A 57,671-nucleotide genomic window follows, 5' to 3' on the forward strand; every position below is an offset into this window, starting at 1 on the left:
TAAGGGAAGAAATTCTTGCCAGTCAAATGCGGCATGCACTCCAAACAGTAGCATTACCAAATGACTATTATCACCCCATCAAGACTTATATAAAGCGTGATAAAGCTATTTTTAATCAGGATACGGCTACCCGTAAAAGCAAAATTGAGTCTGGCCTAAAAGACGTACAAGCTAAGCTTGATCGCCTTTTAGACACCCATTTAGAGGGTTTAATTGACCAAACTGAATATAAAGTTAAAAAAGAGGCTTTGTTGGATTCTAAAGTGGCTTATAAGGAGGAGTTAGGCAAATTGAATCGAGAGGGCGTTGACTGGCTCCAACCTGTGAGCGCCTTCGTCGAAGCCGCTCACAGTGCGGGAAAGCTGGCAGAAAACGGTGATTTGGAATCGCAAAAGGAATTCTTAAAAAAAATAGGCTCGAACTTTCATGTGGGGGATCGAAATCTTTCTTTCGAATACAAAAAGAACTGGGATATTTTGGGCGGGAATTCTTTTAATTCAAAGAGTTTTAGCCCTTTTTCTTACAAAATCTTAAATGGTCGGGGGGCGGCGCAAGCCGCAAATTTTTTTAAAAACCCCGACCATTTACAATACTGCGGAGAGGGTGGGATTCGAACCCACGGTACAGTTGCCCGTACACTTGATTTCGAGTCAAGCGCCTTCGACCACTCGGCCACCTCTCCGTTATTACAAAAAATTTTGGATGGGCCTCGGGTTCCCACCCCCACTACGCTTCGCTTCGGGGGCCATCGCTACGCTCAGGTCGGCCACCTCTCCGTTATTACAAAAAATTTTGGATGGGCCTCGGGTTCCCACCCCCACTACGCTTCGCTTCGGGGGCCATCGCTACGCTCAGGTCGGCCACCTCTCCGTAATGCAAAAACTAAAATAGCTGGGTGCCGTACCTGTCCTTCAAAAATATAACCGACAAAAGGGGCGGCCACCTTCCCAAATTTTAAAGGGGGATGTTTATTCTGATTTGAAGCTTTCGTCTACAAAAAAGCTTAAGCCGCTTTTGTTTCGCCGCGCACCATTTCTTCTCGGCATAAAATAAAATAGCCTACTTTTTTGCCCTGTTTCATGGCTTCGCCAATAAAAATATGGCTAGAAACCTGACGCACATAATCGTGCAGTTTGCCATACACCAAGGTAGATACGCCTTTGTTGCTGTCTTTGTATGCAGGCCATCCGTTTGGCCATTTTTTAATGTTTTGGTTATAGTCAAAATGGAGCTCATTGCCGGCACGATCGGAATTTTCGGTTACAATAAAATAGCCAGGGCCGGTAAACCATTCCATAGCCTGTTTATTATAGCCAATCAAAGTAGTGCTATCTTCGGTGCGGCATAATACTTTTTGAAATTTACGAAAAGCAGGCATGGAATTGATACCATGAAATACAACCGGTACATAAGGGGCCGTAGAAGCAGGAATCATATCGGTTAATTTAATATTACCTCTGGCAATGCTAAATAATCCTTCCTGCATTTTGGCAGGCAACGCATAAATTTCGGAAAGTCGCGATTCGCTCGATAACCAATCACAGTAACGCGATACTTCGTCCTGCGAGGCCTTTTTGTTTATAAAATTAATCAGTTCACTCATAAAAAATCCTTTCGTTTCCCTACCAATGGGTTATGGCAAATTAAGATGAAGCTTTCAAGAAGAACAATTGCCTTATTTATAGCGGTTTTTATCCCCTGTTTAGTGCACGCTAACGAGCGTTTTTTATATACCGGAGATGGTAATCTTACGGTTAAAAACAGCCATTCGGGTGCTTCGGCAAGCCTAAACTATCGTGATGCCACCGGACGTTTGTCACCCCAGGCCCAAGCAGCTTTTAATAAGGTTTGGAACGTGCCGGCGCCGTTTAACGTGGCTCCGCGGCTTATCAGCCTTTTGGATTATGTGCAGGATAAGTATTTAAAAGGGGCTCCCTTGGTGATTGATTCGGGATACCGTAGCCCCACCCATAATGAAAATTTGCGTAAAAAAGGAAAGCTTGCCGGCCAAACCAGTTATCACATTGAAGCCATGGCAGCAGATCTTGGGATTGATAGAAAAACCTCTCAAAAAATATGGGAAGAATTGCGCGAGTTTAAATATGGGGGTGTGGGCTTTTATGGATCGGGCGAGCTTCATGTAGATAGCGGCAAACCCCGCTTTTGGGATGCCGCTACGGCACTGCCAAAAGATAAATCGCCACCTGAAAATAGGAATATCTATTTGAATGTGGATTATGACGTGTATCAGTCTGGTGAGAATGTCAAATTGACCTTTACCGGAGTAAGCGATTTCCCATTTGGGGTTAAGAGGCAAATGAGTTTGCTTCGAGGTGGGAAAAAAGAAAAAATAGAACCGCTTTATAAAAGCGTAAGTTCTGGTGACTGTGTTGTTATCCAAAATCGTACGGAGGCCCACGGCATAACGCTTCAGCTTGCAGATGATCTTAAAAATGGGGAGTATGAAATTGAAGCAGAGTTTTGTGATCCTAAAACCCAAAAGATGCCCGAAAAAATTTTCTCTCGAGTTTTTAAAATTGATTAACGGAAAAAGGCTCTAACACCGGCTGTAAGTTCAAAATTGGTATGTCCCGATTGAGGATCAATTAAAGCTTTAACCCCGGCATCTAGTCCCAAAATATTCATTGTTAAAGGTCCCACCAATAAACTCCCGTTTGCCCCAACTGTTATTTGAGGATGAACATCACCATCTACAAAATTTTCACGTGCACCTATTGTAAAGTCGGCAATTCCACCGGGAATTAATGTAGGGGCTGCAGCTAAGCGCAAGCCCACCGATTGTCCTGCATAACCATCTAAACCTGTGTCCTTTTTGCCAGTAATGCCGCCATCTACAACGGCAACAGCGCCAACGGTAAAATTCATCATGTCACCAAAAGTTGCGGCGTAGTCGCCAAAAAAACGATAGTTGGGTGTTTTGTTATCGCCATCAAGTAAGCCTCCAGCTGTAAAACCAATAGAACCCTGATGGTTAGTATCAACATCACCTAAAGGAGATTTGAGAGCAAGCGGGTTATATTTTTGTTTGGTATGATGATGCCCTGGATGAACAGGGGGGGTAGCATTAATTTTTCCCATAATTAAAAGCCCCAAAAAACAAGAAGGGCCCCCAGAGCAAATTGACGAAAATCGTCAGCAATTTTTTCGCGGACCTCTTCAGGAGTTGGAGGATTAATTTTACGGTCAATCACACGAGCAAAGCGTTTATAGCGGGCGCTATCAAAATCTTGGTGTCCAAAAACAGCTACCTCGGTTGCTCTATCAAATTTAAGAATTTGATGGGGAGATAGCCGAAGCATGCGGCCATCGGCTAGTTCAATGCGAATTTTGCCGTTTTCCATTTCAATTTTGGGATTTTCAGCCACATCAATATATGTTGAGCCGGTTTGGACTCCTACGGCGGCTTTACCGTACGTAATTGGCGATTTATTATCATCGTTTAAAATACGTTCAATGCGACGCGCAAATGCTGGCCCAATATGAACTTCTTTAGGTTCGTGATTAAGTGTTTTGGTTGCTGAAACGTTGCCCATAAAAACTCCCTTCCCAAGTGGAATCAATACAAAGTTGGTTTTTAAACCGCCCTGTAACGTTAATATTTCAATGTGCTTTTAATCTTGCCCAGACTAATAGCTTTCAGTTTAGTTATCGGTGAAATTGTTTTTTTGTTGCTTAAATTTTTTACTGGTAACCCAATGCCCTTATAAGTGATGAATATCACTTGGAGATTTTTAAGGCTAAATATTTATCCATTTTTTACGATTTAGCTTGCGCTTTTGACGCAACATTCCCTACAATCTGCCGATAAATCCTTTGTAAAATCAAGTAGTTGCTAGCGCAGTGCGTCATTTATGTGAACTGAGGGGTCAGTCTATAATTCGTCCCTCAATTTTACCGCTTTCAGTAAAGTTGTCATATTCCTGTCCTTCAATAATTGTCCAACCGAGTTCATTTAATTTGTCGTCAGTTAGTTGTTCCTTATTGTATTCCGTCAAATGTAGGTTTCCGTATTTACATATATTAAACTGAATTTGTTCGTCTTTGTCAAATACGAAAATATATTCCGCTACACTTGGGTCGCAACGTGTTGTCCAAAATAGAATTTCAATAAAGTCTTTCAAACTGTCAATGTTTATTTCAAACGCTTCATTAAAAGTTTTATCTCCAACAATTTTTTCAAGTGTCTTGTATGCGTTCTTTAATGGTTTATAATTATTGTCTCTGTTTCCAAAGAAGTCAAGTTTTAGGTGAGAAATTATTATGAATTCGTTCACATTTACTGTCTTAAATAGCTCAGTCAGCTTTTCGGTTAACTTATTTGTAAAAGTGTCAATGTCTGAATGGTCTAAACCGATAATTTTATTAAAAGTCGGATAGTCTTTTTCTTCATTCTTTATGCAGTCAAATTGTTCCCAATACAAATGCTCCTCATTGTCGTCCTTGTAATATTGTAGCATTTCTTCATCGTAAAATGCTTTCTGCATTTTAGTCAGTTCAGAGCCTATAATTCTCTTCTTCTTTACGATTTCTTTTCGTGTCGTGAGTGTCGTCATAATATCACAGCTAACGTTCGCGTGTATGCGATGTTTGCTGGCTGTATAATATCGCGAAGCAGTACAGCCAGCAAATATGGGTGCAGTGAGAAGGAGGGTACGACGACGAACGGAACCGCATGCACGCTGTTAGCTGATGTTTTAAAATTTATTTCGTCGCATGAATAACTACTTCGTTGTGTTTAGTCCAGAGAATTTTAAAATCCTGGAAGCCAGCTTGTTTTAACAGTTCAGTCATCTGTTCGGCAGTAATCATGTGATCTTTTTCACGTTCTTTTTTGAAATTCTCTTCTGCGAAATCTTCCGTCGCCCCCATTGCTAGTGCTATTTCTTTACGTTCGGTAAAGCATCTTTCGAGTTCGGCGGTATCAGAAAAGCTCACAAGATCAGTCCAGACAAAAATTCCACCTTTTTTAAGCCACTTATAAATATTGTTTATTAGTCGTGATTTGTCTTCATATCGTATATTATGAATGACTAAGTTTGAGAGTACAGCATCAAAACTATCTGGATTAGCTTCAAAATCTACAGCGGACATCTTATGAAACCTCAAGGTGGAATTTTTGTCTTTTAGTCGTCTTTTAGATTCTTCAATCATTGACTCTGAAATTTCAACTAAATCAACTGATTGAGGTAATGTATGGCACGAAGCTTTAAAATTGATGATTTAATCCCGTGGCTACGCCATGAGGACTCTGCCGAGCCCCAGCCGGAAGCTATTCGCCAAGAATTGCTCAAACTTAATGTTGAAAACGATCCTGGTATGGATTGGGTATCATTCCCAGATGCGTCGGAAGATTCTTATATTACCGACTTCGAGTTTTATAAAAACAAACAAAAATTAAATCCTACGCTGAGGCGACTTGTTTCTAAATTTTTTGAAGAAGGTTATGAAGTTTATCGCACGCCCATTACCGATAAAAATAATCCGTATTATGGTAACGATTTTGTAGTGGTAGACGATGGAGACGGACTCATTGAGTACGCTCATCACGATTACTGCGCATATATAAATCCGCAAACCGGCGAGAGTGGCCAAATGTCGCCTGTTTGGCAGTATGATGGCCAAATTACTGATCTGGGTATTGATAATTACTCCAATATTCCATTAGTGCAGTTATTGTTTTTGGATGATGCAACCAAGTTTTCAATTTCCGATACAGCTAAAATTGTAAAAGCGCTTCCCAATTTGTTTACAGTAGCTCCCGAAAATAAAGAAAAGCTTAAAGCTGCTAATGAACCCGCTAAAGATTTTGTGATTGAACAATTTGTGAACGAAGCTAATAAGCCCGCCCCCGATCCGCATCGCTTGCAAAATCTTTTTATTGAACTGCTGATTATGGCCGAAAAAGGTTGGGGCGGCGATTTATTTAGGGCTTTTGAAGTACTAACGGCCGAAGAATGGAATATGGTCCTCGATCATCCAACGTTACCCATTAAAACGGCCCATGCTTTTGCCAGTGCCATTAAAGGAAATGGCAAAAACCCCTTAGAACATTATTTGTTAGATATTCAAAATAGTAATGCTTATCCTTTCCCCTATCGTTTATTGGTAGCAAGTGCTTTGTGTTATACCGATGGTGATTTTGAACTACACGACATTGGACTAGAACTAGTTAAAAATATTCTTTTTGAAGCGCTTCAAAATCAGACCCCCGGAGGTCCCAAAATAATTACTCATCCTGCTTTTCGTCTTATGGCGCTAGAGGCCTTGGGTACATTGTCGGAAAGAAATAAGTTTTCTGATAATGATATAATGAGGCTTATTACATTTTTAAGTACCTATCAATCAATCACCGAAGATGAAATTAAAAAAATATTAAAGCCGGCTCAATACGATAGGGATGTAAGGCATGCTATTGATGTAACAGAACAGACTGCAGAAAATAATGGTGATAATAATGAGGTTAAAGTTGAGCCTGTGTTAGAAGAAGTAGGCGAAGCTGACTATGGAATTGATGGTATGCTTACCTATTGGCTCATGGATTATAACCATCAAATTATGGAAAAAGCCTTTAGTGCTATTTTGGCTTACCATAATCCGCTTTATATAGAGAGTGTTTTAGCATCTTTTATCACACGCGATCGCTCAGATGAACCTGTAAGTACCGAAAGCCAGGCGTATGTAGAGTATTACAAAATGGGTGAGGCCAAAAAAGCGTTGGGCCGACTTTATGGTAGTAATGAATGGTTACGTACAGCTCAAAGTGATGACCGGGCTAACGATATAGGCCGTGGCGTAGAAAGAAATCCTAAAAAGAAAGATTTGTTATTATCGGCTTTTACCGACCATACTCTTCAAAGAATGTGGGATACCAAAGACCGACTTTTGGGCAAAAACTTTTCTGTTTTTCAATTGGTGCGGTACTTTTTAGAAGTAGAATCAAAAGATAACCCTTCAATGGATGCGGTATCAATAATAGATTGGATGTATGATTTGCCGCGTGAAAAAAGAAAGGCTATTTTAGAATACGATTTTAAAGAAGCTCCCATTAATCCACAGCGTTTGAGAGATGTTTTGCAAGCTCTTGATACTGAATTAAATCAATTTATTCGTCGCTTTTGGCCCGAAGTAAATTTTATTGTTTTTAAAAATTGGTTGGGTTGGTGCCAGGCTGATTATTTTGTTTACAGATCTAGTGAAACTGCAGCTTTTTTAGAAGTGTCTCGTCAACGTAGGAACACGTATGAAAATGAATTGGCATCGGCGGGTGCTGAGGAAGAGAATTTGTTAGTTAAAAGTTGGGATACGGAAGATGAAGTTTTATCTAAAAACTATATAGCTCTTCAAATTGCACGTTACTATCAAGAAGTTTATAAAGGACAAAGGCAAGGCGATAATCCGTTAACAGATTGGTGGAATGGCTTAGGTGAAGCCGAAAAAAAGGAAGTACTAGACCATGTTTTTGATAATAAGCCTTTAGATAACTTTGATGAGTTTGTTTATAGTCACTCAACAGAACTGCGAGCGTTGGTTATAGATGAGAGTGGGGATTATCAGATTGCTGATTCATTAAGGCTTAATTCGGCTGTTTTTCAGTGCTGGCAAAATTGGGAACATTTTGGCCCATTTATTTTTGAAGGATTAAGGGCCGCTAAGCAGGCTATTAAGGCCGATATTGCGCGTAAAGCTTGGAGTTGGGAATTTTACGGGCTAAAACCGCAAGATTTTATGGCGGCCTATCCTTTTTTAAGTAGTGATGACCAGAAAGATACCAAGCGTCGTGAGCTTATCTTATTTTTTCTACAAGAAATAAAGGGATCAACTTTTGCTTATTATAGAATGGATTTAATCACCTATTTTTTTGGCCCTGACATCATAAAATTGGGGTCAGCGTGGGATGACGTACGTAAGGCTGCTTTTACTACATTTGGCGATTTAAGAATGCCGAAGGCATTTGTGTATACGCAATTGATGCAAGTGTATCATGTAGAGAGCGAGAGCGAATTAATGTTGGCTTTGACAAGTCTTGAAAAAAATCCTCAGGTTTTGGATACCATTTTAACAAAAGTGTTAGGCGAACATTTGCCGATGGAATCAGGGGGGGATTTTACCACGTTAAATAACGAACCAATGGTTGCACAGAATACACCTTTAGCACGTAGCCCGGAGCGCGTGCCCCTGCCTTCAGCGGATGAACATGGACTTTTTTGGCCTTATAAATTTGAGAGCCATTTTGGACGTTATATAGATGCAGATGGTTTTAATCGGATAACCCATAGGATAGACAACCCTCCCGATAGAGCGCCGCATGAGTATCATTATTTGTTTAGAAAATTGGCTCGTCGCTATTCGGGAGATACGGTCGAGTATTTGGTAGATCTTTTATCCGAAAAAACAGATGTTCATCCTCACAAACATAAATTTAGATACGTTGCCGAAAGAAATGATTTAAAAAATGTATTATGGTGGTTAGTATCTAACTTGGCAGATGCAATTTTTACTGATCATAAAATTGAAAAACTATTTGTAAATTCGTATTTACATGCCTCAGGCTCTAAGAATAATCCTTTTAAAGAAGTTATGGATAAAATTGTTCAGGCTTTTTTACAAGGCTGGGATACCAAGCATCAATCCAGTTTTGTGGAGCTTGCGCGTGAATTCTATTTAACTTACGAGTCAGGTAATCCAATAGAACATCTGGCCTATATTGCTTTTAATTATGTGCGCCGGCAGTATATTTTAGCTGTTTTGCGTGACGCTGCCGAGCAAGGGTATGATCCCTTGGTATACATGACGCAAAAATTAGATGATATTGAGGATAAAATTAACAATCTCACACAAGGAAAGCCGGTGGATGATTATATAGAGAGTCAAGAAGCTCTTATACGTTCACTAGAAGTTAACGAACGAAGAGATTCCCATGTGAGTGCTGATCTGGATGCTCAAATTAAGCGCTTAAGTACCAATCTTGATGAACTACAGCTCCTTTTAGAACAACGTCGTCAGGCTCTAGATTTTATTGTTCAAGCCCGCCTGGGTTATCAGCCCGAACCTGTGGATCTTCATTAAAATTTATTTTTAAAATGACGAAAGCCCCCAATAAAGGTATTATTTACCGGTGATTACCAATTTTTTTTCAGGATTGGCTTATTTTAAAAAGGGAGGCAGTTATCTCCTTAAAAACCGTTCTCTTTTTAAATTTATTATTCCCCCCACACTTATTAACTTAGCACTTTTCTTTTTGTTGGGTTTTATCCTTTTTCATTATTACACGCCGCTGTTTGATTCAATTTCCTCCAAGTTAGGAGGCCTTAAGGTAGAAAGTACGGCCTGGTGGACGCATTTGGTGGGGGCTTTTTTGTGGTTTGTAAAAAGCATTATCCACGTTTTATTAGGGCTTTTTATTTTGGTAGTGTTGGTCGTAGGGCTTTTGTTTTTTTCGCAAATCATCAACGGCCCGTTTTACGATTTAATTTCGGAAGCAGTAGAAATTCAATTAACCGGCGCCGGGGATCCCCCTTTTAGTGTGGCGCGCCTTATGCGTGATATTCCTAAAATTATTATACTTGAACTTAAAAAATTGATCTTATTTGTAAGTGTACCGCTTGTGATGTTGTTGTTAAATTTAATTCCGGTTTTGGGATCTATTATTTACACCCTATTATCCAACATGTTTGCCGCCTGGAGTTTGGGCTTTAACTACGTCAGCTATACTATGTCGCGCAAGCTTATCCCGTTTAGCTCTCAGATCAAGTTTGCTGCCGGGCACAAAGCCCGTGTGATGGGGCTTGGTGTGTGGGTGATGATTCCTCTTTTTAATCTGCTTTTTGCTCCCATATTTGTAATTGGCGGCACGCTCTTATATTTGGAGCACAACAATGAACATAGCTCTTCTTAAAGAAAGTAAAAAAAACGAGTTTCGCGTGGCCCTTGTTCCCGATCAGGTGGGAATGTTAACGCAGGCCGGTCATGTTGTAAGAATTCAAAAGGGAGCGGGTACGGCTATTGGATATACGGATGCGCTTTATAAAAAAGCCGGAGCAAAAATTGAATCTTCTGTTTCAAAACTCATCAAACAATCTCACTTGGTAATAAAAGTAAAGGAACCCACGCCAGCCGAGCTTGGTTTTATGCGAGAGGGGCAAATTTTATTTTGTTATTTGCATTTGGCGGCTTTTCCACATTTAACGAAACTTATTTTAAAAAAGAAAATTACCGCTTTGGGCTACGAAACCCTGCAAATGCCAGATGGAAGCCTTCCGTTATTAAAACCCATGAGTGAAATTGCCGGTAAATTGGCTACGCAAAATGGAGCACACTTTTTAAAAATAACCGAAGGCGGTAGTGGCGTATTGTTGGGAGGTACCCAAGAGGTAGGGCCGGCTACGGTTGTTATTTTAGGAGGGGGAGTAGTGGGTTTATCGGCCGCCAAAATTGCCATGGGGATGGGTGCAAACACTATTGTATTAGAAGCCAATCCCGCCAAATGTGAGTTTCTAAAAAAGCAATACGAAGCGTTATATGTGTATCCGGCTACTCCCGAAAATATTGTGTTGTATGTTCCCCAAGCCGATTTACTAGTAGGGGCTGTATTGGTGCCGGGGGCTAAAGCTCCCAAATTAGTGAATAAAAAATTAGTACAAAAAATGAAAAAGGGTTCGGTGGTTGTGGATGTAGCGGTAGATCAGGGGGGCTGCATAGAAACCTCCCAAGTAACCACGCACGAAAAACCCATCATCAATAAATTTGGAATTTTGCATTATGGTGTTGCCAACATGCCAGGCTCGGTTCCGGTAACCGCCACGCAGGCCTTAAGCACGGCCACTTTTCCGTATATTGAACTTATTTCCAGCCAGGGCTTAGAAAAAGCCATCGAGAAAAAGCCAGAATTAAAAGGGGCTATCAACTGCGCCGCGGGGCGTATTGTGCATCCGGGCCTAAAGTAGCTTAGGCTCTCATTTAAGGCCACATTTATGACGCATATTTTTCATAATGATAATTATTAAAAAGATGACGCCTTTTTTTGTTTTTCTTTAAAAATCCTTATTTATTTCAACGGTATTTTTTTTATTTCTTGGCACAAAACCTGCACTTATTTTGACAATTGAGGTTTTGTATGATGCGCATATTTATTTTTATTATTTTAATGTGGCTGTCGGCCTGCGGTGGTGCAACAAGTGATACTGTGCAAGCTGATAAAACCCAAGACCCTCCTCAAAAGTCTGATGATGGACCCGATAGTGGTGAAGCTTTAAGCGAATCTGATTTTAGTGATACTCCTTTTACCTATACCCTTGAACGCGGGCGAACTAATGTTGAGTTATTGGAACAAATCCCCATTACGCATTTAAATGCCTTGCGGGCTGTTAAAGTTGAAATTCCAGATGCGGTAGAACGCAATGCTGTGTGTAACGATGGCTCTGCTGGTGTTTTTTATGTGCGTAAAGGACAGCTTGCCGACAGATGGCTTTTTATTTTGGAAGGTGGCGGGGGATGTAATTCGCTGCAAGAATGTAAAGATCGTGTTTTAGAAAAACCCAATTTAATGACCAATAAAAACACCCCCGATGTATTAGACAAGTCAGACGGTATTTTTGATCCAAGCGACAACAATATATTGGGCCGTGTTAATTTGGTTTATGTGCCTTATTGTACCTCCGATTACTTTACGGGTTCGGTGGATGCCAAGGATTCACCGGTGCCCGGAGTGGCGTTTCATGGTCATGATATTTTAGACGCTATTTTTAACGATTTGCAATCGCAACGTTTTCAAAATTTACCCGATTTAGATGCCGCTTCTACAATTATTTTATCTGGGTTTTCGGCGGGAGGAACAGGTGCTTATGCCTATGTGCCTTTTTTAAGCGATCGCTTGCCAGAAAGTGTAAATTTATTTGGCCTTATCGATTCGTACGGACCCGAAATAGAAACTTACAGTAATGTTCAAGAATATGCCAGCATGCGTAGCGATACGCAGTATGATGATTTAGAGTATTTACCGTATACATTAAAGATGAACGATATTATCCGCGGGACTTTTGCTCAGGAGCCTGAAGGTGATGCTGTTGTAGATGAAGAGGGGCATTTAATTGGGTACGGTAGCAGTGCAGCCTGGCAGCTGGCTGTTAACAAAAAACTTTATTTGCCCTGCGCCAACAAAGCTTTAGAAGATAAATTACCCTTAATGGTTTGCTTTAAAACGTTGTATTTGCGCCAAACTTTTAGTACTCCACTTTTATTTTTTGGATCACTTCGTGATCATTATATTCTCAATCTAAAGGGTTTGACCGATGATATGCAGGGCCAATATCCCAATGCCGTTTACCAGTTTGCACACGATAAAATTAAAACTTATGTAGCCGAACGTCTTCCTCAAGATGCTATATTTTTGTACGACGACAATTTTCATGTGGGTTTACACACCAACCCATTTTACTATGGCGCTATTAACAACGTAAGATTTCCCAAACTACTTCTTGATTGGATGCTGGGGCAAAACACTCAATCTGTTTTTATTGAAAATCCGTCAAAGTATGGTTTTAGTAAAACCAATTAGAGTTATTCATAATCCTTAATAGTCTCACACCAGTCCTATTTTGAGACTGTGTGAGACTATCTATGAGACTCTCCTTCAACTCCTGTTTTTATAAATCATTAATAAATATGGTTATTTTATAACGCGGCCGGTGGCATGGTGTTTGTAATACTGTTTGTTATGTTCATTTTTAAAAGGAGATACAGATGACAACAGTAAACAACATTCAAAATAGTGACCCTAATAAAGTGGGTTTCAACATTCCGTTTTCCAACGGGCCCGATGGAGTAACTCTGCTTAATGTTAAGCCCGGCGATAAAGTAAGTTTATTTGCACATGATAACGGCGTGACTGTTAACCATAACGATAAACAATACTTTTTTAGCAGCTGGCAATTTCGTAATAGTCTTTCGCTGCAGGGTGTGGGCCTTAACAAAAATAATGTTGAAGTTAAAAATAATACCACCCAAGATGTGGTGATCAATTTTAAAGCGCCCAATGGGAAACGTGTGGATGCGGATAAGCTTACGGGTGTTAAGGAGGAGAAGGGTTTGTTGGAAAAAATTGCGAACAGCCCTGTTTTGCCTACGGTAGGAAATAGAAAGGGTGGTTTGCAATGGAAAGGTACTTGGTAGTTTTAATATTGCTTATTCTTTTAGGAATACCCCAGCATGTTTTAGCAGCTCAGCAACTGGTTTTTGAAACCGAATGTGAGTTTGATAGAAATGATAAAGTATATTCGGAATCTTTGTATGAGGTGATGGACAAGGCTGACAAGCTGTTTAAAAAAAATGAATACAAAAAAGCGTATAGTCTTTTGGGAAAAGCCGTTGCTGCTAATCCCTTTGTGCCACGGTTACGGCGTGCCCAGGCATGCGCTCTTGTTGCTATGGGTAAAGAGAATCTGGCCTTAAAGGAGACTAACAAAAGTCTTACTCAATTTCCTGGCGACATCTCCATCATAACATATCGGTTGGCTGCTTTTTTAAACGGTAAGAAATGGAAAGAGGGGATTCAATACGCCGAAAAAATGATTGAGAAAAATCCAGACGAACCTATGTTTTATATGTTGTACGGGATGATGTTGCAAAATTTACATCAAGAAGAAAAAGCGAGGGAGCAATATAGTTATTTATTATCTTACGCACCTAAGGATGCCATCATGTATTACATGCGAGGTGTTAGTTTTGAACGTGAAGGGCAGTATCAAAAAGCTTTAGCAGATTTAAACAAAGCTGTTCAGTTGGCATCCAACACAAAAGAGTACTACATGGTAAGAGCTTCAATTTATCATGGGATGGAAGAAGCTGAAAAGGCTCAGGCCGATATTGATATGAGTGTTGCTTTAGGTGCGGATAAAAAGGAAGTGCTTAAAATTGTTTATAGAAAAGGGAAATAAGCGCTTGGTATTATTAGTATTTTAACTGAGGTTGACTTAGGTGATACATGTATAGTACATGTATAGTATGAAGCAGAATCAAAACATGCACTTACTGCTGCCAACCAGTTCACTGCAGGTCCTTAAAAAGCAGGCTAAAATCACCAAAAAGTCGGTGGCCCAGCTTATTCGGGAAGCGATCCACAAAGTATATGGTGGCAGCGATACTACTGAGCGCGAGAAGGCTTTTACCCGCTTGATGAATGTAAGTGGGTTGCCAGCTGAAGATTGGGAAACTACAAAAGAGAGTTTGTTAAAACGTTATGAATGAACCTTGTTTTATAGACACCAATATTCTGATGTATGCAGTGGGTGGCGAGCATCCTCTTAAAAAATCGTGTCAGGAGATTATCAAAAAAATTTTTGATCGCAGTATTTATGCTGTTACCAATACCGAAGTTTTTCAGGAAATTGCCTATAGATATTGGAGTTTAAAAAAATGGAAATTAGCGAGGCAAATTTTAGATGATTATGAAATGCTTTTTGATGAAATTTTACCTATAGAGAAAAAACATTTAAAACTTTATTACCACTTGCTTGAAACCATGCCGCAACTTTCCCCGCGCGATGCCATTCATTTAGCGGTGATGCAGACGAATAACATTACGCATATTTATACTACCGATGCAGCATTCAAAAAGATTCCCCATATTAAAGTGCTTTTATAGCGGATCGCTAATCGCGAACTGCGATTGGCGAAAAGCGAAAAAATCATTCTGATTTTTCTCAAAATGAAAACTGCCGTCAAAATATGTATATAAATTGGATACTTGGCGGGTAGGGGGTTTATAAAATATCAATAATTTCAAGCACTTCTCTTTTTTTACTCTATCTTTATATATGGCACTGGGCTTGCTCTGTAGTAAGAGCGCTTATCGTGTATCGCTAATCGTTCTTCGCGAACTGCGAACAGCAATCCACGAGCTGCGCTATTTGGGGTCAGTGCATATGAAGAAACTTATATCGCTTATTGCTCATCGTTTATCGCTTATCGCCAATCGATCTTCGCAAATTACAATCTGCAATCTGCGATCTGCCTTTCTTGTTTTTCTTCTTTTAACTTCTGCCTGCGCCGGAGTGGGTGGTGGTGCGGGGTCTCCTGTTGATGAAAGTGGTAGTGGTGGAATTGGTGGTCCTGGTGGTGGGCATTTACCTGGTGGCGGCGATGCCATGCCTCCCATTGCTATTGAGCCTAAATCTATTGATAGATCAAAAGCTGTTGTTTACGCTTCCGATTCAAGCAACGATACGCCCATTGTGGGTGTGGAAGGGGCTGTTGATACGCAGGGTATGAGCGATACGGATGGTGATGGTTATGCCGATATGTATAGTGTGGAAGTAGTATCGGATGCTAGCGATGCAAAATCCATTACTTGCCCTCTTGCTATTAATGGAAGTTTTGAGTGTATTGTTCCCAACACAACCGTGGCTAATAATTTTACGGCGTATGTTACCGATGGTCAGCAAAAAAGCAAACCCATTACCGAAGCTCCCAATCCCAATTTATTATGGGTTAAAAACGCACCCACCGATGTTGTTGCCGGAGGTGTTCAGGCTAATTTAGCCGCTTTAGGATTAAGCAATACAGATGTTTCGTTTACCTTAGCAGGCAACACGGTAGTGCCTCTTGTTAACGATGGTGGCCTTTTTATGGTGGCGGGTAATAATGCTAACAATTACAGTATTGGAACAGCGCAAAACGAGTTAGCGTACGATCCAACGGCAAACTATTTGGCCGATAGAACAAACCAGGGTGTTCCGTACAATGCCTTCGATTCTTTATATTTAGGTGATCCTCTGCAGGAGGTTTTAAGGTATGTAGATACAACCACTGTTCCCGAGGCGGATGATTATCCTAAGGTTAAATTTACGGCTGATGGGAAAATACGGTTTGGGATAGAATCAAAAACAAGATACCAGAATCAAGGTTTTATTTCTGACTTAGGCGATACAAACCGTATCCATTTTATTGACCCGTCTGATCTAGATCCTGTTACTCAGCAACCTTTAACACACAAGAGAACGATAGATTTTGATATAGACGAAGGCCTTGGCATTACGTTGGCTTTGTTTGTAGATGAAAATGATAAATTTAGGTTAAGGGCTAGCTATCCATTAGCTCCTTCTAATGGTCGTTTTGGCGGCACTTCTTTTTTAACTGTTAATAACAGGACCGATGCATTTGCCAATGACCAACAATTTGGTGATTTGTTAATCTATTTTTCTCAAACAGCTACTCAAGCTGGCCGCGCTCTTTTGTTAGATAAAACTCATGCTAGAGTTTGGGTTGTAACTTATAATTACGATCGCTTTAATCCTGCTAACTCCATGGTGAGTAGTAATTTTAATACTCCTGGTAATGGAATTTTGGTGGGCGCAAATCCAAAAGAAATGGTTTTAAATTCCGATAAAACAAAGGCCTATGTAGTGTGTAGTGATAATAAAATATATGTACTCGATTTAATGAAAGATACAACGCCGCCAGCGCCGCGTATTCCTGCCAATGTTATTGTAGATAGTATAGATCTTAGTAGCTACACCGCTAAAAATATTGAATTAAAACCTAAAACAATAGCCTATCAAAAAGATGTTTCGGGTAATGAATATTTGTTGGTTGGTTTAGAGGGTTATAAAGGTGTGTTAACAGTAGATTTAGCCAATGCTACAAAAACGCCTGTTAGTTATTAATGAGTAGCGCCGCCCGATAATATATAAACAGCTCCAGAGCCCGAAAGTGCCGGCACATCATTAACAAGTACATCTTGGTTTCCATCACCATCCACATCACCACCACCGGCAACGGTAGATCCCAAATCAATTGTACTGCCATCTGTAATTTGCTGTGCAGTGGCTATATCCACAGCAGGGCCAGGGGTTGTGGCTAGCGTTTGGCCACTCAAATAAAAGGCAGCTCCATTTGCACCAAACGTGTTAGAGGCCATTAATAAATCATAGATTCCATCGCCATTGGTATCGCTTGCAGCTGTGAGTGCTGCTGGCATTGTGCCATTGGGTGTGGTGCTAAAAATACGTTTGCCATTTAATAATTCAACATCGCTCCCTAATATCACATTGCTACCGTTAAGCGTTAAATCAAGGGCGCCTAAGCCGGCGCGGGCATCTTCAAAATCTTGCCCGTAAATAACATAGGTTACACCACCAGCAGGTGAGCCTGCACCGCCTGTTTCATCGGCTTTAGCACCAATTACAATGTCGGGAATTCCATCACCATCAATGTCTTGTATGGCCACAGCCGAACCCGCGCGTGCCATTGGTGAATTACCTGTAAAGGTGCGATACTCAATGCCCGAAGCAGGTGTTAAATCGCTCAAATTAATAATGGGAGGCAGAGTAGGACTACCATAAATTAAAATAGCTTGGCCACGGCCATCAATTCTGTAGCCAACTGTGTCGCCCAACAAAATATCGCCATAGCCATCACCATCTACATCGCCAATGGCTACATGTTTAGCCCAATCACTAATAAGGTTTAAATTATCACTGAAGCGTAAGGTTCTAACACTGTCTTTTAAAACGGTACCGCTATAGGGACGTGCGGGAATAAAGTCAATCTTATCATCACCCGAACCCACAGTAGTTACAATTTCGCCAAGGCTATCACCATTTACGTCTGCTTTAAACGTGTAGGTAGTGCCACCAATTAACTCATCTGCGGCTCCAACAATAATAGCAGCGGCTCGTCTATCACTCCCACTAGCAATACTGCCGCCATTAAAGATCATGATAGCCCCAGAATTAGTGCCGTTTCCTAAGCCAAACCAATCATGAGCTACGCTATTATTATAACCACCAGCACCCACAATTAAGTCTTTTGTGTTATTGCCGTCGGCGGTACCATCTAAGTCGTAAGCAATAACACTGGCGCCAAAACCTTCGGCTGGCATGCTGGCCACAATTCTTACATCGGCATTGCTTAATGAACTGCTACCGCGTGCAGCAAAGAAAGCGGGAGAACCGTATTGCACATAAACAGCACCAGAATTATCTCTAATTATTTTTCCTGCAGCGCCCACCAATACATCATCATACCCATCACCATCTACATCCCCAAGAGCGATTGCGCCATTACCAGCGCCATCGCTGGCGGCTTCTCCAAAAAACATCACCGCATCGCTAGCCAAATTAGGGGCCGTGGTTCCATCGCAATTGGTATCAATACCATTAACACGTTGAAAGGCATTGGGGCCCGGGTTTACGTAAGCTAGTGTATCGTTGCAATCGCCACTTAAACTCACTACATTGCCGTAAGCATTTTCAATAAAACCTTGTGAATGATATTGAGCTAATTGATCGGCGGTTAAAGAACTTTCGTCTAAATATAAATCGCCATCAATATCTACGTTGGAGTAATCGGGAGCAACAATCACATCGGTATCGTCCGTATCTTGCGTATCAACATCGGTATCTGCGGCAGTATCGGTTGAAGCGTCGACGGAAGGCTTGGTGTTGTTACAGCCGGATCCACCTACTAATAAGCTGCCTAAGGCTGCTACCGTGAACACACCACCGGCTGTAATTTCGGCAGGGGCTGCTAGTACCACAACGGCTACGCCGCCAATGGTTAACACGGCACCTGCTATAATATCACCAGCACTGTAGCCCGGATCTACATCTTGCACGCGCACTTGCATGGTGCCTGCATAGGCTACAATGGGTTCGGCTTCATCTGCAGGACCTTCGCAAACTGGAGGTTCATCAAAAACGGCGGTGCTGGCTACACTGGTTTGTGGTGCTGCTTGAGGAGCAACCGGAGCATATTTATCTACGGGGCTTTCCGGCGCGGATGTGTTGGACAAGTCAGGCCAGTCGGACGCGTCAGACGTGTTGGAAGTATTGCACTGCCCATACGCAGGGTCTTCCCAGGGGTAGAGTTCTGTTTCGGGAAAAGATTGATTGGTGACTGGGTAGGTCATTCTAAAGGTTTATCGCTTATCGTTTATCGCGGATCGCTAAGAGTTAAACTAAGGTTTATGGATTAATGTGAAGAAATTGAAATTCTAATAAGAGGCACCACCCGATAATGCAACAACTACGCCTGTTCTGTTTGCGCTAGCATCGTTAATGAGGATATCTTGATTCCCATCGCCATCTATATCGCCACCACCGGTAACGGTAGTTCCAAAATTCACTAAGCTAGCATCTGTAATTTGTTGAGCTGTGGCTACATCCACTGCAGGGCCAGGGGCGGTGGCCAGTGTGTGGCCTCCCATATAAAAGGCAGCGCCATTTGCGCCAAAATTGTTAGAGGCCATTAATAAATCGTTGATGCCATCGCCATTGGTATCGCTACCAGCAGTAACGGCTGCCGGTAATTCGCCATTGGGTGTTGTGCTATAAACACGTTTCCCATTTAATAAATCCACGTCACCATCCAGAACTGTTTCGCTGCCATTAGCAGTTAAATCAAGGGCACCTAAGCCAGAGCGGGCATCTTCAAAATCTTGTGCGTACACCGTGTAGGTTACGCCACCATGTGGAGCTACTGCACCACCTGTTTCATCCCACTCGGCACCAATGATAATATCGGCAAGCCCGTCGCCATCAACATCTCGTAAGTCTACAGCAGAACCAGCTCCTGCATTTGGCGAGTTCCCTGTAAAAGTGCGATACTCAATGCCCGAAGCAGGATTTAAATCTCTCATTTCAATGATAGGCGGTAATGTAGGGCTACCATAAATTAAAATAGCTTGGCCGCGGCCGTCGTTATTATATCCAATTGAATCACCCAACAAAATATCGCCATAGCCATCACCATCTACATCGCCAATGGCTACATGGTTAGCCCAATCGGCAACAAAATTTACGTTATCCCTAAAGCGTAAAGTGCGCACACTGTCTTTAGCAATTGTGCCGCTATAGGCTCTGGCGGGAATAAAATCGAGAATTCTGCCATCGAGAGGATTTACTGCGGTTACAATTTCGCCAAGGTTATCTCCATTTACATCTGCATCAAACGCGTAGGTAAGGAGTCCAATAGTTTCATTTTGCGCCCCAACAATGGTGGCATCGGCATTAGCGGCACTGGTACTAACAAGACTGCCGCCATGAAAAATCATGATAGCACCTGAACCAGAACCATCGCCTAATCCATCCCATAGGTAGGCGGCACTGTTATTATGGCCAGGGGCTCCAACAATTAAATCTCTTGTATTATTGCCGTCAGCGGCACCATCTAAATCGTAAGCAACAACACTGCCTCCAAAATTTTCACTAGCCATGCTCGCGCTCATTTTTACATCGGCATTAGCCAATGTTGCTGCACCACGTAGAGTAAAAAAGTCGGGAGATCCATACCAAACATAGGCCGCACCCCCATGACCAATGCCGGGGCCTGCATCATTACTTGCTGATCCTACCAACACATCATCATAACCATCACCATCTACATCCCCAAGCGCAATGGCTCTAAAGCCTGCAGCATCTCCAATACCTTCTCCAAAGAGCATCACCGCATCGCTAGCCAAATTAGGGGCCGTGGTTCCATCGCAATTGGTATCAATACCATTAACACGTTGAAAGGCATTGGGGCCAGGATTAACGTAGGCTAGTGTATCGTTGCAATCGCTTCCGGCGCTTGTTTCGCTATAGCCTAAGGGGATTTCACCCACATCCATCAATTGCACGGGGCCACTTGCATAACCATCTTGATCGGCATCGGGATACAACGGTAATGTGCGCCATACAGCGCTGTTTTCGTCATTGGGATCGGTGCCGCCTGCAACAATGGCCGCAACACCATCTTGATCGATGTCTATTAAATCTTCACCATCACCATCCTGATCAATTCCATCGTACGGAATTTCGATGGCGCCATAATAACATAACGGATCTCTATCGTCGTGATCGTCACCACCCACAGCTAAAGCCGTGTGGCCGTCGCCGTCTACATCATCATCGGAGGTTACTGCATCACAATCGTTATCTGTACCATCATACGGTTCTTCGGCTACGCCCGGGTTAATAGTGGCATCCGTATCATCGCAATCGCCGCTTAAGCGCACTACATCGCCATAAGCATTTTCAATAAAACCTTGTGAACGAAATTGGGCTAGTTGATCGGCGGTTAAAGAACTTTCGTCTAAATATAAATCGCCATCAATATCTATGTTGGAGTAATCGGGAGGAATAATCACATCGGTATCGTCTGTATCCTGCGTATCAACATCGGTATCGGTTGTGGGTTGTGTATCGTCTGTGTCACCTGTATCGCTGGTTTGGAGCGTGTCGTCGGTATCGTCGGTTTGTTGTGTATCGTCGGTATCGTCAGGTTTGTCGGTAGGTTTATCGGTGTGTACATCATCGGCGTCGGTTGAAGCATCGTCGGAAGAATCGGTATTGTTACATCCAGATCCTCCTACTAATAAGCTGCCTAAGGCTACTACCGTTATCACACCACCTGCGGTAATTTCGGCCGGCGCGGCTAATACCACAAAGGCTACACCGCCAATGGTTAAAATGCTGCCCACAATAATATCGCCGGCACTGTAGCCCGGATCTACATCTTCTACACGCACTTGCACGGAGGCAGGTTTATCTGCCACTTGCATGGTGCCTGCATAGGCTACAATGGGTTTGGCTTTTACAACTTCTACACTAACAGGTTCGCCCCAGTCTTCTTCGTCAAGTGGGCTGTCTGCGGCTAAAACAGTGGGAGAGGTTTCTTCGGTGGCCGGAACTTCGCACAGAGGAGGTTCATCAAAAACGGTGGTGCTGGCTACACTTGTTTGTGGTGTTGGTTTGGGAGCGGCCGGCGTGTAAGTGTCTACGGGGCTTTCCGGCGGAAGAATATCCGAAAAATCTGGCTCAACAGGATCATCTGGAAAACTCTGAGCAAGCGCAGGATCTTCCCACGGGTAGATATCGTCGGGTGTTACAGATGAAGTTGGAAATTCAACGTCGGCCATAAAGTTAATTAATTATCGGCAATTTTTCTTAAAAGTTTCGTCTTTTCAAGTTTTTGGGTGTATCACCCACAACTTTTTTTGCTCTCTTTTATGCATACTCCACTCACCAACTCTGTCAACCCTAAATCTTATTTTTTCTTCATAAAAATCAAGAGTATACGGCACAATAATGACGCTTTGGCGGGCTGGTGTTAATTTTGTGGCTCTATTTTGGGCAGGAATGTGTGTTAAAACTTAACGGCTATTTGTTGTTAATCTTTATTTAAATAGCGGGGATTATTTAAGATTTTTTAAAATGAACTCACTTTTTAAGTATATTCTATGGAGTAATACTTATCCAATTGAAATATCAAGATTTTTATTTAACGCGGCGCGTCTAGTTTTTTAAAAATTCCACATAAAATACAAATTTTATATATAAACTGCTTATTCAATTCGCTATACTTATAACTCGTTTGGGGTGGAGCGGTATGCGCTCCCATGCAGGAAGAAAGTTTAAAAATAGACAACCGGTATTCCATCATTCGTCCCTTGGGCGGAGGTTTATCCGGCGAAGTGTTTGCCGTAGCCGACGACGACGGCGAAAAGGCACTTAAATTTCTTAAAAAAGTTCAGTTTAACGTTTCCAAAGACGAAGCCCTCCAAAGTTTTAAAAACGAATTTTCCATTTTATCCGAACTGAATCACCCGCACATTGCCCGCATTTTGGATTTTGGTTTTGATACCCGCCAGGAAAAATATTTTTTTACAACCGAACTGGTATGTGGCCGCGATTTTTTTGCCGCCACTGCAGAGAGCTCGTTTGATGAAATTGAAATGCTGGCCGTGGAAGTGTTGCGCGCTCTCAATTATTTACACAGCCGTGGTATTTTTCATTTAGACATCAAACCACAAAACGTGCTGGTGGGCGAAGAGGGCGGTGTTAAAAAAGCCAAGCTCATCGATTTTGGTTTGGCCGGTTTTGCCAACCCGCGCAAAAAAGTGGGGACGCCCGCCTATATGGCACCCGAAGTTATTTTGGGAGGGACGCTGGATGGAAGGACCGATCTTTACTCGTTTGGTGTGCTTCTTTACAAAGTGCTTACGCGGCAAAATCCGTTTGCCTCAAAAAATGCACGCGAATCGTTAGAGCGCCACCGCACGCTTATCCCGCAAGCTCCCAGCGAGGTAAGCCCGCTAGTTCCCAAATTTTGGGATCGTATTGTCCTTCGTCTTTTGGCCAAAAACCCAACCGATCGTTACCCCGAAGCCTCGGCGGTTATTCGCGATATTAATTTTTTAAATAATAAAAATCATGATGTAGAAACCATGGACACGCGCCTTTCGTATTTGCCCGAAAAAGGTGTGCTGATTGCTAGGGATAAACAAGAAAAAGTTTTTCACGACATGTTTAAAAGTATTTTTACCGAGCATCAAAGTTTGTTGGCGCGTTTGCTAATCATAAGCGGAAAAACCGGTACCGGAAAATCGCGCTTGCTAAGCGAATTTAAATATCACTCGCAGCTTAGTAATGTGCCGGTTTATGGCTGGAGCAGCTTTAGCCGCGAAAAAAAGACACCACCCTTTTGTTTGGTAATAGATACCACCGACCAAGTGCCCGTGCAGGAAGTAAACCGATTGCTGCAAAAACATGCGCACGACGAAATATTACTCTTATGGGCTGTTGAAGAATGCCCGGCACAGCTTGCGCAATGCCAAATTATTAAATTGGAACATTTTAACAAGCTGGAACTGGCCGAATATATTTCTATGGTTACGGGTCTTTCAAGCCCGCCTCAAAAATTAATTGATGGTTTGCATAAACGCACCGAAGGCAATCCGCTTTTTGTAACCGAGCTGTTAAAAACCATGCTGGCCTCCAACATGCTTTTAAATGCCTCTGGCCGTTGGGCCTCTAATACGTTTCAGGATATTGATATTAATTTTGAAAAAATACAAATTCCCCAAACACTACTGGGCCTTTTAAACAAGCGTTATCAGGCCTTGGCGGTTGACGAACAAACCTTACTAGAATGGCTAACCATTTTTAATCGGCCACTTTCTGTGGACGAATTTAAAGAATTAACAGCTTTTCAAAATGTAGAAGCCGAGCTTTTAAAATTAACAAGCCTGGGCTTGGTAGAGCGTACCTCGCGCGAAAAGCACTATTTCTTTTCTAATTTATTAATGCGCGACGCCATTTTGGCCGATATGACTGCCGACAAAATGGGACGTATGCACAACGATGCCGCCTTGTTTGTTAAAAAAAATAACGGTGATCACGACGATTATTTATATCATATGGGTCGGGGCACCAATCACAGTTTGGCTGTGGATGCGCTTTTAAAATTATCCGAAACCCAAACTCAAAACGATCAGTTTTTACAGGCTATTGAATCGGTATCGATGGCCTGGAAAAGAGCGCAAAACCTGGATTTGGCGCTGCAAATTAGAGTAGAAACGCGGCTTGCCGAATGTTTCATTTTAGCCCGCGATTACAAAAATGCTGTGCATCATTATCAACATTTAAGTGATATCCACGAAACCGATCCGGTACTTAAAAACTTACCGTATGTTTTTCAAATTCAGGAAAAGCTGGGCGATTTATTTGTAAAGCTCGATCAGTTAGATAGAGCACGTGAACTTTTTGAAAAGGCACTTTTAAGTTTGAAAAATCAAAAAGAGCGCACCGTAGAACGCATGGTGATTGAAAACCATTTGGCCTCCATTCACATGCGCGAAGGCCGCTTAGACGAAGCCGAAAGCATTTTTGAACGTAATCAGGCTTTATGGAATGGTTTTGACTTAGCCAACCAGCAAAAAGTGACCAATAACAAACTGGCCCAGGTTAAAAGCATGAAAAAAGACTATGCTGGTGCCATTTGCCAAATTTTAAGCGACATTGCTTTTTACGAAAAAATTCAAGATTCATATTTGCTCACCAAAACCTATCATTTTTTGGGTGATCTTTATTATTCGCAAATGCTTAACGCCGGCGGCAGCGAGAGAGTGGGGCTTAAAGAAGAAGCCTTAAAAGCTTTTTTTAAGTGCACCGAAATTTCTAAAAAAATTCAGGCACACGATTTGATGCTGCGCTCGTATAACGGCATGGCCAATTTGTATTATGTAGAAAAAGAATACAAAAGTTCGCTTGAATACTACGAGCGTGCTTTAGCGTTAGCGCGCACTCAGGAAGAATTTCAGTCGGCCTCGGCTATTGCTACCAACATGGGCAATATTTTTAAGCTGTTAAAAAATTATGCCGATGCCTACTCGCATTTTGTATATGCCATTAACACGCTAGAAAGTCTTAACCCCAAAAATTACTACACCTGGCTTTATTTATTTAACGCCCATGTAGAACTTTCGGAAACTTTTAGAGATACGGGCGATGCGGTGCAGGCACTGGAACATTTAAATATAGCCGAAGGTATTATTCAAAAAAATCCATCGTTAGAGGCTTACCGTTTTTGGATTCATTTGGAAACGGCCAAAACCGAACTAAAAAATAATAACCGTGTTGCTGCCGAAGAAAGCCTGGCTCGCGCCGAAACATTGGCTTTGCAGCCGCACGAGCTTGAAGAATTGAGCAAATTTAAAGCAAGTTTAATTGGGCAAGAAAACAAGGCTGATATGAAGCCCGAGGAGGAAGTGATGAACTCTGTTACTAAATATGAAACCATTTTGCAGATTAATAAATTTATTAATTCCGAACATAACCCAGAGCTGTTGTTGAAAATGGTATTAAATTATGCGCTTGAATTATCGGGAGCCGAAACTGGTATGGTGCTACTTATTAACGAAGCTGGTGATTTTGATATTAAGGCTACGGTGAATACGCCCAATGTGAATTCGCTTTCCAATTTTTCAAACTCGGTAGCGCGTCAGGTTCTTAATACCGGAAAAGAAGCCATTATTGCCGATGCTTTAGCCGATGATCGTTTTACATCGTCACAATCTATTGTGTTATCGGAAATGAAGTCGGTATTATGTTTACCTATTCGTTCTAAAAATAGAACCATTGGTGTGTTTTATTTAGATAATCGTTTTAAAACCGATGCTTTTTTAAATGCCGATATTAAAGTGCTTAATGCATTTTGCGATCAGGTGGGGATTGCATTGGAAAATGCGCGTCTTATTAGTGGATATGAAGGGATTAAAAAGAAATTAGAGGAACAATTAGAAAAAACCAGTGAAGAGTTAACTCATGTAAAAGAGCGGCTCGATATTGAAATTTCGGCGTATCTTACCAAATACTCTTACGACAATATTATTTCTAAAAGCGAAGCCATGGGCGAAATTTTTAAGCTTTTAGATAAAATTACCGAAACCAATCTGTCGGTTTATTTGTTTGGAGCCTCTGGTACAGGAAAAGAGCTGATTGCGCGTGCTTTGCACTATAATAATAAAGCACGCTCTCAAAAACGTTTTGTGGCCATTAACTGCGGTGCTATTCCGGCTAATTTGATAGAAAGCGAACTTTTTGGTTATAAGGCTGGAGCCTTTACGGGTGCTGTAAAAGATAAAAAAGGTCTTTTTGAAGAAGCACATGGTGGCACCATTTTTTTAGATGAAATTGGCGAGCTGGATTTGAGTTTGCAGGTAAAATTATTGCGTGTACTGCAGGAAGGCGAAGTGCGTAAAATTGGCGACACCCATTCTGTAAAAGTGGATGTGCGCGTGGTATGTGCGTCTCATAAAGATATTGCCAAAATGGTGAGTGAGCAAAAATTTAGGGAAGATTTGTTTTATAGGTTGTGTCAAATTACGGTAGCCATTCCTCCCCTAGCCGACAGGCGTGAAGACATTCCCGTATTGTGCGAGCATTTTATAGAAAAATACCGTACCGAAAATAAAATGGATGCGTCTATTAAGGCATCACCAGAATTTATGAAGGCTCTTTTAGCGCACAATTGGCCGGGCAATATTAGAGAACTAGAAAACTTGATTTCGGTGGCTTGCGCTTTGCGTGAAGGAGGGCATTTAACGTTGGCGTCTATTCCGCCTACCCACGCGCTGTTTAAAAACAAGGCCGATAGTAATGTGGCTTATTTATCAAAAACGCTTAAACAAATTGCTAACCCCGAAAAAGAAATAAATATTGATGAAAAAAATATCTATAATCCGGGCCGTGCCTGGGCTTCTTACGAAGCTCTTGTTATTGCAGCCTGTTTTAAACTAAACGATTTTAAAAAGAGTTCTACGGCCGATATGCTTGATATATCGGCATCCACTTTTTATAAAAAAATTAAAGACTACGATTTAGATAATCCGTCTAACACCCTTTTTGCCGAAAACTTTTGGTATAACCCCAAGCTTACCTTAAAGGATTACGTGCCGTTAGTATTTAAAGCCTCGCTTACGTATTGCGACGAACATCCGTATGCCGCTATCAAGTTATTAGACGTGTCGCAGGGGTATTTTTATAAAATTTTGAAGCAGATTAAAGATGGTGAAAAGGATACGGGTACCGGGGCACGTTAAGAAAGAATCCTTTTATAAGCGAGTCTTTAATTCGTCTATTGCAACATCATGAGTGTCTACTTTGGCTGCAATGCGCGCCATGGTGTGGTCAACTTTATCAAATCGATGTTCAATGTCGTTAAACCGGGTTTCGAAGCGTTTTTCTATATATTCAAATCTTTTATCAATTCTTTCAAAGCGATGTTCAATTTCTATAAACTTGGTGCTGTGATATTTTAAAGTAAGTTCAATATTATCAAAGCGAAGGTTATTTGCAGCTTTGGCTTCATCAAATTTACGATGCATTTCACTGCGTAAACCCTCTAATCCTTCCATGACAATTCTCATGTCAGATTTGAAATGCTCGGCAACAATGCCTGCAAAACGGTGGGCGTCATCAACGCCGAAAGTTTGTTTTCTTTTTGGTTTCTTTGTTGTCATATATAAATCTCCAAAACTTTAAAGTTGAAATTCTCTTTCGTCAAACGATTTGAAAAAATACTTATCCACAGGGCATATTTTTTTGTAATTTCACGACTTTGTGTTGTTTATAAAGACGCTATCTTTTATATGATGGGTATCGGTCCACTTTAAAAAGTTAGCAAAATGGTTTTCTAAATCTTTTAAAGTACGGGCTTGTATTTGTAATTGCAGTGCTTCAGTTTTGCTCTTTGCTTCACAAATGTAATAACGTTCGTAAGGAAAGGGAGTGTCTTTAAGTTGCAATTCGCCACCTCGGCATGGCCCTATTGTTTGAGGCTTGTCTTGCAAATTATTGGAAACTACTTTGGTAGTACTTTGAGATAAGGTAATAGATTTAAGATCTTCTTCAAAAATTTGATCATAGTTTTTCCCGTTAAGTGGGAGAGTGTTGGCAATAAAAAATACCGGTGTATTTTCAAAATTGGGTGTATTTGTAGGTAAAAGCAACATAAGCACGCCTGCTTGTTGGGCAATATCGGGTTTTATAGAGTAACCTTCAATCTCACAGCCATAGAGCATCATGGTATTACGATAGGGCATGTAGCATTGAAGTTCTTGTGGTGTTTGCGCCTGTGAGGATGTGACTCCCAATAATAATATAAAAAATAAAAGAACAAGTTTATTCATTGGCCATCTCTTTCTAAAATAATAATAACATCTGCGCTTTCGGTGCTAATAGCGTTCCAAATATCCATTGCTTGATTTTTGGGAATTGTAAGGCAGCCCTCGGATCCTCGCTCTTTATTGCCTCCAGAATGAACGTGAATGGCGTTTGCAATCCATTGATTTCCATGGTCGGGATTTGGGCCAATGGATGGGATATATTTATTTTGATTAATAACAATCCCATCGCGATTTTTATGCCCCGTTGTACTGTATTTCCCAAGATAAACACCAGCAGCAATTCCTGGGCTATTGTCGCTTTTGTCAGGCCACGAATTACCTTCGGTACGCATTAAAATTTTTCCATTCCGATAAAGATTTATTTCGGCATTAAAAGGAGTGGGGGAGGCTTTTTCTCCATGTTCCGTCATTTTTAACACAAAGGGTGTAGGGTTTTTTGCCAGTTGATCGATGCTTTTTGTGAAGCCTGCTTGTTTATAAAGGTTGTAGCTATCTACAATATTATTTTTGACCCATTCGTAATCATTTTTTAACCCTAGTTTGTTTGCCTCGTAAGGATTTGTTTTTATTTCGTCTAAAATTTGCGAGGTCACGTAATGATTGTCGTAATTACCTTGCAATCCTGTGTCTAGCATAGCTTCCAGGTTATTTTTAAAGCCCTCAGTGTGTAAGGGGTATGCCGCAATAGCGCCTGAAGAAAGAGCGTTGGTATTGATGGATGTCATAAAATCTCCTTACCCCTCTATTGCTTAATGCGTGCCAAAGCTTGATTTTTTAATCACGATGAAATTCAAGATGTTATAAAATGGAGATGTGGAAGGGAGTCCTAATTGCAGTCTCAAAATCGGACTCTAAAGTCCGATTTTGAGACTGTGGGAAAAATAATTTGTAGTTTGGCGTTGGTATGAGGGATGAGAGTTTAATTAGCTTGTAAATAATTTATGACAAAATTATCACGTTCACTCTCATTGTATTCTTCGTCGTCAAAAACTTGTGTTGCATTTCTAAAACGAATAATGAAATGGCCATCATCAAGAGCCATAGTGTTAACTTCGATAAGATTATAAAAGCTTCCGCTTGTTTCGTCTAGTGGGTGATGGGTCACATTAATTGCTTCAAAATTATTGTAGTAGTCAGTGAAATCGAAGTAGATATCATTGTCTGGGTCTACTGGATACACATAGTCTTCAAAATATTTATCGATATAATCGCTATCGTTATAAACGGGAAAAACAATAAGATATCCGTTTCCAGAGTTTGTAAAGCCCACAAGAGATATAAAATCACCCCTTGTTACAGGGACATCAAATTCATAATAGCCACTTCCTTGTCCTTGATAGTAAGTGCCATTTTCAGGTGTAAGTGTTAAGTCGTTTATTAGTTCCCGCTCTTCGTAAGTATGGCATGGTTTAGTGATGGTTATTGATGACGTGTTTGCATTGTAAGAAAGGCCCATGGCTATAAGATAACTGTTAAAAATATCAGAGTTGTTGCTATTGATTTCACTTTCTTGTTCCATGCCATCAATCGATTTAACTTTAAGTTCTTCAGTATCCTCGTATTCAATATACCATCCGTCATCGGCAGATGTAGAAAAACTGTCAACAGCTTCAAAGTCAAAAAAAGTGTTATTGTAGTCTTCTGTTTTCAGTTTTTCATCATTTTGGTAACAAGAAAAAGTGTCGGGATTGTTGATGTATCTTTCTGCATTTAAAATGAGAGAAACACGATCTGGAACTTCGTTGCTTTCTTCAGTCCATTCGCTGTCATCATATAATAAATATTTAGATTCAAATGTGCCATATGCGCACCACGAGCCATGATTTGAGCTGTAGTCTGATATCCCAATTCCGGGTAAGCTTGTTCCAGAAAATGAGGTCCAATCGCGACACATAAAAAAATGTTTGTTTTTGTCGAGTATTAAAAAGGAATGGTCTGTTCCGCCGCTAGAACCACATACACTGTATTCACAGCCGCTAGACGTTTCAGAGCCATCAGCAGAATAGACACCTTCTATTAGCGTATCCATGGTAGATAATGATCCCGTTGGTGGATCAGGAGGGGTGGGTGCTGGGCTGCCTGCTCCGCCACAGGCAAAAAGAAATGTGAAGAATAAGAAAGGAATATTGATTTTAATTTTTTTTATCATGGCACTCACCTTTGTTTGCTGGTTTAAATAATAAACAGTTATAAAAGCAATATAAAATTTAGGGTTAGCTCCTTTTTACATTATAGGGATATATCCTAACTTTTATTGTTAAATGGCGTGTATTTCTTATAATCTCAGCTCTATCGATTGAACAAATTTATCATCTTCCAAACACTGATTAGAATTGATGTTGGGGGGATTAAAGAAAATACAATCCTGGCTTTTGGCTTCAATTTTAACAAGTGTTTGAGATGTTTGTGAATATTGGATTTTTACCGGATGATCGGGAACACAGCTATTTTCCTCGTAATTTTGTTGCAAGCGTTCAGCAGGTCCAAATGTAACCGTAGACAAATTTTGAGATGATTTTTTAATCTCGTAAATTTGACAGCTTTTATCGGTCCATTTTTTTACCCAGCTTTCAATTTGGTTAGAGGGTACATCTGATTGCACGGTTATTTCAAAAATACCATTGTCTGAGAGGCTTAGCTTATTGGCTGTGCCAATATACAATGTGTTTTTGTTTTCTTTTACCGATACAGTCATTACTTCTTTAGCTTCGTTATAAGCTGTTTTGGGTAAAGAAAACGCAAGAGGAGTGTTGGCGCTTTTATATAGAGTGAATTCTTGAGCTTCTGCAGTAGTGCATGCCAGCACGCTTATAAAGGTAATAAGGTATAATTGTGGTTTCATAACTATTGAGGAATAAAAACGGTGTATCCGCCGTACTTATTGCCGTTGGTAATTTGGTTTTGAATGTGATCACTGGCTTCTTGGCCGTTGCCCAAGGCTATTGAAATATGACCATAGGGTTTTTGTGGCGATTTATCCCACACCACAATAGAGCCCGCCGGCAGCTTGTTTAAATCTTCGGCTGCTACATCGAGTGTTTTAAATTTGGGGCTTGCTAACAGCTGATCTTTGGCCTGGTAGGCAGCATAGCCTTTCAGATTAATGCCCATTTGATACAAAGCGCTTTTAACTCCACGGTAGCACTTGCCTTTAGAGCTCATGTCGGTTGCCACTGTGGTAGCTGCAAAGGCTAATTTGTCGCCAAAGGTTTGGAGTTTTGTGGGGCTTTGTGCTGCACCGGCCATATTTTGTAATCTAAAATTGTAAGTATCAACAGACGGCTTCACAATTTGATTGCGGGTATCGGCATAAGTTGTGGGTAAGTTAAAAAGCTTGGTGAGTTGTGGGTGTTGGCTCGAAAATTCGAAGAGTTTTTGAGTGATAAAATCGGGATCAAAATGTTTTTGTATCCCTTCCTTTAAAATACCGCTGTATTCTTTAAAAAAAGTTTCAGGGGTTACTTTGGGACTGTTTGATAAAAATAGGTTTGGGTTAAAGTTTATTTTGTTTGTATCTATATTGAAGTTGAATGTTGTCATAAAGTCTCCTTGAGCTTTAAGTATTCCAAAACACGTGCCAGGTATTTTAAAATTAAAAAGCGAGAATAATCAGAGGTTTGTAAATTGGGATAAAAGGCGTGAGTCCGACAACAGTCTCAATATCGGACTGGATAGTGTCACCGGTGAGACTGTGCTTAAACTATTGGTTTGAGAGGCAAATAGTGCCAGGAATCAAAAAACTGACGGTCTTTCTTCTAGTAAAACATATATAAATCAATGTGTTATATATTAAAAAGGGGTTTGTTTTTGGCATCCTCCTTGCTTTATCTATAAAGCATGAACATCCATCAATGGCAAAAGCGCTATTTAGAGTTAGCCGAAACAGTAAACACAGAAACTTCAGTGGGCCTTGAAACCCTCGATTGTCAGCTTACAACCTTGAGTGTCGATTTGTTTGAAAGCGAAGAAAAAAATCAAAAGCTGGAAAGACGTGTGAAAGAAATTTTAGAATTGCGCGCCAATCTTAATACCCAGGTTGAAATTTTAAACGGACATTTGTGTCATTTAAACACCGGTGTTATCCATAGCGTTTAAGCTAAAAGCTTATCCGAAATTTCGTAGAGCAAACCTTCTTTTAATCCGCATCCGGGGATATGGCATTTTTCTATATCGGCCTCGGTCATTACTTTTAAAATCATGGTGGCAGCCGGTAAAATAACATCGGCTCTGTCAGAATGAATATCAAATTTATCCATTCGCTCTTTAATATCGGTTTTTTTTATTTGAGCGATTACATAATTTAAATCTTTTACTGTAAATTTGTTGGAGGAGTTGCGCTCAAGCAGCATTTTACGCAGGCGGCCCAGGCTTTCAAAATTGCCGCCTGTGCCCACAAACATATCAATATTGCCCTTGGCCCGGGCTGCATCTATAAACTCTTTAATACCCGTATGTTTAGCAGCCAGGTCGGGTAAATTGTCTTCCGATAATTTTTTTTGATTCATAATTTCTAGCAAGCGCACAGTGCCGGCAGGGAAGGTTTTGCAGGCTAAGATTTTGCCTTTAAGCGAATGAGTAAGCTCTACACTGCCGCCGCCAATATCCATCAGCAAAACGTTTTTATCGGCAATTTCGGCATTTTTAGATACGGCCAAATGAATAAGACGTCCTTCTTCCATGGCATCAATTACTTCTAACTTAATGCCGGCTTGGGCCAGGATGGCCTCTGCTGTTTCTTTTCCATTAGAAGCGTCGCGCAACGCGCTGGTTGCTACAGCTCTATAATGAAGGATTTTACGGTTATTGATAACTTTACGAAATTTTTGGAACGCATCCACTGTACGCTTGATAGTAGAAGAAGCAATTTTACCTTCGGTAAAGGTATCGTGACCTAACCTGATCGCTTTACGGAATTTTTTAATAGGCACGATGCTGCCATCATTTTTGGCTTCGGCTACCATAAAACGGATAGCGTTAGAGCCTACATCAATAGCAGCAATAGGGATGGAAAAGTCCATAATGTTCTATAGGCAAGCCTCTCATACTTTTCAAGAATGAAGAAAGGGTATTTTTTGATTGTCATCCCGCTAAAAGCGTCTACAATAGGCCACCATGCTTGAACAAATTTCACCTACTGCCCTTTGGGCTATTACCGGCATTATCCTTATTATTATCGAAGTTTTTACCGGAACCTTTGCAGTTTTGTTTTTTGGCCTGGCGGCTTTATTGGTAGCTGCTCTCAAGTTTTTTGGACTAAATAATATAACCCTTGAGTTGATCATATTTGGTTTATCTGGTTTGTCGGGGCTTTTATTATTCAGAAAAAAATTTGCCGCTAATTTTGGTGCTTCAAAAAACTTCTCGGCCGACGCCGGTCATCATGTAGTTTTAAATGAAAATATTGTTCCCGGAAACGTGGGTACTGTTGATTATCAGGGAACCAAATGGACGGTTGTTAATGCCGATACACGTGCTTTAAATGCCGGAGAAAAAGTTGTTATTAGTAAAACTGAAGGAACTAAACTGTTTGTAACTGGAAACTAAGGAGATTAAATGTATACAGCTATTATATTTGCCGCATTTGCCATTATATTTTTCTTTAAAACCGTTAAAATTGTGCCGCAGCAATCGGCTTATGTTATCGAACGGCTAGGTAAATACAGCCGCACGCTAGACGCCGGCTTGCATATTGTGGTGCCGTTTGTCGATCAGATCCGTTACAAGCATCAATTAAAAGAAATTGTTCTCGATATCCCCGAGCAAATTTGTATCACCAAAGATAACGTGCAGGTGCACATAGACGGCGTTATTTTCTTCCGTGTGGTAGATGCCCAGCGCGCTTCTTACGGTGTTAATAATTATATCCAGGCAATCATTCAATTAGCGCAAACCACATTGCGTTCTGAAATTGGTAAAATTGATTTGGACCGCAGCTTTGAAGAACGCGAAAAAATCAACAATGCCATTGTGCTTTCTATCGATCACGCAACTGATCCCTGGGGTGTTAAGGTGTTGCGCTACGAAATGAAATCAATTACGCCTCCTAAAGATGTATTGGAAGCCATGGAAAAACAGATGCGTGCCGAACGCGAAAAGCGTGCGCAAATCTTGGTTTCTGAGGGTGATCGTGATGCCAAGATCAACCGTGCCGAAGGTATTAAACAAGAAACAATTAAAAATTCTGAAGCTGAAAAACAGAAAAAAATTAACGAAGCTGAAGGTCAGGCTCAGGCTATTATGTCGGTGGCCAGTGCGACGGCGCTCAGTCTTTCCAAAATTGCAGAATCTATCAAGCAGCCCGGTGGGGATATGGCTACCAAGCTTGTTGTAGCCGAAAAATATCTGCAGGAATTTGGCAAGTTGGCTCAGGCTACCAACACCATGATAGTGCCAGGATCGGTATCGGATATTAGTGGGATGATTGCTACCGCCATGTCGGTTTTTGAAAGCGCTAAAGGGGCAAAGCAGTAAAATTTTGATATTTTCATTTAAAGATTGCTGTTTTAATGCCGTAAAAGGGTATAGAGGATAGTTATGGGCAAGAAAATTCTCATTGTAGACGACGAAGCCGATTTGGTGGACGCTATTGCCACGCGCCTGGAGTATGAAGGCTACGAGGTAGATGAAGCCGCCAATGGTCGCGAAGGCCTGGGGGCCATTATTGGCAGCTTTATGAAGGGCCGTGCCTTTGATTTGATACTCCTCGATATCCGTATGCCTGGGATGACAGGGCTTGAAGTGTTAGCGGCTATCCGTAAGTTTGAGAGCCTTACCAAAGTGCCTAAAGATCAAATGTTGCCTATTTTAATGCTCACTGCCCACAAAGAATCTTATGTAGAAGCCTTTGATAAAGGCTGCACCGATTTTGTCGTGAAACCTTTCGACGAAGCCGATCTCCTCAAAAAAATCCGCGAAAAGCTGAACTCGCTTCATTAAAAAATCAGGCCTTGTCTGACACGTCAGACGATTGGAACTCCCTCTCTGTATTCTGCAAGTCTCCTTACCCCCAATAAACCACTTTATTAAATATTTTTTATAAATATTTGATATTATTTATATTTTTAACATTAAAAATGAGGGGCTTTGTATTCAAGGAGAATACGGATTGTTGGAATGTATCTTGACCGGATAGTTTATTTTTGAGTAGGTTGAGGCATTGAAAGGAACTTTTATGAAATTATCTCGATGTCTCTTAAGTGTATTACTACTGTTGCTCATGTCCTGCTCTTCGAAGAGTGGATCGGGTACTGAAACCGCTAACCCTGTTATTTCAAAACCCGTCCCTATTGCTGGTAAGGCTTATAAAATTACAATCACATCACGCCACGAAGTGTTGCAGGTGAGTGTTCAGCCCGAAACCTTGGCCATTGATCGTTTTAAAATGGTATCGGGTGTTAGCAATAACCTTAAAATAGTTTTAACACGGAGCGGTTCTGAAGATTTTGTTTTTCAGGATTCTCAGAATGATGAGTACAATTATACTGATAATGAACTCAATTTTGATACCGATTTTTATGATGGAACCAATTACGATGTGACGCTGGTTTTAGACGATAGCAATAATCCCAGTCTTACCGGCTTTTTGGTGAATGGTGTAAGTGTGGACGCTACTCTTGAGGTAGTAGGTACTAATAATCCAGGCACTGCCGAAGAAGCCATTGCGGCCGGGCAAGAATTTTTAAAAGCAAAGGATATTATTTCGGCTCGTGATACCTATTGTAACGAATTGGCCGATGATCCTGCCAATGCCTCTTTAGCTTTTGGCTGCGGTTGGCTTAAGCTAATGTTGGCTATTGAACAGACTTCCGTTGGGGAGATTTTGCAGTCCTTTAATCAGCAGCCAGTAAATATTGCGAACGATATTATTGGGCCTCAGGGTATGATTCGGGAGTATTACAATATCCGGGGGCAAAATAGCACTTACCAATTTTACTATCCCGATTTTAAACTTCCGTTTGCTTCTAATTTAAAACAACATTCAAACAGCGACAACGCTTTAGTGGTAAGTGTCATTAAGCCTTTAATAGATAAAGGTGTGAGCGTGGCGCAGCTACAAGCTTTGTTAAAACAGTTAGAGCCTTATTTTATCGAGCTTGAATCTCACTTTAATAAAGCCGTGGGCGATCCTTCTTTAGATTTTGTTATCCCCAAAGAGTTTTATGGGGTGGACAATAATATCCATGCTAAACAGGGCGATGCCTACAGCATGCTGGCGGCTAGCCAAGGTGCGCTGGTAGCCATTAATCTGTTTTGTGCCTATGATTACGGCATACAATTAAAAGATTATTTAATTAAAAACGGAAAATTATTCGATAAAGCCTTTGTGGCCGATCTTAACGGCGAAGTGAAAACATTTGGAGCTTTAACCACGGATAATATTCCATTTTTATCGCTTTTAAACGGGAGCCTTGTTACGGGCCAAAAGGCTCGTTTCATTCAAAGTTTAAAAAATGCGCGAAAGGGTTTGAATAAAATTAAAGATGACTCTACCGATTTTTATCCGTCCTTACGCAAATCGAAAGTAAGCGATATGATTGTGGCTGTAGAAGAAACATCCACGTCGATGACCGGTCAGGCGGTGCACTTTAGCAATGTGCCGCATCAAGAAGACTTTTCGGTTAATTTGGGCGCTTTCTTTGATGCTCCGCCCAATGCTCAAACTCTGCCAATTGAAGCCGGCTATCCTTTTGTTATCGAAAACAAAGTAGCGAAGCCGGTAGAAAACTATTTTAAAGAATTAGGAACCGGTATTGTTGAGGTTAACAATCCTTAAATCTATGAAGAAAATAGTTTGGCTTTTATTTATTTTTTTTCTGATAGTTCCTGGGGCACTTTATGGTGCCTCGGGAACGAGTCAGATTTTTGTGGAGGAATTTCTCGCATATATGAAGGCACTTCCTGCTACACCCACTTCGGACGATGCGAACAAAATTGTCGACCGTTTTTATGCTAGCGATATCCTGCTTGGTAAATCTACCCTTGATGTAGAAGGGTTAACAGGAGCTCAAAAAAAAGAAATGGCTGGTCTTTTTGACCGTCTTTTAAAAAAGAAGATTTTTTTAGAACTGCCAGGGTGGAACGCTTATTTCAAAAACTGTTCGATTGGTTCTGTTAAAAAAGAAGGCTTAGAAGACCGTGTTATCGTCAAAACTATGATAGAACCGGCTAAAGCGTTTGAGATGGTTTTTATTATTTCGAAAAATCAAACAGGGTACAAAATTGCAGATTTTGAAATGAATGGGGTTTTATTGAGCCGTAATTTTAGAGGCCAATTTAACCGTATATTTAACGAAGAAGGGTATGCTGGAATTGTAGCGCGCCTTACTCAGAAGCTAAATTCTCCTTTAACGCACTAAGCCATATCAATTTCAATTAAATGGGATTTCTTTTGGGGTTCTTCTTGCGGGTAGGGTATTTCACCTGGCATGGGCAGCGGAAGCTCAAGTGGGATAAGGATTTCCTGAGTTTCGCCTTTTTCTTTATCGGTTTTTTCTAACCAATACATAACGCTACTCTCCCTTAATATAAGGATACGGGATTTCCTCACAAAGCTTAAGGGTTTTTTTAAGTTTTTTTGTCAGGCTGCGTTATGTAAAAGGTCTAAAAGTGATTCGTTATTTAGTTCAATAAAATCAGCGCCTTTTTTAGCCTTTAAAGCCTTAGCCAACTTGGGTAAGAGGTGTTTGATGAGCTTTTGAGTATTGTTCTGCAAAACGGTATCGTTTGAGAGCGAAAGGCTTAATTCAATAATATGACGCAGGTTGTCATCGGATAAAGACTCTAAAATACTGTGCATAGGCACGTCCAAAATTTCATTCGCTAAGCCTTCCACAAATTGGGCAAACATTTTTTGGTTTTTGGGATTTAGTACAAAGCCAACGGCAACATCGAGCACCATGTTGATTACAAAATCGATGGCACCTCGTATTTGTTTTTCAAGCATGCTGGTAGCAAGCCCGCCAAAAAGAGGGTTTACCTTTTTATAAAACGACACAATGGCTACATGGATGGTTTCGCCAAAAAGATTTTTAATATAATCGGAGTGGATAATACTTTTAACCCAGCGTTCCGATTTTTTATCAAGCACCACATTGTGCTCAATGGCGTTTAAAATTGTTTTGACGGCTTCTTTACCCAAAAAAGAGCGGGCGGTAATTTTTTTATTTTTGTTAAAATAAGAACGTATTTCGTTATGAATTAAAGTGGCTAGCGCGGCTGTTTCTTTGGTTTTAATCGAGTAGGACAAATCTAGATCATCGCTGCTTTTTTCCAGTTTTTGAAAATTCACAAGATGGCCAAGGGGAATTTGGAGGATGTTTTTAGATGTCATAGAAGCTGTTTTTAGCACTCTTAAAATGAAATACAACCAAATCTTAGTTCATCCGTAATAGTTTGAAATAACTCGCTTTTATAAGGCTCTCCTTATTCTAAACACCGGAGTAAATCCTTTTTTTGAAAGGAGGAGTGTATTCAAACAGAATACAGAATCTGCTTGAAAATCAGGAATTTGCTAGCAACTTTTTGCTTAGTTCTGCGATAAGTCAATCCGGGCAAGGGAAAGTACATATTAACTTTTTGAAAGGAATTTTTATGAAGTTCTCTTGCTATATGTCGAGCGCCTTGCTCTTCTTGTGTATGTCGTGTAGTTCCATCGGAGGCTCTGGCACTGAAACCGCTAATCCTGTCACTGTTAAGCCTATGCCTTTGGCTGGGAAAGCCTATAATCTGACTGTTTCGTCCCGTAACGAAAAGCTCCAGTTTGGTTTTGGTACCGATCTGGTGAGTATTGATCGTTTTGCAACGTCTAACCCGATTTCTGCCACAGTTCAATCCAAAGATTTTTCTGGCAGCAGTCTGCGGGATTCTCAATCGGACGCTTATCTCTATCAAGATAATACGGTGGATTTTGAAACCGACTTTAATGACGGTACTCATTATAGTGTGAGTTTAGGTTTGGATGCCGATAATAATCCTAGTCTTACCAGTTTTTTGGTGAATGGTACGCCCACCGAAGCCTCGTTGGCTCTTGTTGTTGGCGGTCAAAACCCGGGAACAGCCGAAGAAGCTTTGGCTAGTGGTTATGCGTTTTTAAAAACGCAGGACATTGTTTCCGCTAAAAATGCCTATTGTAATGAGTTGGTAGATGAACCCGCTAATGCCCAATTGGCTTTTGGTTGTGCCTGGCTGAAAATGACACTTTCTATCGAAGAAGCCCCGGCGGTGAGTATTTTGGAAGCCTTTAATCAGCCTCAAGTGGTGGTGGCTACCAATATTTTTGGGCCCGATGGTGCTATTAGTCAGTATCATCAATTGGCTAAAACGCATGGTGATTACAAGTTCAACTATAGTGATCTTAAACTGCCTTTTTCGCAACTCATGCGCCAAAATCCAAATTTTAGCAAACTTATGGCGGCTGTTATTAAACCGCTAATCGATAACAATGTGTCGATGGCCACACTGCAAGGTTTCTTAAAACAGCTTCAGCCTTATTTTATTGGATTAGAATCCGATTGTAACAAGGCTGTGGGTGACAGTTTGCTTGATTTTGTGATTCCTAAAGAAGTGTATGGCACTGATAACGATTTACATGCCAAACAGGGTGATGCTTACGCTTTACTGGCTGTCAGCCAGGGTGTTGTAGCAGGTCTTGATATGGCGGGTGCTTATGATTACGGTGTGCAGTTTAAAGGCTATTTAGTTAAAGATAGTAAAATAAATGTAAATGCTCTAACGGCCGATTTAAACGGAGAAGCCAAAACAGTGGGTGTTTATTCCACCGATAATGTTCCGTTTTTATCGCTGCTAGATAGTAGTTTAATTACCGGCCAAAAGTTGCGTTTCATTCGGGCATTACAAAATGCCGAAGAAGGCTTAACTCGCATTCGAAGCGCAGGTAGTGATTTTGCCCCGTCGTTAACAGAGGTTGCTTTAACCGATTTACTGACCACCGTGCAGCAGGCTCAAACATCGCTTAAAGGACAATTTGTATCTTTCACAAGTTTACCTAAAAATGAAGAGGTGACCATTAACCTAAAGGCATTTTTTGATGTTCCTCCCAATGCACAAACTATGCCTGTAGAAAGTGGTTATCCCTTTGTAGTGGAAGGATATAAGATGAAGCTTGTTGAAAGTTACTTTCAAACACTGTTAACCGGTATCATCGATATTCATCATCAATAATATGAGACTCATTGCACTCTCCTTATTATTTTTAGTTCTGGTATTCCCACTGGCCCATGCCACCGAGGCCGGTGGGGATAGCCGGACCTGGCTTAAGGGTTTTATAACCCAGCTGGGCAAGGTTTCGTCCTCTGTAAACGAGACAGAAGCCCATGCTCTGGTAGAGATCTATTACGATTCGAGTTCTATTTTGGGTAGAGCCTCCATTGATTTTATAGACACGCTGAATTCTGAGCAAAAAAAGGAATTAACGGCTTTGTTCGACAAACTTCTTAAAAAGAAGTTTTTTTCCGAAATGAAAAATTGGGAACCGTATTTTAAAAATTATTCCATCGTTTCGGTTACCGCCAACAATGGATTGGAAAAAATAAAAGTTCAATCGGTAGTGAACAACCATAAAACCGTTGTCATAAACTTTTTTGTTTTAAAACAGGAACAAAATTACAAAATTGTAGATTTGGAAGTGGACGGCGTTTTATTAAGCCGTAATTTTAGATCGCAATTTAATCGCATTGTAAACGAAGAAGGTTTTCAGGGAATTGTGGCTCGTCTTAACCAAAAGCTCAATCAGGCGTCACTTTAGACGGATTGAAACCGCTTTGGCGTGGGCGTCCAAACCTTCCATTTCGGCAAGCCGAATGGCATCCGGCGCTAATTTGTTAAACGCGTTTTTATCGAGCGAAATAACCGATGTGGCTTTGATAAACGAATTGGTATTAAGCGGCGAAAAATAACGGGCGGTTCCAGCGGTGGGTAGCACGTGGCTGGGGCCTGCTAAATAATCGCCCATGGTTTCTGGCGTATAGGCACCCATAAAAACAGCGCCGGCATTGATAATTTTATCCAAAATTTTCTTAGGGTCTTTAACGGCTAGTTCCAAATGCTCAGGAGCAATTTCGTTTACTAAATCAATCCCGTCATTCAAGTTACGCACCAGCACAATAAGGGCTCGCTTTTGAATAGATGCATTGGCAATGTCTTTACGGCGAAGGCTTGCCAATTGGATGCGTACTTCACCGTCCACACGGCTGGCAAAATTGGAGTCGTCGGTAATAAGAAGAGGGCAGGCTAGTTCGTCGTGTTCGGCCTGGGCTAATAAATCGGCAGCAATATATTGAGCGGGAACACTACCATCTGCCAGTACGCAAATTTCGGAAGGGCCGGCAATCATGTCGATATCCACATCGCCATACACGCGCTTTTTAGCCAAGGTGACATAAATATTACCAGGCCCCACAATTTTATCTACTTTAGGAACCGATTTAGTGCCGTAAGCCAGTGCACCAACAGCTTGTGCTCCACCCACTTTAAAAATTCGATCCACACCGGCAATTTTAGCGGCGGCCAAAACAGCTGGGTTTACTTCTCCGCGGGGCCAGGGTGACACCATGATAATTTCGGAAACTCCCGCTACGCGAGCAGGAACGGCAGTCATTAACACAGAAGAAGGATAGGCGGCTTTGCCACCAGGTACATAAATGCCTACACGTTCGATAGGGCGGTAGTTAAAACCCAGGGTAATGCCATCTTTTGTGTTTTGCCAGGATTTAAGAATACCTTGTTTAGAAAAATCTTCGATGCGACGGGCAGCGTTTTCGATGGCTTTAATATCTTTTTTATCTACTTTTTTAACAGCAGCGGCGATTTCCTTTTTGGACACTTCAATGTTTTTTGTAGAAACAACAAAGTTATCAAATTGTTCGGTGTATTTAAAAAGTGATTGGTCACCCATGCGGCGAATGTCGTCTAAAACGGTGGCAACGGTTTTTTCCACCGTGTCGGGAAAAAGCATGCGGTCTTTGTAAACTTTTCCAAAGTCGTATCTAAAATTGCGATCGGTTGTTCTTAGAATTTTCATGTGTTTAGACTAATTTTTTAATGCAGCACATGACCCTTAAAGGCGTATTTAAAAATTAGACAGTTTTGGGAACTTAATCCAAAAAAGGGGGAATATCAAGGGGGAATTGGGGGAGTAACCCACCCTGTCCCTCCCTTAATCTACCCCACAGGGGCCACTTCGAGGAGGGAGGAGGATTTGAAGCAAAATTAAGGCAGAATACCCCTCCCCCTTAGATTAAGGGGGAGGACGGGAGGGGGTTACTCTTAGTACTTCACCTTACCGCGTTTTACCCGGGCTCCCAGCTTGCGGAATTTGCGCTCCATGTGCTCGTAACCCCGGTCTAAATGGTAAACCCGGTGGATTTCGGTAATGCCCTGGGCGGCAAGGCCGGCTACAACCAGGCAGGCCGAAGCCCTTAAATCGGTGGCCATAACCGGGGCTCCGGTAAGGTATGGAACTCCTTTAATGATGGCCGTGTTGCCTTCCAGCTTAATATCGGCCCCCATGCGGTTAAGCTCGGGCACATGCATGAAGCGGTTTTCAAAAATATTTTCGGTAATAAGACTCACCCCGTTACTGCGGGTCATCATGGCCATAAATTGGGCCTGAAAATCGGTGGCAAAACCGGGGTAGGGTTGGGTGTTGAGGTTTACCGGCAAAATTTCTTTGGGGGCTTTAATGTGAATGGTTGTTTTTTCTATTTCGTACAAAGCACCGCACTCGCTTAAGCGGGATAAAAGTGATCCCAAATGCTCGGGAACGGCATCTTGTACCGAAATTTCGCCTCCAGCCAAAATACAACCAATTAAAAACGTGCCGGCTTCAATGCGATCGGGCATCACGGCATAATCACAGCCCGTCAGTTCATCTACCCCTTCAATAGTAATGGTGTCTGTTCCGGCACCCATAACGCGGGCCCCCATGGCATTTAACACATTGGCTAAATCCACCACTTCGGGTTCGCGCGCGGCATTTTCTAAAATAGTGGTGCCTTGGGCGAGCGTTGCGGCCATCATGATGTTTTCGGTACCGGTTACCGTGATGTCGTCAAAATAAATACGCGCGCCTTTTAATTTTTTGCATGTTGCTTCTACATATCCGCCTTCAAGCTTAATAGTGGCGCCCATTTCTTCCAATGCTTTTAAATGCCTGTCGATGGGGCGGGCTCCAATGGCGCAGCCGCCGGGTAACGATACACGGGCTACACCCATGCGGGCCAGCATGGGGCCCAAGACTAAGCACGAGGCGCGCATGGTGCGCACTAAATCATACGGGGCTTCAGTGCTGGTAATTTTTTGAGCGGTAAGTTTTACCTTTTTTTTGCCGGGCTCAGCCTTAATGCCAAATTGGGCAATAAGTTTTACCATGGTGTTGATATCGGCTAAATCGGGCATGTTTGAAAAGGTGCATGTTTCGCGTGTGAGAATAGAGGCGGTTAAAATAGGCAGGGCTGCATTTTTAGCCCCCGATACTTTTACCGTGCCGTGTAACTTATGTCCGCCTTCAATAATAATTTTATCCATTTGAATGGTGGATGGTAAATGGTGGATGGTGGATGGCAGAAGAAATAACTTTCTTTCCATTCACTATCCACTATCCACTATTCACCTCTCTATAACTACAATCCGTTCAATCCCTTGATAGTCTTTTATGGTTTTTATGCTGCCTAGGCCATCAAAAAGTGAAACTACTTTTTGAGCCTGCGTATCGCCCACTTCTACAATAGCTAGCTGCCATTGTAGACGGCTTTTTAAGGTTTCGGCAATTTTTTTGTAAAAAATAAACCCGTCATCATCGGCCACTAAGGCCTCTAGGGGTTCAAAGTTTTTTACATCGGGCATCACTGTTTCCATTTCGGTTTTACTAATATAGGGAGGGTTAGAAACAAAAATATCACAAACTGGCATTTGTATTTCGGTTAAAAAGTTCTTTTTTTCCAGCGTTAGTCTTTCACTTACCACATGCCGTGCTGCATTTTGTGAGGCAATTTCTAAAGCTTTCTCAGAAATATCCCAACTGGTGCCCATGACTGTTGTCCAATGCTTTAACAGCGTGATGATGATATTGCCCGAGCCGGTTCCAACTTCAAAAATATGAGAGGGTTTTGTTTTATCGGTAAAAAAAGGATGCTTAAGCACCGCTTCCACCAGGAGTTCGGTTTCGGGGCGCGGGATGAGAACGCCTGGGCCAATGGCAAAGGGTAAGGAATAAAATTCTTTATTCCCCACAATATAGGCTACCGGTTCATTTTTAGAACGTCTCAGCATTAGTTCTTTAAAGCGCGCTAATTCATCCGCATTCATGGGGCGGTCAAATTGCATGTAGAGTTGCACACGGGTTAATCCTAAAACATGCGCCAGTAAAATTTCGGCATCTAAACGAGGCGAGGGGATGTTGTGTTTTTCAAAATAACCCGTGGTCCAGTCGAGTAGCGAGAGCGTTGTCCATTGCATGGGGAATTAGGGGTTGGGGGCTAGGGGTTAGGGGCTAGCAAGAATAATCTGTAAGCTAGTCCCTAACCCCTAATCCCTAGCCCCTTCTTTAAGCGCTTCGGCTTGATGGTGCATCACGAGGGGATCAATAAGCAAATCCATATCGCCGTTTAACACCGTATCTAATTGATGCAGAGTAAGTCCAATGCGATGATCCGTTACGCGGCTTTGTGGAAAATTATACGTGCGGATTTTTTCGCTGCGGTCACCGGATCCTACTTTCTCTTTTCTGTCGGCGGCTTCGCTTTGCATCTGTTCCTGCATTTTCATATCATACAAACGAGTTTTTAAAACCTTCATGGCTTTGGCTTTATTTTTGTGCTGCGATTTTTCATCCTGGCAGACTACAACTAATCCCGAAGGAATATGCGTTAAGCGCACGGCAGAATCGGTGGTGTTTACACTCTGACCTCCGTGGCCGCCGGCGCGGAATACATCAACGCGCAGTTCATTTTCTTTAATATCAATTTCCACATCTTCGGCTTCGGGCATAACGGCTACCGTCACAGCGGAGGTATGAATGCGACCTTGAGCTTCGGTTTTGGGCACGCGTTGCACGCGGTGGGTACCGCTTTCAAATTTAAGGCGCGAGTACACGTTGTTGCCGCTAATTAAAGCAATCACTTCTTTAAAACCACCCACACCGGTGGGATTAGACGATACGATCTCTACAGTCCAACCGCGTGTTTCGGCATAACGCGAGTACATGCGGAAAAGATCGGCCACAAAAATACCGGCTTCATCCCCGCCGGTGCCGGCGCGGATTTCTAAAAAGATATTTTTAGCGTCGTTAGGGTCTTTGGGGAGCAGAAGAACTTTAAGTTCGTTTTCAAGACTGGCCACTTCGGCTTCTAGCCCGGGCATTTCCTCTTTAGCCATCTCGCGCAGCGTTTCGTCGTTTTCTTCTTCTAAAATCTTTTTATTACCGGCCAGCTCTTCCTGTTTTTTACGGTATTTGCGATGGCATTCTACGAGTACGCGCAAATTCATTTCTTCTTTGGCCAGTTGCTGAAAGAGGGCGTTATTGGCAAGCGTTTGCGGATCACCCAAACGGCGGGTTAGTTCTTCGTATTTTCTTTCTACGTCGTGTAGTTTATCGAACATAAAATAAGAGTAACCCCCTCCAGCTCCCCCTTAGTCTAAGGGGGAGAGAAAAGAAAGCTCCCTCCCTTAAATTAAGGGAGGGTTGGGGTGGGTTACTCTTAAGATGCGGATTAATGAATAAAAAATAAAAACAATCCTGATAAAGCGGTTCTGGCAAAACTTTAATGTTTGCAAAACTCCCACCCTGCTTCGCCCCGCTCCGCGGTGCTGCGCTGGGTTGGCTGTCTATTATAGTGCGGCTAAAGCCGCTACATTATGGTGGCCAAAAAAAATCCCATCCCGGGGTTTATTCCTGGATGGGATTTTCGGCAGATTCGAACCCACACCACCTGGGCGAATCCGCAGTTAAAAACCGCTAATCGTTAATGGTAATTGTGCGAGGGCCTTTCTTTTTAGCCAAGAGCTCGTCACGTTTTGCATATTTTTTATTGAAACGATCCACACGTCCTTCGGTATCCAGTAATTTTTGCTTACCGGTAAAAAACGGATGGCATTTGGAACAAATTTCTACGTGGATTTCTTTGGAGGTAGAGGCGGTATCAATTGTGTTTCCACATGAGCAAACAACCTTTACATCATAATATTGAGGATGAATTCCTTCTTTCATAAATAACCTTTCAGCAAGCAGTTCGTACGATCAAAAAAACGAGGCGTACCCTTATCATAGGTTTTAACGAGTACTCAAGGATAAAATGGACGGGATTTTTGGGTGTGAAGGGTGGGGTAAATTGTTACCCCACCCATCCCAACCACCCTAGATTAGGGCGTCTATTAAATCTGAAACCGATTCTACAAGGCTCACTTTTATTTGGGAAGACCCAATTATTTTCTTATTGTTTTTCGGGAGGATACAGTGTGTAAAGCCAAGCTTGTGGGCCTCGGATAAGCGAATGTCGGCACCCATGACACCTCTAATTTCACCTGTCAAACCTACTTCGCCCAAGATAAGTGTTTGATGTGGAAGGGGTTTATTGCGGAAACTGGAGACCAAGGCCGCCAAGATGGCGGCATCGGCGGCTGGTTCCATAATTTTAAAGCCTCCGGCCGCATTCACGTACACATCCTGGTTATACAAATTAAGGCCCAAAATCTTCTCTAACACCGCGATAACTAAAGCAACTCGGCCATTATCAACCCCTAATGTTGTGCGCCTGGGATTGGTTAAGGATGAATCGGAAACGAGTGCCTGAATTTCCACCAAAAAGGGACGGGCCCCTTCCAGGGCTGCTGTAATGGTAGAGCCGCTTACTTCTTTGCTGCGTTCGGGTAAAAAGAAAAGAGAGGGATTGGTCACTTCAATCAAGCCATCACCGGTCATTTCAAACACGCCAATTTCGTTGGTGGATCCAAAACGATTTTTGATGGATCGCAAAATGCGGCATTGTTGGCGCGTGTCACCTTCAAAATATAATACTGTATCCACCATGTGTTCTAAAACACGGGGGCCGGCAAGAGCGCCTTCTTTGGTGACATGGCCAATGAGGAGCGTTGCGATGTTTTGTGTTTTCGATAAATATAAAAGTTTCCCTGCGCACTCGCGTACTTGCGAGATAGAACCTGGAGCCGATTCGAGGTTTTGTAAATAAACGGTTTGAATGGAATCGACCACGAGCACATCGGGTTTTATTTTTTGCACCTGGTTTAAAATGCGCTCAATCGAATTTTCGGCCACAACATATAATGATGAGCTGATGTTTAAACGATTGGCACGCATTTTAATCTGCTCGCGCGATTCTTCGCCGGTAGCATAGAGCACACTCACACCGCTCTCGGCCAATTTGTTTAAAGCTTGGAGGACGAGTGTGGATTTACCGATCCCTGGATCGCCACCCAGGAGGATCAGCGAACCAGGAACAATGCCGCCACCCAGCACGCGGTCTAATTCTTTTAATTGCGTGGGGATACGCTGGTAGCTATCAAGAGTTACTTCTGAAAGGGGAATGGCTTCATCCGATTTGAGTTCAAAAAACGGGATATCGGGTTCGTTATTGCCGGTTTTAATTTCTTCCACAAAACTGTTCCACTGATTGCAATCGGGACATTTTCCCAGCCACTTGGAAGTTTGATGGCCGCAGTTTTGGCAGGCGTAGACGGTTTTTAGTTTTACTTTGGGCATTATTGAAGAAGTGGGTGGTAGGTAGTGGATGGTGAATGGTTAAGGAAGGTTTTTCCATCCACTATCCACCATCTACTATCCACCAAAAATTTGCATCAACGCCGGGGTAAGCGCAATAAATTTTACCGTCAGCTTTTCTGCCACTAGCATAAAGACAAGCCAAAAAATGAAAAAATCAAAACGAATAAAACCGTGCAGGTTATAGCGCGAGGCCGAATAGTCCCAGGGGCAACGCCCGCTAATTTTTTTTATAAGAAAACCCGTGGTGTATTCTACAAACCACAGCCCTAGAACATAAAGCCCACCGCGTACCATGAGGGGTGTTTGTGCCAACATTTTGGAAATGGGTTCTAAAAAAATAAGCAGGGCATAAATGGGCAGCATCCATAAAAATGTGTATCCCATGGCCCGCTTGTCGCGTCCGGGTATACGCCACATGGGTTGCGTGTTGATTGATTCGCGGGCCACAACATTCCATGTTTTTAAAAAATGGGGTGAGAGTAAATCGCAAGTGGCTGTAAAGAGTACCTCGCACACAAGCCCGTAGATCATATAAAGAGGAAGACGATAGAGTATGCCTGGTTCGAAAAACATCGCTCATGCCTAGCATGAACTGCTTTACTTGCCAAAACAAATAGTGGTAAACCTTTGCAATTCTATGAACAAAAAGCCGCTTTTAACAATTTTTCTCGTCGTTTTTATCGATCTTCTGGGTTTTGGATTAGTCATTCCTATCCTTCCGTATTACGCCAAGACATTCGGGGCATCCGCCATGACGGTGGGGCTACTGATGGCCAGTTACTCCGGCATGCAGCTTTTGTTTTCACCTTTCTGGGGTAGTTTGTCCGATCGCATCGGCCGCAAACCCGTGCTGCTTACCAGTATTGCAGGGCTGGGTGTGGCGATGGTGATATTAGCCTCGGCACAAAGTTTGGCCTGGTTTTTTGTGGCCCGTCTTTTAGGTGGTTTTTTTGGAGCCAATATTGCCGCAGCCAGTGCGTACATTGCCGATATCACGCCTCCTGAAGAACGCACGAAGGGGATGGGGCTCATCGGAGCTGCGTTTGGGATGGGGTTTTTATTAGGGCCTGCCTTGGGCGGTATTTTATCGCAATGGGGTTATAACAAAGCGCCGCTTTTGGCTGCTTGTTTATCGGGTGTTAATCTTTTGTTCGCCATTTTTACTTTGAAAGAGCCCAATCTTACCGCCCAAGAACGACAAGCTCATCGTAATCGTTTTAGTTTGGATATCATCACAAAAACTTTGGGTCGTCCGCAGACAGGACTCGTAATTGTTATTTTCTTTTTAGTGACCCTGGGTATGGCTCAACTTGAAACTTCATTTGCTCTTTTTGCTTTAGCCAAATTTAATCTGGATGCTTTTCATGCCGGTTTAATTTTAGCGCTGATGGGTTTTATGTCGGCGTTAATTCAGGGTGGGGGGATTGGAAAACTCTCTAAAAAATTGGGAGAGACAAAACTGATTACCGCAGGTTCTCTTATCATGACAAGCGGTTTACTGGCGGCTACACTTGCCGGTATTGTCCCTCTATTTGTTGTGGCGATTTGTATTTTTGGTATTGGGTATGCTGTTTCCAACCCGTCTCTTTATGGACTCGTCTCTAAAAATGCCCCGCAGGGTATGCAAGGGGCTACCATGGGTGTGTATCAATCCGCTGGTTCGTTAGGGCGTATTTTGGGCCCACTTTTTGCTGGTTTTCTCTTTGATCACTGGGGAAAAGAGTACCCTTTTATTTTAGCGGCCTTCTTTTTTGTGGTGGTGTTTTTGCTGGTTACTTTTGTATCTAAACGCGTTTGGGGCACTCATCAGGGTGCTTGATTCGGTTTTGTAAACAGGCTAGTCAAAAAAAATGATTACCCTCTACCAATTCAAGCTTTCTCACTACTGCGAAAAGGTACGTTGGGCGCTTGAATATAAAGGCTTGCCGTATAAAATTATTAATCTTCCCCCGGGTTTTCATCGCTTCGTTATTAAAAAGTTTGCCCCGTCTACCAGTGTGCCTGTTATTGTTGATGGTAAACAATGTATTCAGGATTCTACCGCTATCATTAATTATCTCGATTCACAATACCCTCAAAAAAAGCTCACGCCCGAAGAGGATAACTACGCCAATAAAGCTATTGAGCTAGAAGAGTACTTCGATAAAGAGTTAGGGATCCATTTACGTCGCTATTTTTATCACACCATGCTTTGTCATCGGTCGGAAATTATCAATTTGTTAACGGCCGATACCAAGCCTTTTGCTCGCTTTATTTTTTCAATTTTCTTTCCCTTTGTGCGCAATTATATGCGTAAAGGTCTTAATATTACCCCGCAAAAAGCCGAAGAATCGCGTGTTCGAGTTTTAAAGGCGCTCGATAAATTGGATGAGATGGTGATGCAGAATAATTTTTTGGTGGGCAATAGCTTTAGCAGGGCTGATTTAACGGCGGCTTCACTTATTTCTCCTATGGTGGGGCCTAAAAAACAGCCCATGGTGTATCCCATAAAATTGCCCGAGCCGCTGGAGAACTTTAGAAATCAGCAAAAGGAACGGCCTTATTATAAATGGGTTCATCATGTTTATGATAAGTATCGATAGGGCGCGATAAGATAGACTTGATATAGACTCTTGATTAGCCATTAAAAAAAAGTTAGGTGGAGGCATGATTACCCTCTACCAGTTCAAACTTTCTCACTACTGCGAAAAGGTGCGTTGGGCGCTTGATCATAAACAACTGCCGTATCGGGTTGTCAATTTAATGCCTGGGGCGCATATCCCTGTCATTCGTTTAAAGGCGCCTCACAACACCGTACCGCTTATCTGTGATCATGGCCGTTATATTCAAGACTCAACCGTAATTTTAGATTATCTCGACGATAAATATCCCAAAAATTCTCTTACTCCCAAATCGGCCGCCGATCAAAAAAAGGCGCTCGAACTTGAAGAATATTTTGATCAGGAAGTTGGTATTCATTTGCGTCGTTTTTTTTACAATACGCTTTTGCAATATCCGAATATTGTGGTGCCACTTTTAACAGCCGATTTAAATATCGCATTTCGCACCTGGTTTAAACTTTCCTTTCCTCTTACCCGAATTTTAATGCGCAAGGGGATGAATATAAATGACGAAAGCTCCAAACGCTCGGAAGAACGCTTAAACAAGGCTTTGGATAAACTTGATAGTTTGGTAAAAAAATCGGATTTTCTGGTGGGCGATAAATTATCGCGTGCCGATATTACAGCGGCCTCGTTACTGGCACCGCTGGTAAGCCCTAAAGAGCATGTGATGCAATTTCCGCAAGACGTGCCTGATCCTTTGGGGGCATTTATGCAGGAACAAAAAAAGAGACCCTCTTATAAGTGGGTTGAAAAATTATACAGGAACCATCGATGATTAAAGAACAGTTACAACACATGATTGTAGATGCCGTAAAAACTGTGGATGCCAGCGCCAGCTTTACACCGCATTTGGAAAAACCTGCTATCGTTGCACATGGTGATTTAGCCACCAATGTGGCGCTAACACTTTCCAAGCAATTGGGCAAAAAACCGCGCGAATTAGCCGAGCGCATTCAAAAAAATATTAAAGATGATATCGGTTTAATCGAAGAAATTACCATTGCTGGCCCTGGATTTCTCAATTTTAAAATTAAATCTTCGTTTTGGGTAAAATCGCTTCAAAATATTACTCAATTAAATGATTCCTTTGGCACTAGTAAAAAATATGCCGGGCAAAAAGCCGTTGTCGAATTCGTGAGTGCTAACCCTACAGGTCCACTGCATATTGGTAATGCCCGTGGTGGTCCTTTAGGTGATGCGATTTGCTCACTGTTAACGGCTACGGGTTATGATGTGACGCGTGAGTTTTATGTGAATGATATTGGCGGGCAGATCGATCAGCTTGGCCGCACTATGCTGTACTGGATGGGTGAGAAAACCGGCAAGGTAAAAGTTGAAATCGATTTTGCCGGAGGTAAAGGGTACCAGGGTGAATATGTAAAAGAACTGGCCGACCGCGCTTTGGCGGATATGGGCGAAGGCGTAATGAGCTTGCCCGAAGCCGAAGCTGTTACCAAGCTAGGTTTAAAAGGAATTGAATATCTGCAGCTGGAAATTAAACGCGATTGCCAGGACATGGGGATAAAGTTTGATTCGTGGATTCATGAAAAGGATATTTTAGGGGATGGGGTTACTAAAAAGTATCTCGACGAACTTAAGGCTAAAAACATGGTGACTGAAAAGGATGGAGCTACCTGGTTTGCACCGCATGATGATTACTTGGCCGATCGTGAATGTGTTTTGGAGCGCTCCGATGGTGGACGCCCCACTTATTTTGCTAACGACATTGCTTATCACGTCGAAAAATACAAACGGGGTTATAATCTTTTACTCAATATCTGGGGTTCCAATCACCATGGTCACGTTCCTCGCGTTCAGGCGGGGGTGAAAGCGTTGGGTTGTGATCCCACAAAAATTGAAACGGTTCTTTATCAATACGTGCGTGTGAAGCGTGGCAACGATGCGGTGAAAATGTCCAAGCGTGGTGGCAATTTCGTTTTAGCGCGTGAGGTGTTGGATGAAGTGGGGCGCGATGCGTTCCGCTTTTTCCTTTTAAGCCGCTCGCCCGAGGCGCATTTGGATTTTGATTTGGAACTGGCCAAACAAAAATCTGCCGAAAACCCGGTGTATTATGTGCAGTATGCTCATGCGCGTATCTCGAGCATTTTGGCCAAAGCTGCTGCCGAAGGGCATGTGTTTGATGGAAAGTTTAATGCTGCTTACGAGAATCTTTTAAACTTACCCGAAGAAATCCAGTTAGCGCAGAAGATTTTATCTTTCCCTGAAATGATTGAAGGAGCTGCACTTGGCCGCGAACCTCATAAAGTGATTTATTATCTTATCGAGCTCGCTCAGGCTTTTCAGCAATACTACGACCGGGCGCGGGGTGATGAACGTTACCGCGTAATCTCGGCCGATAAAACGATGACTCAAGCCAAACTCTATTTTATTGCCTGTATTCGTCAGGTGATTAAAAATGGGCTGGCTGTACTTGGGATTTCGGCACCGGAGAAGATGTAGAAGAGTAACCCCCTCCAGTCCTCCCCCTTAATTTAAGTGGGAGGGGCTAAGAAAGTTCCCTCCCTTAGATTAAGGGAGGGATAGGGTGGGTTACTCTTTCGCCCCAATTTCAATAATTTTAAAACTTCCCCAATTTTTAAGATAATTCCAGTGCGAGCCAATGCCATCTGGAATTTTACTCGTATTAAACTTGGTTTCTATAATAAGGGGGTTAGAGGGAATAGCGAGTATGGTTAGTTCTATAAAACTATTACCCACTACCATAACAGGAATGGTTTCTTTATTTCCATTTAATAAAATGTCGGTTTCTTTTTGAGATTGCAGTGCAAAAGTAGTGGCTTGTGTTAAAAAGGAACTAAGGTCGCGAATTTGTTTTTTAGGGGCCGCTGCCGGTGGGGGTGAAGAGCCAATACCTGTCATGTTGCGCAGGCTTTGTAGTGTAATATCAATTTCAGAATTGCTCTCTAATAACGCTAAATCTGAAAAGAAAATACCGGCGTCAAAAGCAACGGTTTTTTTATTTTTAAGCGTGGCTAATAAGTTTTGAGGAAACCACATTAGGCTGTTACGTTCTAAAGTTTTATTGCCCGGGCTCCATAAGATAGGCAAAAAACACGAGTCGGCATCGGCAATGGTGTCGGTATGAAAAAAACCTTTAACAGTTTTTACTTTGTAAGCAGGCCATGGCTCGTTTCCTGTTTTTTCACGAGAGAGTGATTGCCACAACACATCAATGCCGCTGGCTGTGTTTTTAACAACAGCGCGTTTGGTACTGCCACCCCGTTCGTTTTGGATAGTGTTTTCAAGCGTTAGGCTTAAGGCGTCGGGATCGCGCAAAAAATCGGGATAAGCAAAGGAAAAAGAAACGGGGATAAGCATTAAACTTACCCCCGTTACGATGATGGAAATAAAGCGTTTCACTCTTTCTTAATCAACCCATAATTTGATTTTGGGTCCCATCGAAGAATCATAGGGGGTGTACCAATACCAGTAGCTATACTCATGCTTAATGGTATCGCGCACTTTCCACGAGCATTCCTGGCTTTTGGCCATGCTGTGGAAATTAACTTCACGGTTTAAAAGTTCTTTTAAAGGGGTTCTGTTGTCGTTTACCTTTTTACCAATGGCGTTTAAGTCGCAGCCGGTTACCGTTCCGTTGGCATTACAGGTGCAGTTTTGAGAAGCTAGATATTTGTTCAAATCTTTTACTACAGCATCTTTAGCCACCGTACCTACCACCTCTTTGGTAATGGCTTCGGTTTGAGTGCCGGTTACGTTGGGAATGCCAAAGCTGTGCGCTTTAAAGGCTACTAAAGAAACGATAGCGCAAAACACAAGTGCAGATATTTTTTTCATGGAGTCTCCTTATAGTTAAGTTCCCCGGAAATGGGGAGGGAGAAGCGTAGCATATGTTTTTTACATGTCCATAATTTTAAACACTTCATCCATCATGCTTTTTCTCTTGGATTCGTTAATGTAAGTGCGCGCTTCTTTATTGTCGCCATCGAAAGTTAGTATTTTTTCGTAATGTTTGGTAGCCATGTCTTTGTTATCAGCTTTTTTGTAAAGACGGGCTAATTGCAGGTGAAAATTAACAAATTCCTCGGCGGTGTAATCGGTAGGTTGGATTTTTTCGAGTTTTTCCAAAAAGTTTTCGGCTTTTACCGTATCTTCGGAACTTAAATTATTTTGAATGAGTAATTTTAAAATAGGAGAAGTAGGTTTGGTTTTAGCCGCTTCTTCCAAAAAGGGCATAGCTTTTACAACATTACCCGATAAATACAGGGCTCTACCGTAGTATTCGGGAAAATCGGCATAATAAGAGGTTTCTTTTCCCCATTTGGCAAAATTATCAAAAGCCATTTGGTAATATTGCAAAGCTACCGGGTAATTACCCTGCGATTCAAAACCAATACCCATTTTCATAAGCACAAGAGGAGAGGTGCAGCCCAGTAAAACTGATTTACGTAAAAATTCTAATCCCGTTTGCACATCCTGACGGTCAAAGGCATCAAAACCCTCTTTTACAAAAGGATCCCATTTGGGATTAGTGAAGGGTGAGCTGGTATGCAGTTTATAATCTTGGCCCGCTACCGTGGTAAATTGTTCTTGGGCATAAACAGCACTTGATAGAGTAAGTAGCAGGGCTAAGAGCTTTAACATAAGGTTTACTATAGTATATCTAAGTCTTTAGATCATTTAATTTTTTGTAACGATTTTCCCCTCTCCCTAAAGGGGAGAGGGAATGAAGAAAAGAAATTGACTTAGTGGTGCAATGCGTTAAATCTCATTCATGAACTGGAAACAAACTTTGGCCATTCGTGCCTTTTCTCTTAAAAATTTGCCTCTTTTATTTCTCATTCGTCCTCAAATTATTGAGATGAATGAAAAACGTTGTGAAGCGGTGATCCCTCTCAATTATTTAACCCGCAATCACGTTAAAAGCATGTATTTTGGAGTATTGGCCATGGGGGCCGATTTGGCCGGGGGGCTTTCGATGGTGGATGCCATTGAAAAAACGGGGAACAAAGTAGGATTTATTTTTAAAGATTTTACCGCTAACTTTATTAAGCGTGCCATGAGTGATGTGCATTTTATTTGTGAAGAAGGGGAAATTGCAACCAAAGCGGTAAAGGAAACGTTAAAAACCAAAAAGCGTGTAAATGCTACGGTTAACATGTATGCCACGACACCTAAAGTAAGCGGTGATGAGCATGTGGCAGAGTTCACGCTTACGCTTTCGGTAAAAGCAAAATAGCGAGATTGCGGGTTAGGCCCGTGATGACGAGCTCTATTCTTTTTCTAATCTCTTAATTACTTCTAACGATTCTTCCACATGCTTTTCGGCCTGGAATTGCGAGTTAAACACGTGACGTACAATTCCTTTTTTATCTACAATATAAGTTACACGTCCGGGAAGTAAGCCCATTGTTTTAGGAACGCCCATAAGCTTACGCACTTTACCGCCACTATCGGCTAGCAAAATAAATGGGAGGTGATGAGTGGCTGCAAATTTTTTGTGCGATGCTTCATCGTCGGAACTAATGCCAATCACTTCGGCACCGGCGCGTTTAAAATCGTCGTAGCTGTCGCGAAAAGTGCAGGCTTCTTTGGTGCAACCGGGGGTGTCGTCTTTGGGATAAAAATAAATAACCAAAACTTTTTTCCCAATTAAATTTTTTATATCAACACTTTTTCCGTTTTGATCAGACAAACTGAACTCGGGTAATTTATCGCCTTCTTTCACGCGTACCGTCCTTTCCTCATTACTTCTTCCGAGCGATGAGAACGCCATCACGCAGAGGAATGAGAGTAGTATCAAAATTTTTGTCTTCATAAATAATCTTATTGTGTTCACTAATGGCTTTAGTGGATGGCCTGTTATCGCTAACAGGGGCATACACAGCACCACTCCAGAGTGTATTATCGCAAATATAAAGTCCACCGGATTTTAAGCGCTCTTTGGCGGCTTGCCAAGCCGCCGGATAGCCTTCTTTGTCGATATCATCATAAATAATATCAAAGTTACCAGGAGTATTGTTAAGGCTGGTTACGGCATCGCCGGTTAAAAATGTAATCTGATCCCACACGTTTGCACGGGTTAAATAAGTTTCAGCTTTTGTTTTATTATTAGCACTGCCATCGGTGCACCATACTTTGCCCTCTTTACCCATAGCTTTGGCAAACCAGTAAGCCGAGTACCCATAACCGCTGCCTAATTCAAAAACAGTTTTGGCGCCTGCTATTTTAGTGAGGGTATAAATCATGGCGCCTACAGCGCGATCGATAATAGGAAATTTATTGGCGCGGCCGTATTGTTCCATTTCGATCAGAACAGCGTCATCATATTTAGCTGCCAGTGAGAAAAGGTATTTTGTGAGCTCCGGTGAATTAATGTTATGCATACCGTTATTTGGGATAAATAACAGGGAGAGTCAAATATAAAACTCTTGTTTACAGATCATTTTAAACCGTTAAAATAAGGTATTGGTCATGAAAAAAATTACCGTCCATAAATTTACTTCATTCAAAAAAGCCCAGCAGTCGGATTATTGTGAACGTTTAAAAATGTCGCCACAGGAGCGTGTTGACCAAATGCAGTATTTGAGACTTCTTTTTAAGAAGATCAGGCATGACAAAAAAACAAAACACAGAAAAAGATTTCGAGGAACTTTTAAGCTTATTTGGCAAACATAATGTGACTTATTGTATTGTGGGTGCCTTTGCCGTGGCTTTTCATGCTATTCCCCGTTACACAAAAGATATTGATCTATTTGTTGAGGCTAGTACTCAAAACGGTGATCGTATCATTAAGGCTCTTAAAGAGTTTGGTTTTACACCTAAAAATTTATCGGCAAACGATTTTGCTACTCCCGGATTGATTCTGCAG

General features: G+C 41.8%; 53 protein-coding genes and 1 tRNA gene (1 of these 54 running past the window's edge). 25 read left to right on the plus strand and 29 right to left on the minus strand.

Translation table 11 applies throughout. The features are described 5' to 3' along the window. Nucleotides 1–595: 595 nt before the first annotated feature. Nucleotides 596–682 (minus strand) — tRNA-Ser (locus K1X76_07600). Between the two features lie 321 nt (nt 683–1,003). After that, nucleotides 1,004–1,603 carry a hypothetical protein gene (locus tag K1X76_07605; protein MBX7148936.1) on the minus strand — a complete coding sequence of 200 codons (600 nt, stop codon included), beginning with the start codon at nt 1,601–1,603 and terminating at the stop codon, nt 1,004–1,006. Between the two features lie 45 nt (nt 1,604–1,648). Here K1X76_07605 and K1X76_07610 point away from each other — a divergent pair, with 45 nt between their 5' ends. Next, entirely contained in the window at nt 1,649–2,545 is an 897-nt protein-coding gene (locus tag K1X76_07610) for a DUF882 domain-containing protein (GenBank protein MBX7148937.1), read from the plus strand. Here K1X76_07610 and K1X76_07615 read toward each other — a convergent pair. The 4 genes from K1X76_07615 to K1X76_07630 form a co-directional block, all read right to left on the minus strand. Beyond that, nucleotides 2,542–3,099 carry a hypothetical protein gene (locus tag K1X76_07615; GenBank protein MBX7148938.1) on the minus strand — a complete coding sequence of 186 codons (558 nt, stop codon included), beginning with the start codon at nt 3,097–3,099 and terminating at the stop codon, nt 2,542–2,544. The genes K1X76_07610 and K1X76_07615 overlap by 4 nt on opposite strands. Nucleotides 3,100–3,101: 2 nt before the next feature. Beyond that, on the minus strand, nt 3,102–3,554 hold the full coding sequence (locus K1X76_07620) for a hypothetical protein (protein MBX7148939.1): 453 nt from the start codon (nt 3,552–3,554) through the stop codon (nt 3,102–3,104). A 333-nt stretch (nt 3,555–3,887) separates the two neighbouring features. Then, nucleotides 3,888–4,574: a hypothetical protein gene (locus tag K1X76_07625; protein ID MBX7148940.1), complete on the minus strand. Its 687-nt coding sequence runs from the start codon at nt 4,572–4,574 to the stop codon at nt 3,888–3,890. 148 nt (nt 4,575–4,722) lie between these two features. Beyond that, a complete protein-coding gene (locus tag K1X76_07630; GenBank protein MBX7148941.1) occupies nt 4,723–5,172 on the minus strand; it encodes a methyltransferase domain-containing protein in 450 nt (149 codons plus the stop codon). Between the two features lie 42 nt (nt 5,173–5,214). Here K1X76_07630 and K1X76_07635 point away from each other — a divergent pair, with 42 nt between their 5' ends. From K1X76_07635 to K1X76_07675, 9 genes are all read left to right on the plus strand, one after another. Further along, nucleotides 5,215–9,087: a hypothetical protein gene (locus K1X76_07635; protein MBX7148942.1), complete on the plus strand. Its 3,873-nt coding sequence runs from the start codon at nt 5,215–5,217 to the stop codon at nt 9,085–9,087. Nucleotides 9,088–9,136: 49 nt separating this feature from the next. Next, nucleotides 9,137–9,916: an EI24 domain-containing protein gene (locus K1X76_07640; GenBank protein MBX7148943.1), complete on the plus strand. Its 780-nt coding sequence runs from the start codon at nt 9,137–9,139 to the stop codon at nt 9,914–9,916. Further along, nucleotides 9,897–10,964, plus strand: a complete 1,068-nt coding sequence (ald, locus tag K1X76_07645; protein MBX7148944.1) for an alanine dehydrogenase — start codon at nt 9,897–9,899, stop codon at nt 10,962–10,964. The genes K1X76_07640 and ald overlap by 20 nt, the downstream gene beginning before the upstream one ends. A gap of 170 nt (nt 10,965–11,134) precedes the next feature. Next, entirely contained in the window at nt 11,135–12,574 is a 1,440-nt protein-coding gene (locus K1X76_07650) for a pectinacetylesterase family protein (protein MBX7148945.1), read from the plus strand. Between the two features lie 185 nt (nt 12,575–12,759). Then, entirely contained in the window at nt 12,760–13,188 is a 429-nt protein-coding gene (locus tag K1X76_07655) for a hypothetical protein (GenBank protein MBX7148946.1), read from the plus strand. Continuing rightward, on the plus strand, nt 13,170–13,952 hold the full coding sequence (locus tag K1X76_07660) for a tetratricopeptide repeat protein (GenBank protein MBX7148947.1): 783 nt from the start codon (nt 13,170–13,172) through the stop codon (nt 13,950–13,952). Before K1X76_07655 ends, K1X76_07660 begins: the two co-directional genes overlap by 19 nt. Nucleotides 13,953–14,019: 67 nt before the next feature. Next, nucleotides 14,020–14,262, plus strand: a complete 243-nt coding sequence (locus K1X76_07665) for a hypothetical protein (protein MBX7148948.1) — start codon at nt 14,020–14,022, stop codon at nt 14,260–14,262. Further along, nucleotides 14,255–14,659, plus strand: a complete 405-nt coding sequence (locus tag K1X76_07670; GenBank protein ID MBX7148949.1) for a type II toxin-antitoxin system VapC family toxin — start codon at nt 14,255–14,257, stop codon at nt 14,657–14,659. Before K1X76_07665 ends, K1X76_07670 begins: the two co-directional genes overlap by 8 nt. Nucleotides 14,660–14,939: 280 nt before the next feature. Then, nucleotides 14,940–16,679: a hypothetical protein gene (locus K1X76_07675; protein ID MBX7148950.1), complete on the plus strand. Its 1,740-nt coding sequence runs from the start codon at nt 14,940–14,942 to the stop codon at nt 16,677–16,679. On the opposite strand, the gene K1X76_07680 is transcribed toward K1X76_07675, so the two are convergent. Further along, nucleotides 16,676–18,925: a putative metal-binding motif-containing protein gene (locus K1X76_07680; GenBank protein ID MBX7148951.1), complete on the minus strand. Its 2,250-nt coding sequence runs from the start codon at nt 18,923–18,925 to the stop codon at nt 16,676–16,678. The genes K1X76_07675 and K1X76_07680 overlap by 4 nt on opposite strands. An 84-nt stretch (nt 18,926–19,009) precedes the next feature. Further along, complete coding sequence (locus K1X76_07685) at nt 19,010–21,916, minus strand: hypothetical protein (GenBank protein MBX7148952.1); 2,907 nt, start codon at nt 21,914–21,916, stop codon at nt 19,010–19,012. A gap of 480 nt (nt 21,917–22,396) precedes the next feature. Here K1X76_07685 and K1X76_07690 point away from each other — a divergent pair, with 480 nt between their 5' ends. Next, nucleotides 22,397–27,379: a sigma 54-interacting transcriptional regulator gene (locus tag K1X76_07690; protein MBX7148953.1), complete on the plus strand. Its 4,983-nt coding sequence runs from the start codon at nt 22,397–22,399 to the stop codon at nt 27,377–27,379. Nucleotides 27,380–27,391: 12 nt separating this feature from the next. On the opposite strand, the gene K1X76_07695 is transcribed toward K1X76_07690, so the two are convergent. From K1X76_07695 to K1X76_07720, 6 genes are all read right to left on the minus strand, one after another. Then, the gene (locus K1X76_07695; GenBank protein ID MBX7148954.1) at nt 27,392–27,799 is read right to left on the minus strand and encodes a hypothetical protein; all 408 of its coding nucleotides are present in this window, start codon (nt 27,797–27,799) and stop codon (nt 27,392–27,394) included. A gap of 90 nt (nt 27,800–27,889) precedes the next feature. Further along, complete coding sequence (locus tag K1X76_07700; protein MBX7148955.1) at nt 27,890–28,468, minus strand: hypothetical protein; 579 nt, start codon at nt 28,466–28,468, stop codon at nt 27,890–27,892. Continuing rightward, nucleotides 28,465–29,190 (minus strand): hypothetical protein, encoded by a 726-nt coding sequence (locus K1X76_07705; GenBank protein MBX7148956.1) that lies wholly within the window; start codon nt 29,188–29,190, stop codon nt 28,465–28,467. The genes K1X76_07700 and K1X76_07705 overlap by 4 nt, the downstream gene beginning before the upstream one ends. Before the next feature lie 194 nt (nt 29,191–29,384). Next, nucleotides 29,385–30,614 (minus strand): hypothetical protein, encoded by a 1,230-nt coding sequence (locus K1X76_07710; GenBank protein MBX7148957.1) that lies wholly within the window; start codon nt 30,612–30,614, stop codon nt 29,385–29,387. A 126-nt stretch (nt 30,615–30,740) separates the two neighbouring features. After that, the gene (locus K1X76_07715) at nt 30,741–31,307 is read right to left on the minus strand and encodes a hypothetical protein (GenBank protein ID MBX7148958.1); all 567 of its coding nucleotides are present in this window, start codon (nt 31,305–31,307) and stop codon (nt 30,741–30,743) included. 2 nt (nt 31,308–31,309) lie between these two features. After that, on the minus strand, nt 31,310–32,005 hold the full coding sequence (locus K1X76_07720; GenBank protein MBX7148959.1) for a hypothetical protein: 696 nt from the start codon (nt 32,003–32,005) through the stop codon (nt 31,310–31,312). 297 nt (nt 32,006–32,302) lie between these two features. On the opposite strand from K1X76_07720, the gene K1X76_07725 reads away from it, so the two are divergent. After that, the gene (locus K1X76_07725; protein ID MBX7148960.1) at nt 32,303–32,560 is read left to right on the plus strand and encodes a hypothetical protein; all 258 of its coding nucleotides are present in this window, start codon (nt 32,303–32,305) and stop codon (nt 32,558–32,560) included. Here the strand turns inward: K1X76_07725 and K1X76_07730 are convergent. Beyond that, nucleotides 32,557–33,483 carry a hypothetical protein gene (locus K1X76_07730; protein ID MBX7148961.1) on the minus strand — a complete coding sequence of 309 codons (927 nt, stop codon included), beginning with the start codon at nt 33,481–33,483 and terminating at the stop codon, nt 32,557–32,559. The two genes, K1X76_07725 and K1X76_07730, sit on opposite strands and share 4 nt — an antisense overlap. 94 nt (nt 33,484–33,577) lie before the next feature. Between K1X76_07730 and K1X76_07735 the strand changes: the two genes are divergently transcribed. The 5 genes from K1X76_07735 to K1X76_07755 all read left to right on the plus strand — a co-directional run bounded on the left by K1X76_07735 (nt 33,578) and on the right by K1X76_07755 (nt 37,821). Next, nucleotides 33,578–34,009: an NfeD family protein gene (locus K1X76_07735; protein MBX7148962.1), complete on the plus strand. Its 432-nt coding sequence runs from the start codon at nt 33,578–33,580 to the stop codon at nt 34,007–34,009. 9 nt (nt 34,010–34,018) lie between these two features. After that, on the plus strand, nt 34,019–34,936 hold the full coding sequence (locus K1X76_07740; GenBank protein MBX7148963.1) for a paraslipin: 918 nt from the start codon (nt 34,019–34,021) through the stop codon (nt 34,934–34,936). Between the two features lie 63 nt (nt 34,937–34,999). Continuing rightward, on the plus strand, nt 35,000–35,401 hold the full coding sequence (locus K1X76_07745; protein MBX7148964.1) for a response regulator: 402 nt from the start codon (nt 35,000–35,002) through the stop codon (nt 35,399–35,401). A gap of 235 nt (nt 35,402–35,636) precedes the next feature. Then, complete coding sequence (locus tag K1X76_07750; protein ID MBX7148965.1) at nt 35,637–37,238, plus strand: hypothetical protein; 1,602 nt, start codon at nt 35,637–35,639, stop codon at nt 37,236–37,238. Nucleotides 37,239–37,350: 112 nt separating this feature from the next. Then, nucleotides 37,351–37,821 carry an ABC transporter substrate-binding protein gene (locus tag K1X76_07755; protein MBX7148966.1) on the plus strand — a complete coding sequence of 157 codons (471 nt, stop codon included), beginning with the start codon at nt 37,351–37,353 and terminating at the stop codon, nt 37,819–37,821. Here K1X76_07755 and K1X76_07760 read toward each other — a convergent pair. Further along, entirely contained in the window at nt 37,818–37,970 is a 153-nt protein-coding gene (locus tag K1X76_07760) for a hypothetical protein (protein MBX7148967.1), read from the minus strand. The genes K1X76_07755 and K1X76_07760 overlap by 4 nt on opposite strands. Nucleotides 37,971–38,042: 72 nt before the next feature. Continuing rightward, complete coding sequence (locus K1X76_07765) at nt 38,043–38,795, minus strand: hypothetical protein (GenBank protein ID MBX7148968.1); 753 nt, start codon at nt 38,793–38,795, stop codon at nt 38,043–38,045. A gap of 260 nt (nt 38,796–39,055) precedes the next feature. Here K1X76_07765 and K1X76_07770 point away from each other — a divergent pair, with 260 nt between their 5' ends. Beyond that, nucleotides 39,056–40,645, plus strand: a complete 1,590-nt coding sequence (locus K1X76_07770) for a hypothetical protein (protein MBX7148969.1) — start codon at nt 39,056–39,058, stop codon at nt 40,643–40,645. Between the two features lies 1 nt (nt 40,646). Continuing rightward, nucleotides 40,647–41,228 carry an ABC transporter substrate-binding protein gene (locus K1X76_07775; protein MBX7148970.1) on the plus strand — a complete coding sequence of 194 codons (582 nt, stop codon included), beginning with the start codon at nt 40,647–40,649 and terminating at the stop codon, nt 41,226–41,228. Here the strand turns inward: K1X76_07775 and hisD are convergent. From hisD to K1X76_07810, 7 genes are all read right to left on the minus strand, one after another. After that, a complete protein-coding gene (gene hisD / locus K1X76_07780; GenBank protein ID MBX7148971.1) occupies nt 41,220–42,503 on the minus strand; it encodes a histidinol dehydrogenase in 1,284 nt (427 codons plus the stop codon). The two genes, K1X76_07775 and hisD, sit on opposite strands and share 9 nt — an antisense overlap. A 245-nt stretch (nt 42,504–42,748) precedes the next feature. Then, on the minus strand, nt 42,749–44,008 hold the full coding sequence (murA, locus tag K1X76_07785) for a UDP-N-acetylglucosamine 1-carboxyvinyltransferase (protein MBX7148972.1): 1,260 nt from the start codon (nt 44,006–44,008) through the stop codon (nt 42,749–42,751). A gap of 81 nt (nt 44,009–44,089) precedes the next feature. Continuing rightward, nucleotides 44,090–44,938, minus strand: a complete 849-nt coding sequence (gene prmC, locus K1X76_07790; GenBank protein MBX7148973.1) for a peptide chain release factor N(5)-glutamine methyltransferase — start codon at nt 44,936–44,938, stop codon at nt 44,090–44,092. A gap of 69 nt (nt 44,939–45,007) precedes the next feature. Beyond that, entirely contained in the window at nt 45,008–46,081 is a 1,074-nt protein-coding gene (gene prfA, locus K1X76_07795; GenBank protein ID MBX7148974.1) for a peptide chain release factor 1, read from the minus strand. Nucleotides 46,082–46,436: 355 nt separating this feature from the next. After that, nucleotides 46,437–46,688: a 50S ribosomal protein L31 gene (gene rpmE / locus K1X76_07800; GenBank protein MBX7148975.1), complete on the minus strand. Its 252-nt coding sequence runs from the start codon at nt 46,686–46,688 to the stop codon at nt 46,437–46,439. 147 nt (nt 46,689–46,835) lie between these two features. Continuing rightward, on the minus strand, nt 46,836–48,197 hold the full coding sequence (radA, locus tag K1X76_07805) for a DNA repair protein RadA (GenBank protein ID MBX7148976.1): 1,362 nt from the start codon (nt 48,195–48,197) through the stop codon (nt 46,836–46,838). Between the two features lie 75 nt (nt 48,198–48,272). Then, on the minus strand, nt 48,273–48,791 hold the full coding sequence (locus K1X76_07810; GenBank protein MBX7148977.1) for a putative ABC transporter permease: 519 nt from the start codon (nt 48,789–48,791) through the stop codon (nt 48,273–48,275). Between the two features lie 64 nt (nt 48,792–48,855). Between K1X76_07810 and K1X76_07815 the strand changes: the two genes are divergently transcribed. From K1X76_07815 to argS, 4 genes are all read left to right on the plus strand, one after another. Continuing rightward, nucleotides 48,856–50,037 (plus strand): MFS transporter, encoded by a 1,182-nt coding sequence (locus K1X76_07815; protein MBX7148978.1) that lies wholly within the window; start codon nt 48,856–48,858, stop codon nt 50,035–50,037. A 31-nt stretch (nt 50,038–50,068) separates the two neighbouring features. Next, nucleotides 50,069–50,800 carry a glutathione S-transferase family protein gene (locus K1X76_07820; protein ID MBX7148979.1) on the plus strand — a complete coding sequence of 244 codons (732 nt, stop codon included), beginning with the start codon at nt 50,069–50,071 and terminating at the stop codon, nt 50,798–50,800. A 64-nt stretch (nt 50,801–50,864) separates the two neighbouring features. Further along, complete coding sequence (locus K1X76_07825; protein MBX7148980.1) at nt 50,865–51,596, plus strand: glutathione S-transferase family protein; 732 nt, start codon at nt 50,865–50,867, stop codon at nt 51,594–51,596. Continuing rightward, nucleotides 51,593–53,281 (plus strand): arginine--tRNA ligase, encoded by a 1,689-nt coding sequence (gene argS / locus K1X76_07830; GenBank protein ID MBX7148981.1) that lies wholly within the window; start codon nt 51,593–51,595, stop codon nt 53,279–53,281. Before K1X76_07825 ends, argS begins: the two co-directional genes overlap by 4 nt. A 90-nt stretch (nt 53,282–53,371) precedes the next feature. Here the strand turns inward: argS and K1X76_07835 are convergent, their stop codons facing one another. From K1X76_07835 to K1X76_07845, 3 genes are read right to left on the minus strand one after another with little or no spacing between them, the layout of a single operon-like run. After that, a complete protein-coding gene (locus K1X76_07835; protein MBX7148982.1) occupies nt 53,372–54,202 on the minus strand; it encodes a hypothetical protein in 831 nt (276 codons plus the stop codon). A gap of 6 nt (nt 54,203–54,208) precedes the next feature. Further along, on the minus strand, nt 54,209–54,637 hold the full coding sequence (locus K1X76_07840; protein MBX7148983.1) for a hypothetical protein: 429 nt from the start codon (nt 54,635–54,637) through the stop codon (nt 54,209–54,211). A gap of 60 nt (nt 54,638–54,697) precedes the next feature. After that, the gene (locus tag K1X76_07845; protein MBX7148984.1) at nt 54,698–55,444 is read right to left on the minus strand and encodes a hypothetical protein; all 747 of its coding nucleotides are present in this window, start codon (nt 55,442–55,444) and stop codon (nt 54,698–54,700) included. Between the two features lie 130 nt (nt 55,445–55,574). Here K1X76_07845 and K1X76_07850 point away from each other — a divergent pair, with 130 nt between their 5' ends. Further along, the gene (locus K1X76_07850; GenBank protein MBX7148985.1) at nt 55,575–56,039 is read left to right on the plus strand and encodes a DUF4442 domain-containing protein; all 465 of its coding nucleotides are present in this window, start codon (nt 55,575–55,577) and stop codon (nt 56,037–56,039) included. A 33-nt stretch (nt 56,040–56,072) separates the two neighbouring features. Here K1X76_07850 and K1X76_07855 read toward each other — a convergent pair whose 3' ends face one another. Next, nucleotides 56,073–56,576 (minus strand): peroxiredoxin, encoded by a 504-nt coding sequence (locus tag K1X76_07855; GenBank protein MBX7148986.1) that lies wholly within the window; start codon nt 56,574–56,576, stop codon nt 56,073–56,075. Beyond that, entirely contained in the window at nt 56,548–57,186 is a 639-nt protein-coding gene (locus K1X76_07860) for an O-methyltransferase (GenBank protein MBX7148987.1), read from the minus strand. Before K1X76_07860 ends, K1X76_07855 begins: the two co-directional genes overlap by 29 nt. A 227-nt stretch (nt 57,187–57,413) precedes the next feature. On the opposite strand from K1X76_07860, the gene K1X76_07865 reads away from it, so the two are divergent. Beyond that, nucleotides 57,414–57,671, plus strand: the 5' portion of a protein-coding gene (locus tag K1X76_07865; GenBank protein MBX7148988.1) for a nucleotidyltransferase. 216 nt of this gene lie beyond the right edge of the window; the window shows 258 of its 474 coding nt (coding positions 1–258); its start codon is at nt 57,414–57,416; its stop codon lies off the right edge, out of view.

Source organism: bacterium (assembly GCA_019695305.1).
Lineage (GTDB): Bacteria > UBA10199 > UBA10199 > UBA10199 > JAIBAG01 > JAIBAG01.

What these genes read in the sequence shown, in the direction of transcription:
- K1X76_07605 (MBX7148936.1), bottom strand. Translation starts at nt 1,603, where the DNA reads ATGAGTGAACTGATTAATTTTATAAACAAAAAGGCCTCGCAGGACGAA.
- K1X76_07610 (MBX7148937.1), top strand. Translation starts at nt 1,649, where the DNA reads ATGAAGCTTTCAAGAAGAACAATTGCCTTATTTATAGCGGTTTTTATC.
- K1X76_07615 (MBX7148938.1), bottom strand. Translation starts at nt 3,099, where the DNA reads ATGGGAAAAATTAATGCTACCCCCCCTGTTCATCCAGGGCATCATCAT.
- K1X76_07620 (MBX7148939.1), bottom strand. Translation starts at nt 3,554, where the DNA reads ATGGGCAACGTTTCAGCAACCAAAACACTTAATCACGAACCTAAAGAA.
- K1X76_07625 (MBX7148940.1), bottom strand. Translation starts at nt 4,574, where the DNA reads ATGACGACACTCACGACACGAAAAGAAATCGTAAAGAAGAAGAGAATT.
- K1X76_07630 (MBX7148941.1), bottom strand. Translation starts at nt 5,172, where the DNA reads ATGATTGAAGAATCTAAAAGACGACTAAAAGACAAAAATTCCACCTTG.
- K1X76_07635 (MBX7148942.1), top strand. Translation starts at nt 5,215, where the DNA reads ATGGCACGAAGCTTTAAAATTGATGATTTAATCCCGTGGCTACGCCAT.
- ald (MBX7148944.1), top strand. Translation starts at nt 9,897, where the DNA reads ATGAACATAGCTCTTCTTAAAGAAAGTAAAAAAAACGAGTTTCGCGTG.
- K1X76_07650 (MBX7148945.1), top strand. Translation starts at nt 11,135, where the DNA reads ATGATGCGCATATTTATTTTTATTATTTTAATGTGGCTGTCGGCCTGC.
- K1X76_07655 (MBX7148946.1), top strand. Translation starts at nt 12,760, where the DNA reads ATGACAACAGTAAACAACATTCAAAATAGTGACCCTAATAAAGTGGGT.
- K1X76_07660 (MBX7148947.1), top strand. Translation starts at nt 13,170, where the DNA reads ATGGAAAGGTACTTGGTAGTTTTAATATTGCTTATTCTTTTAGGAATA.
- K1X76_07665 (MBX7148948.1), top strand. Translation starts at nt 14,020, where the DNA reads ATGAAGCAGAATCAAAACATGCACTTACTGCTGCCAACCAGTTCACTG.
- K1X76_07670 (MBX7148949.1), top strand. Translation starts at nt 14,255, where the DNA reads ATGAATGAACCTTGTTTTATAGACACCAATATTCTGATGTATGCAGTG.
- K1X76_07675 (MBX7148950.1), top strand. Translation starts at nt 14,940, where the DNA reads ATGAAGAAACTTATATCGCTTATTGCTCATCGTTTATCGCTTATCGCC.
- K1X76_07680 (MBX7148951.1), bottom strand. Translation starts at nt 18,925, where the DNA reads ATGACCTACCCAGTCACCAATCAATCTTTTCCCGAAACAGAACTCTAC.
- K1X76_07685 (MBX7148952.1), bottom strand. Translation starts at nt 21,916, where the DNA reads ATGGCCGACGTTGAATTTCCAACTTCATCTGTAACACCCGACGATATC.
- K1X76_07690 (MBX7148953.1), top strand. Translation starts at nt 22,397, where the DNA reads ATGCAGGAAGAAAGTTTAAAAATAGACAACCGGTATTCCATCATTCGT.
- K1X76_07695 (MBX7148954.1), bottom strand. Translation starts at nt 27,799, where the DNA reads ATGACAACAAAGAAACCAAAAAGAAAACAAACTTTCGGCGTTGATGAC.
- K1X76_07700 (MBX7148955.1), bottom strand. Translation starts at nt 28,468, where the DNA reads ATGAATAAACTTGTTCTTTTATTTTTTATATTATTATTGGGAGTCACA.
- K1X76_07705 (MBX7148956.1), bottom strand. Translation starts at nt 29,190, where the DNA reads ATGACATCCATCAATACCAACGCTCTTTCTTCAGGCGCTATTGCGGCA.
- K1X76_07710 (MBX7148957.1), bottom strand. Translation starts at nt 30,614, where the DNA reads ATGATAAAAAAAATTAAAATCAATATTCCTTTCTTATTCTTCACATTT.
- K1X76_07715 (MBX7148958.1), bottom strand. Translation starts at nt 31,307, where the DNA reads ATGAAACCACAATTATACCTTATTACCTTTATAAGCGTGCTGGCATGC.
- K1X76_07720 (MBX7148959.1), bottom strand. Translation starts at nt 32,005, where the DNA reads ATGACAACATTCAACTTCAATATAGATACAAACAAAATAAACTTTAAC.
- K1X76_07725 (MBX7148960.1), top strand. Translation starts at nt 32,303, where the DNA reads ATGAACATCCATCAATGGCAAAAGCGCTATTTAGAGTTAGCCGAAACA.
- K1X76_07730 (MBX7148961.1), bottom strand. Translation starts at nt 33,483, where the DNA reads ATGGACTTTTCCATCCCTATTGCTGCTATTGATGTAGGCTCTAACGCT.
- K1X76_07735 (MBX7148962.1), top strand. Translation starts at nt 33,578, where the DNA reads ATGCTTGAACAAATTTCACCTACTGCCCTTTGGGCTATTACCGGCATT.
- K1X76_07740 (MBX7148963.1), top strand. Translation starts at nt 34,019, where the DNA reads ATGTATACAGCTATTATATTTGCCGCATTTGCCATTATATTTTTCTTT.
- K1X76_07745 (MBX7148964.1), top strand. Translation starts at nt 35,000, where the DNA reads ATGGGCAAGAAAATTCTCATTGTAGACGACGAAGCCGATTTGGTGGAC.
- K1X76_07750 (MBX7148965.1), top strand. Translation starts at nt 35,637, where the DNA reads ATGAAATTATCTCGATGTCTCTTAAGTGTATTACTACTGTTGCTCATG.
- K1X76_07755 (MBX7148966.1), top strand. Translation starts at nt 37,351, where the DNA reads ATGAAGGCACTTCCTGCTACACCCACTTCGGACGATGCGAACAAAATT.
- K1X76_07760 (MBX7148967.1), bottom strand. Translation starts at nt 37,970, where the DNA reads ATGTATTGGTTAGAAAAAACCGATAAAGAAAAAGGCGAAACTCAGGAA.
- K1X76_07765 (MBX7148968.1), bottom strand. Translation starts at nt 38,795, where the DNA reads ATGACATCTAAAAACATCCTCCAAATTCCCCTTGGCCATCTTGTGAAT.
- K1X76_07770 (MBX7148969.1), top strand. Translation starts at nt 39,056, where the DNA reads ATGAAGTTCTCTTGCTATATGTCGAGCGCCTTGCTCTTCTTGTGTATG.
- K1X76_07775 (MBX7148970.1), top strand. Translation starts at nt 40,647, where the DNA reads ATGAGACTCATTGCACTCTCCTTATTATTTTTAGTTCTGGTATTCCCA.
- hisD (MBX7148971.1), bottom strand. Translation starts at nt 42,503, where the DNA reads ATGAAAATTCTAAGAACAACCGATCGCAATTTTAGATACGACTTTGGA.
- murA (MBX7148972.1), bottom strand. Translation starts at nt 44,008, where the DNA reads ATGGATAAAATTATTATTGAAGGCGGACATAAGTTACACGGCACGGTA.
- prmC (MBX7148973.1), bottom strand. Translation starts at nt 44,938, where the DNA reads ATGCAATGGACAACGCTCTCGCTACTCGACTGGACCACGGGTTATTTT.
- prfA (MBX7148974.1), bottom strand. Translation starts at nt 46,081, where the DNA reads ATGTTCGATAAACTACACGACGTAGAAAGAAAATACGAAGAACTAACC.
- rpmE (MBX7148975.1), bottom strand. Translation starts at nt 46,688, where the DNA reads ATGAAAGAAGGAATTCATCCTCAATATTATGATGTAAAGGTTGTTTGC.
- radA (MBX7148976.1), bottom strand. Translation starts at nt 48,197, where the DNA reads ATGCCCAAAGTAAAACTAAAAACCGTCTACGCCTGCCAAAACTGCGGC.
- K1X76_07810 (MBX7148977.1), bottom strand. Translation starts at nt 48,791, where the DNA reads ATGTTTTTCGAACCAGGCATACTCTATCGTCTTCCTCTTTATATGATC.
- K1X76_07815 (MBX7148978.1), top strand. Translation starts at nt 48,856, where the DNA reads ATGAACAAAAAGCCGCTTTTAACAATTTTTCTCGTCGTTTTTATCGAT.
- K1X76_07820 (MBX7148979.1), top strand. Translation starts at nt 50,069, where the DNA reads ATGATTACCCTCTACCAATTCAAGCTTTCTCACTACTGCGAAAAGGTA.
- K1X76_07825 (MBX7148980.1), top strand. Translation starts at nt 50,865, where the DNA reads ATGATTACCCTCTACCAGTTCAAACTTTCTCACTACTGCGAAAAGGTG.
- argS (MBX7148981.1), top strand. Translation starts at nt 51,593, where the DNA reads ATGATTAAAGAACAGTTACAACACATGATTGTAGATGCCGTAAAAACT.
- K1X76_07840 (MBX7148983.1), bottom strand. Translation starts at nt 54,637, where the DNA reads ATGAAAAAAATATCTGCACTTGTGTTTTGCGCTATCGTTTCTTTAGTA.
- K1X76_07845 (MBX7148984.1), bottom strand. Translation starts at nt 55,444, where the DNA reads ATGTTAAAGCTCTTAGCCCTGCTACTTACTCTATCAAGTGCTGTTTAT.
- K1X76_07850 (MBX7148985.1), top strand. Translation starts at nt 55,575, where the DNA reads ATGAACTGGAAACAAACTTTGGCCATTCGTGCCTTTTCTCTTAAAAAT.
- K1X76_07855 (MBX7148986.1), bottom strand. Translation starts at nt 56,576, where the DNA reads ATGGCGTTCTCATCGCTCGGAAGAAGTAATGAGGAAAGGACGGTACGC.
- K1X76_07860 (MBX7148987.1), bottom strand. Translation starts at nt 57,186, where the DNA reads ATGCATAACATTAATTCACCGGAGCTCACAAAATACCTTTTCTCACTG.